At 71.7% G+C, this 54357-nt stretch carries 56 protein-coding genes, 1 rRNA gene and 1 pseudogene (1 of these 58 only partly in view); 28 read left to right on the top strand and 30 right to left on the bottom strand.

The window, feature by feature from the left end:
* The 4 genes from ACFYX3_RS36240 to ACFYX3_RS36225 all read right to left on the bottom strand — a co-directional run.
* On the bottom strand, positions 1–1585 hold the 5' portion of the coding sequence (locus ACFYX3_RS36240; protein WP_389023096.1) for a HelD family protein. It extends 512 nt beyond the left edge of the window; only the first 1585 of its 2097 coding nucleotides appear in the window; its start codon is at positions 1583–1585; its stop codon lies beyond the left edge, outside the window.
* Between the two features lie 62 nt (positions 1586–1647).
* Complete coding sequence (locus ACFYX3_RS36235; RefSeq protein ID WP_389023093.1) at positions 1648–2310, bottom strand: TetR/AcrR family transcriptional regulator; 663 nt, start codon at positions 2308–2310, stop codon at positions 1648–1650.
* Between the two features lie 17 nt (positions 2311–2327).
* Positions 2328–3572 carry a GNAT family N-acetyltransferase gene (locus ACFYX3_RS36230; RefSeq protein WP_389023090.1) on the bottom strand — a complete coding sequence of 415 codons (1245 nt, stop codon included), beginning with the start codon at positions 3570–3572 and terminating at the stop codon, positions 2328–2330.
* 154 nt (positions 3573–3726) lie between these two features.
* On the bottom strand, positions 3727–4329 hold the full coding sequence (locus ACFYX3_RS36225; RefSeq protein ID WP_389023085.1) for an ABC transporter substrate-binding protein: 603 nt from the start codon (positions 4327–4329) through the stop codon (positions 3727–3729).
* 141 nt (positions 4330–4470) lie between these two features.
* Between ACFYX3_RS36225 and dtd the strand changes: the two genes are divergently transcribed.
* Positions 4471–4896, top strand: a complete 426-nt coding sequence (gene dtd, locus ACFYX3_RS36220; protein ID WP_116159742.1) for a D-aminoacyl-tRNA deacylase — start codon at positions 4471–4473, stop codon at positions 4894–4896.
* Here dtd and ACFYX3_RS36215 read toward each other — a convergent pair.
* The 6 genes from ACFYX3_RS36215 to ACFYX3_RS36190 form a co-directional block, all read right to left on the bottom strand.
* Positions 4893–5858 carry a YgfZ/GcvT domain-containing protein gene (locus ACFYX3_RS36215; protein WP_389023081.1) on the bottom strand — a complete coding sequence of 322 codons (966 nt, stop codon included), beginning with the start codon at positions 5856–5858 and terminating at the stop codon, positions 4893–4895. The genes dtd and ACFYX3_RS36215 overlap by 4 nt on opposite strands.
* 10 nt (positions 5859–5868) lie before the next feature.
* Positions 5869–6306 (bottom strand): Fur family transcriptional regulator, encoded by a 438-nt coding sequence (locus ACFYX3_RS36210; RefSeq protein ID WP_382661846.1) that lies wholly within the window; start codon positions 6304–6306, stop codon positions 5869–5871.
* Between the two features lie 41 nt (positions 6307–6347).
* The gene (locus ACFYX3_RS36205; RefSeq protein WP_116159745.1) at positions 6348–6920 is read right to left on the bottom strand and encodes an FABP family protein; all 573 of its coding nucleotides are present in this window, start codon (positions 6918–6920) and stop codon (positions 6348–6350) included.
* A gap of 225 nt (positions 6921–7145) precedes the next feature.
* Positions 7146–8012: a hypothetical protein gene (locus ACFYX3_RS36200; protein ID WP_389023078.1), complete on the bottom strand. Its 867-nt coding sequence runs from the start codon at positions 8010–8012 to the stop codon at positions 7146–7148.
* Entirely contained in the window at positions 8009–8797 is a 789-nt protein-coding gene (locus ACFYX3_RS36195) for a hypothetical protein (protein WP_389023075.1), read from the bottom strand. The genes ACFYX3_RS36200 and ACFYX3_RS36195 overlap by 4 nt, the downstream gene beginning before the upstream one ends.
* Positions 8794–9600, bottom strand: a complete 807-nt coding sequence (locus tag ACFYX3_RS36190) for a hypothetical protein (protein WP_389023072.1) — start codon at positions 9598–9600, stop codon at positions 8794–8796. The genes ACFYX3_RS36195 and ACFYX3_RS36190 overlap by 4 nt, the downstream gene beginning before the upstream one ends.
* A 103-nt stretch (positions 9601–9703) precedes the next feature.
* On the opposite strand from ACFYX3_RS36190, the gene ACFYX3_RS36185 reads away from it, so the two are divergent.
* A complete protein-coding gene (locus tag ACFYX3_RS36185; protein ID WP_116159748.1) occupies positions 9704–10066 on the top strand; it encodes a DsrE family protein in 363 nt (120 codons plus the stop codon).
* Positions 10067–10265: 199 nt separating this feature from the next.
* On the opposite strand, the pseudogene ACFYX3_RS36180 reads toward ACFYX3_RS36185, so the two are convergent.
* The 8 genes and pseudogenes from ACFYX3_RS36180 to ACFYX3_RS36145 form a co-directional block, all read right to left on the bottom strand.
* Positions 10266–10541, bottom strand: a pseudogene (locus ACFYX3_RS36180) (DUF3099 domain-containing protein); the annotation flags it as partial.
* A 114-nt stretch (positions 10542–10655) separates the two neighbouring features.
* Positions 10656–10946 (bottom strand): DUF1416 domain-containing protein, encoded by a 291-nt coding sequence (locus ACFYX3_RS36175; protein ID WP_086826831.1) that lies wholly within the window; start codon positions 10944–10946, stop codon positions 10656–10658.
* Between the two features lie 40 nt (positions 10947–10986).
* On the bottom strand, positions 10987–11826 hold the full coding sequence (locus ACFYX3_RS36170) for a sulfurtransferase (protein WP_116159750.1): 840 nt from the start codon (positions 11824–11826) through the stop codon (positions 10987–10989).
* A 193-nt stretch (positions 11827–12019) separates the two neighbouring features.
* The gene (locus ACFYX3_RS36165) at positions 12020–12100 is read right to left on the bottom strand and encodes a putative leader peptide (protein WP_352029015.1); all 81 of its coding nucleotides are present in this window, start codon (positions 12098–12100) and stop codon (positions 12020–12022) included.
* Between the two features lie 184 nt (positions 12101–12284).
* Complete coding sequence (locus ACFYX3_RS36160) at positions 12285–12971, bottom strand: DUF2993 domain-containing protein (RefSeq protein WP_382661840.1); 687 nt, start codon at positions 12969–12971, stop codon at positions 12285–12287.
* 133 nt (positions 12972–13104) lie between these two features.
* Complete coding sequence (locus ACFYX3_RS36155) at positions 13105–14265, bottom strand: hypothetical protein (RefSeq protein ID WP_389023063.1); 1161 nt, start codon at positions 14263–14265, stop codon at positions 13105–13107.
* A gap of 11 nt (positions 14266–14276) precedes the next feature.
* Positions 14277–14531, bottom strand: a complete 255-nt coding sequence (locus ACFYX3_RS36150; protein ID WP_116159753.1) for a MoaD/ThiS family protein — start codon at positions 14529–14531, stop codon at positions 14277–14279.
* Between the two features lie 45 nt (positions 14532–14576).
* On the bottom strand, positions 14577–15383 hold the full coding sequence (locus tag ACFYX3_RS36145; protein ID WP_389023058.1) for an alpha/beta hydrolase: 807 nt from the start codon (positions 15381–15383) through the stop codon (positions 14577–14579).
* Positions 15384–15652: 269 nt separating this feature from the next.
* Here ACFYX3_RS36145 and ACFYX3_RS36140 point away from each other — a divergent pair, with 269 nt between their 5' ends.
* The 5 genes from ACFYX3_RS36140 (at position 15653) to ACFYX3_RS36120 (ending at position 20909) form a co-directional block, all read left to right on the top strand.
* Positions 15653–16483, top strand: a complete 831-nt coding sequence (locus ACFYX3_RS36140) for a response regulator transcription factor (RefSeq protein ID WP_376593951.1) — start codon at positions 15653–15655, stop codon at positions 16481–16483.
* Between the two features lie 24 nt (positions 16484–16507).
* Positions 16508–17533 carry a LacI family DNA-binding transcriptional regulator gene (locus ACFYX3_RS36135; protein WP_116159756.1) on the top strand — a complete coding sequence of 342 codons (1026 nt, stop codon included), beginning with the start codon at positions 16508–16510 and terminating at the stop codon, positions 17531–17533.
* A 99-nt stretch (positions 17534–17632) separates the two neighbouring features.
* A complete protein-coding gene (locus ACFYX3_RS36130) occupies positions 17633–18748 on the top strand; it encodes a S1C family serine protease (RefSeq protein ID WP_389023052.1) in 1116 nt (371 codons plus the stop codon).
* Between the two features lie 20 nt (positions 18749–18768).
* Positions 18769–19512 (top strand): response regulator transcription factor, encoded by a 744-nt coding sequence (locus ACFYX3_RS36125; protein WP_181924564.1) that lies wholly within the window; start codon positions 18769–18771, stop codon positions 19510–19512.
* Positions 19509–20909: a sensor histidine kinase gene (locus ACFYX3_RS36120; RefSeq protein WP_389023048.1), complete on the top strand. Its 1401-nt coding sequence runs from the start codon at positions 19509–19511 to the stop codon at positions 20907–20909. The genes ACFYX3_RS36125 and ACFYX3_RS36120 overlap by 4 nt, the downstream gene beginning before the upstream one ends.
* A 6-nt stretch (positions 20910–20915) precedes the next feature.
* On the opposite strand, the gene ACFYX3_RS36115 is transcribed toward ACFYX3_RS36120, so the two are convergent.
* The 3 genes from ACFYX3_RS36115 to ACFYX3_RS36105 form a co-directional block, all read right to left on the bottom strand.
* The gene (locus tag ACFYX3_RS36115) at positions 20916–21485 is read right to left on the bottom strand and encodes a DUF664 domain-containing protein (protein WP_376593955.1); all 570 of its coding nucleotides are present in this window, start codon (positions 21483–21485) and stop codon (positions 20916–20918) included.
* 53 nt (positions 21486–21538) lie between these two features.
* Positions 21539–22393, bottom strand: a complete 855-nt coding sequence (locus tag ACFYX3_RS36110; RefSeq protein ID WP_389023043.1) for a phosphatidylinositol-specific phospholipase C — start codon at positions 22391–22393, stop codon at positions 21539–21541.
* A 112-nt stretch (positions 22394–22505) separates the two neighbouring features.
* Positions 22506–24338 (bottom strand): bifunctional metallophosphatase/5'-nucleotidase, encoded by a 1833-nt coding sequence (locus tag ACFYX3_RS36105; RefSeq protein ID WP_389023040.1) that lies wholly within the window; start codon positions 24336–24338, stop codon positions 22506–22508.
* A 151-nt stretch (positions 24339–24489) separates the two neighbouring features.
* On the opposite strand from ACFYX3_RS36105, the gene mshD reads away from it, so the two are divergent.
* The 11 genes from mshD to pstB all read left to right on the top strand — a co-directional run bounded on the left by mshD (position 24490) and on the right by pstB (position 36128).
* Positions 24490–25416 carry a mycothiol synthase gene (gene mshD / locus ACFYX3_RS36100; protein ID WP_389023036.1) on the top strand — a complete coding sequence of 309 codons (927 nt, stop codon included), beginning with the start codon at positions 24490–24492 and terminating at the stop codon, positions 25414–25416.
* Positions 25417–25505: 89 nt separating this feature from the next.
* Positions 25506–25895: a GntR family transcriptional regulator gene (locus ACFYX3_RS36095; RefSeq protein ID WP_382661969.1), complete on the top strand. Its 390-nt coding sequence runs from the start codon at positions 25506–25508 to the stop codon at positions 25893–25895.
* The gene (locus tag ACFYX3_RS36090) at positions 25892–26734 is read left to right on the top strand and encodes an ABC transporter ATP-binding protein (RefSeq protein WP_389023032.1); all 843 of its coding nucleotides are present in this window, start codon (positions 25892–25894) and stop codon (positions 26732–26734) included. Before ACFYX3_RS36095 ends, ACFYX3_RS36090 begins: the two co-directional genes overlap by 4 nt.
* Complete coding sequence (locus tag ACFYX3_RS36085) at positions 26731–27708, top strand: ABC transporter permease (protein ID WP_389023028.1); 978 nt, start codon at positions 26731–26733, stop codon at positions 27706–27708. The genes ACFYX3_RS36090 and ACFYX3_RS36085 overlap by 4 nt, the downstream gene beginning before the upstream one ends.
* A gap of 279 nt (positions 27709–27987) precedes the next feature.
* Positions 27988–30279 carry an RNA degradosome polyphosphate kinase gene (locus ACFYX3_RS36080; protein WP_389023024.1) on the top strand — a complete coding sequence of 764 codons (2292 nt, stop codon included), beginning with the start codon at positions 27988–27990 and terminating at the stop codon, positions 30277–30279.
* Positions 30266–31249 carry a CHAD domain-containing protein gene (locus ACFYX3_RS36075; RefSeq protein WP_389023021.1) on the top strand — a complete coding sequence of 328 codons (984 nt, stop codon included), beginning with the start codon at positions 30266–30268 and terminating at the stop codon, positions 31247–31249. The genes ACFYX3_RS36080 and ACFYX3_RS36075 overlap by 14 nt, the downstream gene beginning before the upstream one ends.
* A complete protein-coding gene (locus tag ACFYX3_RS36070) occupies positions 31246–31659 on the top strand; it encodes an NUDIX hydrolase (protein WP_376593964.1) in 414 nt (137 codons plus the stop codon). Before ACFYX3_RS36075 ends, ACFYX3_RS36070 begins: the two co-directional genes overlap by 4 nt.
* A gap of 348 nt (positions 31660–32007) precedes the next feature.
* Positions 32008–33150: a phosphate ABC transporter substrate-binding protein PstS gene (gene pstS / locus ACFYX3_RS36065; protein ID WP_359517705.1), complete on the top strand. Its 1143-nt coding sequence runs from the start codon at positions 32008–32010 to the stop codon at positions 33148–33150.
* 124 nt (positions 33151–33274) lie between these two features.
* Complete coding sequence (gene pstC / locus ACFYX3_RS36060; protein WP_389023016.1) at positions 33275–34252, top strand: phosphate ABC transporter permease subunit PstC; 978 nt, start codon at positions 33275–33277, stop codon at positions 34250–34252.
* Entirely contained in the window at positions 34249–35325 is a 1077-nt protein-coding gene (gene pstA, locus ACFYX3_RS36055) for a phosphate ABC transporter permease PstA (protein ID WP_389023013.1), read from the top strand. Before pstC ends, pstA begins: the two co-directional genes overlap by 4 nt.
* 26 nt (positions 35326–35351) lie before the next feature.
* Entirely contained in the window at positions 35352–36128 is a 777-nt protein-coding gene (pstB, locus tag ACFYX3_RS36050) for a phosphate ABC transporter ATP-binding protein PstB (protein WP_376594666.1), read from the top strand.
* Between the two features lie 109 nt (positions 36129–36237).
* Here pstB and ACFYX3_RS36045 read toward each other — a convergent pair whose 3' ends face one another.
* Positions 36238–37236 (bottom strand): anion permease, encoded by a 999-nt coding sequence (locus ACFYX3_RS36045; protein WP_389023009.1) that lies wholly within the window; start codon positions 37234–37236, stop codon positions 36238–36240.
* A gap of 5 nt (positions 37237–37241) precedes the next feature.
* On the bottom strand, positions 37242–37862 hold the full coding sequence (locus tag ACFYX3_RS36040) for a DUF47 domain-containing protein (RefSeq protein ID WP_116159771.1): 621 nt from the start codon (positions 37860–37862) through the stop codon (positions 37242–37244).
* A gap of 194 nt (positions 37863–38056) precedes the next feature.
* Here ACFYX3_RS36040 and ACFYX3_RS36035 point away from each other — a divergent pair, with 194 nt between their 5' ends.
* Entirely contained in the window at positions 38057–38431 is a 375-nt protein-coding gene (locus ACFYX3_RS36035) for a metal-sensitive transcriptional regulator (RefSeq protein WP_376594668.1), read from the top strand.
* Positions 38432–38624: 193 nt separating this feature from the next.
* Here the strand turns inward: ACFYX3_RS36035 and ACFYX3_RS36030 are convergent, their stop codons facing one another.
* Together ACFYX3_RS36030 and ACFYX3_RS36025 are read right to left on the bottom strand one after the other, a co-directional pair.
* Positions 38625–38810 carry a hypothetical protein gene (locus ACFYX3_RS36030; RefSeq protein WP_352028999.1) on the bottom strand — a complete coding sequence of 62 codons (186 nt, stop codon included), beginning with the start codon at positions 38808–38810 and terminating at the stop codon, positions 38625–38627.
* 121 nt (positions 38811–38931) lie between these two features.
* Positions 38932–39774: a hypothetical protein gene (locus ACFYX3_RS36025; protein ID WP_389023004.1), complete on the bottom strand. Its 843-nt coding sequence runs from the start codon at positions 39772–39774 to the stop codon at positions 38932–38934.
* Between the two features lie 94 nt (positions 39775–39868).
* Between ACFYX3_RS36025 and ACFYX3_RS36020 the strand changes: the two genes are divergently transcribed.
* On the top strand, positions 39869–40060 hold the full coding sequence (locus tag ACFYX3_RS36020; protein WP_376594671.1) for a hypothetical protein: 192 nt from the start codon (positions 39869–39871) through the stop codon (positions 40058–40060).
* Here the strand turns inward: ACFYX3_RS36020 and ACFYX3_RS36015 are convergent.
* Both ACFYX3_RS36015 and ACFYX3_RS36010 read right to left on the bottom strand, forming a co-directional pair.
* Positions 40057–40779 (bottom strand): phosphatase PAP2 family protein, encoded by a 723-nt coding sequence (locus tag ACFYX3_RS36015; RefSeq protein ID WP_389023000.1) that lies wholly within the window; start codon positions 40777–40779, stop codon positions 40057–40059. The genes ACFYX3_RS36020 and ACFYX3_RS36015 overlap by 4 nt on opposite strands.
* Positions 40780–41044: 265 nt before the next feature.
* Positions 41045–42046 carry a bifunctional lytic transglycosylase/C40 family peptidase gene (locus ACFYX3_RS36010; RefSeq protein WP_359517738.1) on the bottom strand — a complete coding sequence of 334 codons (1002 nt, stop codon included), beginning with the start codon at positions 42044–42046 and terminating at the stop codon, positions 41045–41047.
* 376 nt (positions 42047–42422) lie between these two features.
* Here ACFYX3_RS36010 and ACFYX3_RS36005 point away from each other — a divergent pair, with 376 nt between their 5' ends.
* The 6 genes from ACFYX3_RS36005 (at position 42423) to ACFYX3_RS35980 (ending at position 49480) form a co-directional block, all read left to right on the top strand.
* Positions 42423–42731: a hypothetical protein gene (locus ACFYX3_RS36005; RefSeq protein WP_116159777.1), complete on the top strand. Its 309-nt coding sequence runs from the start codon at positions 42423–42425 to the stop codon at positions 42729–42731.
* A 99-nt stretch (positions 42732–42830) separates the two neighbouring features.
* Complete coding sequence (locus tag ACFYX3_RS36000) at positions 42831–43667, top strand: hypothetical protein (protein ID WP_389022997.1); 837 nt, start codon at positions 42831–42833, stop codon at positions 43665–43667.
* A complete protein-coding gene (locus tag ACFYX3_RS35995; protein WP_389022994.1) occupies positions 43657–44985 on the top strand; it encodes a hypothetical protein in 1329 nt (442 codons plus the stop codon). Before ACFYX3_RS36000 ends, ACFYX3_RS35995 begins: the two co-directional genes overlap by 11 nt.
* A complete protein-coding gene (locus tag ACFYX3_RS35990) occupies positions 44982–46535 on the top strand; it encodes an SCO6880 family protein (protein ID WP_389022992.1) in 1554 nt (517 codons plus the stop codon). The genes ACFYX3_RS35995 and ACFYX3_RS35990 overlap by 4 nt, the downstream gene beginning before the upstream one ends.
* Before the next feature lie 20 nt (positions 46536–46555).
* Positions 46556–47950, top strand: a complete 1395-nt coding sequence (locus tag ACFYX3_RS35985; RefSeq protein ID WP_116159781.1) for an ATP-binding protein — start codon at positions 46556–46558, stop codon at positions 47948–47950.
* Entirely contained in the window at positions 47951–49480 is a 1530-nt protein-coding gene (locus ACFYX3_RS35980; protein WP_389022988.1) for a type VI secretion protein, read from the top strand. It abuts the gene before it with no gap.
* 57 nt (positions 49481–49537) lie between these two features.
* Here the strand turns inward: ACFYX3_RS35980 and ACFYX3_RS35975 are convergent, their stop codons facing one another.
* On the bottom strand, positions 49538–50125 hold the full coding sequence (locus ACFYX3_RS35975; protein ID WP_389022985.1) for a GNAT family N-acetyltransferase: 588 nt from the start codon (positions 50123–50125) through the stop codon (positions 49538–49540).
* A gap of 138 nt (positions 50126–50263) precedes the next feature.
* Between ACFYX3_RS35975 and ACFYX3_RS35970 the strand changes: the two genes are divergently transcribed.
* Together ACFYX3_RS35970 and ACFYX3_RS35965 are read left to right on the top strand one after the other, a co-directional pair.
* Positions 50264–51490, top strand: coding sequence for a sensor histidine kinase (locus tag ACFYX3_RS35970; RefSeq protein WP_389022982.1), 1227 nt, complete (start codon positions 50264–50266; stop codon positions 51488–51490).
* Positions 51487–52158 (top strand): response regulator, encoded by a 672-nt coding sequence (locus tag ACFYX3_RS35965; RefSeq protein ID WP_389022979.1) that lies wholly within the window; start codon positions 51487–51489, stop codon positions 52156–52158. Before ACFYX3_RS35970 ends, ACFYX3_RS35965 begins: the two co-directional genes overlap by 4 nt.
* Before the next feature lie 29 nt (positions 52159–52187).
* On the opposite strand, the gene ACFYX3_RS35960 is transcribed toward ACFYX3_RS35965, so the two are convergent.
* Complete coding sequence (locus ACFYX3_RS35960) at positions 52188–54173, bottom strand: pentapeptide repeat-containing protein (RefSeq protein WP_389022976.1); 1986 nt, start codon at positions 54171–54173, stop codon at positions 52188–52190.
* A gap of 91 nt (positions 54174–54264) precedes the next feature.
* Positions 54265–54357: ribosomal RNA gene (rrf, locus tag ACFYX3_RS35955) — 5S ribosomal RNA — on the bottom strand; the annotation flags it as partial.

Below are 54357 nucleotides of genomic sequence, written 5' to 3'. Positions count from 1 at the left end.
GGGCCGCCCACGGGGTGGTGCCCTGGGCGAGGTCCCCGAGGACGGTGAGCGAACCGAACTCGGTGCGGCGGGCGATGGCCCGGCACTGCATGGGCGAGAGGTCCTGCGCCTCGTCGACGACGACGTGCCCGTAGCTCTCGGGGCGTTCGATCAGCCCCGCGAGCTCGTCGAGGAGGACGAGGTCGGCGGCGGTCCACCGCGCCGAACGGTACGAACGCGGCGGCCGCGCCCACCGGATCGCGGCGAGCTCATCGGCCGTGAGCAGCCCGTCGACCGGACCGGCCGAGGCGGCCGCGAGCACCGGGTCGACCGGGTCCGTCAGGACGCCAGTGAGCACCGGATCGGCCGGGTCCGTCCGGCCACCGCCCGGCAGGGCCGCGCCCGTCGGGTCCGTCAGGACGCCCGCGAGGACCTCCTCCGGGGTCACCTTCGGCCAGCAGCGGTCGAGGAACGCCGTCACCGCCCGCGCCCGCTCGATCCGCCGCGCCCAGGCCGCGCCCATCGGCCCCGAGCGGCGTTCGGCCCGGAGCTGGAGGGCCCTGACGATCCGGGCGCGGACGCGTTCGCGGCCGGTCGCGTAGGGCGGCGCCTCCTCCCGTACGGCCGAGACGATCGCGGCGAGCTGCGCCGCGGGAAGCCGCCAGTGGTACGAGCCGTCGGGGACGGCCAGGTCCTCCGCCGGGGCCGGGTCGACCCTGCCGTACAGCGCGCGGTGCAGCACGCCCGCCATCCGGGCGTCGTGCTTGACCAGGGCCGCCGCCTCGTCGTCCTCCGCCCGGACCGGGTGGCGGGCGATCTCGTCGTCGAGGGTGGCCTGCCGGATCCCGGTCTCGCCCAGCGAGGGCAGCACTTCGGCGATGTACGAGAGGAAGGCCCGGTGGGGGCCGAGGACGAGGAGGCCGGAGCGGCGGATCCGCTGCGGGTGCGTGTAGAGGAGGTACGCGGCCCGGTGCAGGCCCACGGCGGTCTTGCCGGTGCCGGGCGCGCCCTGCACGCACAGGGAGGCGGCGGGCTCGGAGCGTACGAGGTCGTCCTGTTCGGGCTGGATGGTGGCGGCGATGTCCCGCATGGGACCCACCCGGGGGCGCTCGATCTCCCCGGTGAGCAGGGCGCTGACCATCCCCGTACCGCCCCCGCCTCCGTCGAGGCGTTCGTCCTCCAGGGCGGTCAGGTCCTCGGTCGCGCCCGCGCTGTTCGGGGCCCAGCCGAAGCGGCGGCGGCGCAGGACGCCCTGCGGGTCGTGCGGGCCGGCCTGGTAGTAGGCGCGGGAGACGGGCGCGCGCCAGTCGACGACGAGCGGCGGGGCGGCCGGGTGCTCGGCGATCCGGCGGCGGCCGATGTGGTGGATCTGGCCGTCCTCGCGGTCGAGGCGCCCGAAGAACAGGGGTCCGGGCGGCTGTTCGCGCATCTCCTTGGCGCGGCTGCGGAGGTGGCGGCCGAGGGCTTCGGCGTCGGCGCCGGAGGCGGCGACGTCCTCGCCGGTGACGACCTGCTCGACGACGTCCTCGGTCATGCGGATCAGGGCGGCGCGGCAGTCGTCGTGGTGGGAGCGTTCGCGGGCGAGCTCAAGGTCCAGTGACGTCATTCCGTCGAGCCTAACGGAAAACGTTACCGGGTTACATTTTTTACCGAGTCACAGGTCGGCGGTCAGTACGGCAGCCCCTCCCGCAGCGACCGGAACGCCTCCCGCGCCGCGGCCGTCGCGTCCCGCGCCACCGCGTCGAGCGCCTCTCCGGCCGTCAGGCGTGCCACGTTCTCGTTCGCCAGGATCCGCAGCACGGCCGTGATCTGCCCGGCCGCGAGCCGCGCCGTCAGGGGGTCGCCGCCGAGCGCCCGCGCGAGGGCGGCCTCCGAACGCTGCTGGTAGGCGTGGATCCCGGCGAGCAGGGCCGGCGTCCCGTACAGGAGCCGGTGGTACGCGAGGACCGCCGGCACGTCGCAGAGCCCGGTCACCGGATCGCGCCGCCGAAGGCCCGCGAGCAGGTGCTCGCACAGCGCGTCGAGCGGCGCCCTGCCGTCCGCCCGTCCCCCCGCCACCACGCGCGCGGACTCGTCCTCGTGGTCGGCGAACCGGTGGAGGACCAGGTCCTCCTTGGCGGGGAAGTAGCGGAAGAGGGTCGGCTTCGAGACCTCGGCGGCGGCGGCCACCTCCGCGACGGACACCGCGTCGAAACCCTTCTCCAGGAAGAGCGCGATCGCCGCGTCCGAGAGGGCCTGCCGGGTCCGCGCCTTCTTCCGCTCGCGCAGACCGTCCGGGCCGGCCACACCGTCCTCCGCCACGCGGCGCCTCCTTCGTTCGGGGGCGCCCATCCTATGGCGGCCGGGCCTCAGAAGACGTCGGGCGAGAAGGGCCGCAGCGGGGTACGGAACAGCAGGTCGGCGCGGGCGGCCGCACCGGCCGTCAGCTCCTCCACGCGCCCGAGCCGGGACAGCCGTACCGCCGACTCGTCGCCGAACGCGAGCGTGCTCACCTCCGCGACGTCGAGGGCGAGATCGGCCGGCGTGGACGTGGGCGCACAGGCCGCGCCCGCCGGGGACGCGTCGAGCCGGAAGCGCCCGCCGGCCGGCCCGCCGGCGTCCCGCACCTCCAGGACGAGGCCGTCCTCCACCGGGTACGTCCGGCTCTCCAGGACCCGGACCACGTCCAGGACCCGGACCCACAGCATGTCCGCGTACGTCAGCAGCCGGGCCGCACGCGGGTCGGGCAGGAGCAGCGGCAGCAGGTCGTCGGGCGCCCGGTATCCGGTGCGGACCGTGGCGATCCAGTCGATCGAGCAGACGTAGTGCCACAGGGCGCGCTCGGCGGCGGGGGTGACGGCGATGAGGTCCCGTACGGTCGCCGTGTTCTGCGGGCGCTTCGCGTCGTCCCACTTGTCGTCGGCGGAGTACGCGACGTACCCCTCGACCTCACCGGACTCCGACCGGTACACCGCGTAGTACGGCTCCCGCCACGGGTGGCTCTGGTAGCCGAGGCCGGTGCCCTGCTCCCAGTCGCGCGCGTCACGGTTCGTGACCCCCGCGCGGACGCCGGCCAGCCGGCGGTGCACCTCGGGGCCGGTCTTCCGGATCTCGTCGCCGTCCGTCAGATCGATCCGTCCGCCGTCCTCCGGGCGGCCCGAGCGGCGCGGGTCGAGACCGGAGCGGTTCACGTCGACGCTCCACTCGGCGGCCCAGCTCGCCGCACCGAAGCCGAAGCGCCCGTAGATCGGGTACTCGGCGGCGATCAGCGTCGCGATCGCGTCGCCCCGCTCCTTCGCGGCGGCGAGGTCCATGGCCATCATCCGGCCGAGCAGCCCGCGCCTGCGGTGCGTCGGCGAGACCGTGACCTGGGTGATCGCGTCGGCGGTGAGACTGCCCCCGCCGACCGTGCTGACCTCCTGCCCGAAGGACCGGAAGGTCCCGACGATCCGGTCCCGGTCGAAGACGCCGAGCGTCCGCGTGAGGTCCGCGGCCGCCAGCCGGTCGGCGACCTCCGCGTCGGAGACGACCGGAGTCCTGAGGAACCCGGTGCGCAGCGCCCGCTGCCAGTCGCGGAACTCGGACTCCGTCACGGCACGCACGTCGAGGCTCATCCCCCGACCCTACGACCGCCGCGACAGGCCCCGCACGGGGTTTTCCCCCGTGCGGGCGGGCGGCGCCGCACGGGCCCTTCCCCGTACGACGGCGCCGGCCGCGCACCGCAGTCCAGGCGTACCGCGGGGCCGGCGCCCCGCCCTCAGGCGCGCCTCAGGCGAGCAGGTCGTCGACCTGGGCCTCGCCCTCGCGGTAGCGGCGGGCGATCTCCGCGCTGCAGTCGTCGGCGGTCCGCTGGAGGTGCTGGCGGCGGCGCGAGACCTGCTGCTCGTACCCCGCGAGCCGGCCCATCGCCGCGTGCAGCTCGTCATCGGTGCGGGCCGTCAGGTCCGACAGCGCGACCTCCGACAGCATCTCGGTCGCGAGCCGCCGGTACTCCTCGCCGCGCGGCGTCGACAGCGTCACGTGCCGCGCCGAGCTGCGGTGCCGCGAGGGCACGTCGGCGAGGATCTCGGAGAGCCGGTCGAGGACCGGCGCCTCCGGATCGGTCCGCCGCGCCAGCTCGGCCCGCAGGATGTCGATCCGGCCCTGGAGCATCCGGCGTACGTAACTCAGGTCGGCCTCGTCGCTCTGCGCGTCCCGGCGCAGCGCGCGCAGTTCCGGCAGCCGCAGGGCGCCGAGCTCGGGCTGCGTCCGCTCCTCCGGCTCGGCGGTCCGCTGCACGGGTGGGCGCGTCACGGGTCCTCCGCCGCGGGTTCCGGAGCGGATCAGCGGTACGGGGCCGGACGGCGTCGGCCCGGTGCCAGGTGCACTCATGAGAATCGTCCCCTCGACCGGTGCGGTCGGCCGCACCGCCTGACACGCATGGTGCCACTCCTGCACGTGCGAATGCAGGCGCTCTGCACCCGTTCGGCCCCTCGTCCTCCGGCCCGTGGCCCGCTCGGTAGGTTGGTGCGCATGCGAGCTGTGGTGCAGAGGGTGGACGGCGCGAGCGTCGTCGTCGCAGGGGAGACCGTCGGGGAGATCACCGGCGAGGGGCTGTGCGTCCTGGTCGGGGTGACCCACGACGACACCCCGGAGAAGGCCGCCCAATTGGCCAGAAAGCTCTGGTCCGTCCGGGTACTGGACGGCGAGAAGTCGTGCTCCGACGTGAACGCGCCGCTGCTCGTCATCTCCCAGTTCACCCTCTACGGAGACGCCCGCAAGGGCCGCCGCCCCACCTGGAACGCCGCGGCCCCCGGCCCGGTCGCCGAGCCCCTCGTCGACGAGGTGGTCGCCCGGCTGCGCGCCCTGGGCGCGCACGTGGAGACGGGCCGCTTCGGAGCGAAGATGAGCGTCTCCCTCACGAACAACGGCCCGTTCACGGTGCTGCTGGAGGTCTAGGGCTCGACGACGGTCTCCTGCGCGGCGGCCGTCGTGCCGGCGATCAGCGGGGCGTCCACGGGCACGTTCCGCTTCAGCAGGCCCAGGGCGATCGGGCCGAGTTCATGGTGACGGACGGCCGTCGTCACGAAGCCGAGCTGCCGGCCCTCCTCCCCGTCGGCCGCGAGGCGGAGCGGGGTGCCGTGGGCGGGCAGCAGGACCTCGCTGCCGTCCAGGTGCAGGAAGACCAGGCGGCGCGGCGGCTTCCCCAGGTTCTGCACCCGGGCGACGGTCTCCTGGCCCCGGTAGCAGCCCTTCTGGAGGTGGACGGCGCTGCCGATGAGGCCGACCTCGTGCGGGATGGTCCGGTGGTCGGTCTCGAAGCCGAGCCGCGGCCGGTGCGCCTCGACGCGCAGCGCCTCGTACGCGAGGATCCCGGCGGCCGGCCCGTGCGAGGCCGCGAAGGACTCCAGGTCGGCGCGGGGCAGGAACAGATCACGGCCGTGCGGGGTCTCCCGTACGACGACGCCTTCGGGCACCTCGGCGATGGACCCGGCCGGAAGGTGGACGACGGCGAAGTCGTCGGTCCGGTCGGCGACCTCGACCCGGTAGAAGAACTTCATCGACTCCAGGTACGCGACGAGCTCCTCGCGCGTCCCCGGCTCGACGTGCGCCCACACCGTCTCGCCGTCGTCGACGAGGTACAGGGCGTGCTCGATGTGCCCGTTCGCGGAGAGGATCAGCGCCTCGGTCGCCTGACCGGGCGGCAGCTCGGTCATGTGCTGGGTGACGAGCAGGTGCAGCCAGCTCAGCCGGTCGTCACCGGAGACGGCGACGACTCCGCGGTGCGAGAGGTCGACGAAGCCGTTGCCTTCGGCGAGGGCGCGCTGCTCACGGAACAGGTCGCCGTAGTGCGCGGCGACGCCTTCGTCGCGGCCTTCGGCGGGGACGGCGCCGGGCAAGGACAGCAGGGGGCTCTTCATACGACAGAGCCTACGACTCGGCGGCAGCGTCCTTGTTCGAACAGTCGCGGCAGCGCCCGAAGATCGCGAAGTGCTTCATGTCCGTCTCGAACCCGAAGGTCTCGCGGAGCTTCCCCGTGAACTCGGCGGCCACCTCGACGTCCGCCTCGATCACCTCGGAGCAGTCCCGGCAGACCAGGTGCAGATGGTGGTGCCGGTCGGCGAGGTGGTAGGTCGGCGCCCCGTGCCCCAGATGCGCGTGGGAGACCAGCCCGAGCTCCTCCAGGAGCTCCAGGGTCCGGTACACGGTGGAGATGTTCACCCCGGAGGCCGTCCTGCGGACCTCGCACAGGATGTCGTCCGGGGTCGCGTGCTCCAGCTTGTCCACGGCCTCCAGGACAAGCTGGCGCTGCGGCGTCAGCCGGTAGCCGCGCTGCCGCAGGTCGCTCTTCCAGTCGGTGCTCACCACGCCCCCCAGTGTAGGAGGACGCGGTGAACGCCCCCAGGTGTCTAGCGGAAGAAGGCGATGCCGTCGTCCGGCATGTCGGGCAGGTTGCGGGCCATCTCCGCGACCTCCTCCGGCGTGACGACCTTCTTCAGGTGCGCCGACATGTACGGGCGGAGCGGGACCTCGGGGGTCGCCTTCTCGCCGACCCACATCAGGTCGCTCTTCACGTAGCCGTAGAGCCGCTTGCCGCCGCTGTACGCGTCCGAGGCCGCGGTCCGGGCGACGGCGTCCGTCACCAGGTCGATCTGCGGCTTCTGGTCGGCGAGCTCGCCGTACCAGATCTCGACGATGCCCTGGTCGCGGACCATGACGACCTCGACCTTGCGGTCCTTGTCGATCCGCCAGTAGCCGCTCTCGCTCTCCAGCGGGCGGACCTTGTTGCCGTCGTTGTCCAGGACCCAGGAGTGGGAGCGGTACTCGAGGAAGTCCCGGCCGTCGTGGCTGAAGGTCACGGACTGGCCGAAGTTGCACTTCTCGGCGCCGGGGAAGTCGGAGACGCCCGCGCCCTCCCACGTGCCGAGCAGGAACGCGAGGGGGACGAGGTCCGGGTTGAGGTCGGACGGAATCTCGATCATGAGCAGCTCTGGCGTTCTCTAGAAGTGGTTAGCGCTGGCCCTGGTACAGCTTCTTCACGGTCAGACCGGCGAAGGCGATCACGCCGACGGCGACCAGGACCAGGAGGGTTTCGAAGAAAGCGATCATGGGGTGCTCCTCGACTGAGCGGTGAAGGCGGAACGGGCCGGACCCCAGCTTAGTGGGCGGGGGTCCGGCCCACTCGGTGAGGTGGGTCTCGCGGACGATCAGCCGAGCAGCTGGTTCTGCAGGGTGACGGTCTGCTGGAACGGCACCGCGAGCGCCTCGCCCTTGCGGGTCTGGGCGATCAGCGCGAGGGTGTCGCCGGCCTGGACGTAGGCCCAGCGGACCTGCTCGGGGCCGTACGGCTTCTTCTCCCGGAAGACGTACACGCTCGTGCCGGATACGCCGATGTCGTCCGCGAAGTTGTCCAGGGCGAGGCCCTCCACCCCGTCCGGCAGGGCCTTCGGGCCGTCCGCGGCGCCCGCCTCCACCACCTCGTCCTTGAACGCCTCGGCGAATGCCACCGAACTGAACCGCAGCAGGTGGATGCTGGTACGGGTGCCGTCCGGAGTCGTCCAGCCCCGGGCGGCGATGTGCCGCAGGGTGGAGTCCGTCAGGGCCCGCTTCACCTCGTCGCGGGACTCCTTCCCGTACAGGGAGAGGTACGAGTCGGTGGGCACGAAGCCGCCGTTCAGCTTCGGGTCGGGCGTCGCGCCGGCCGGCGCGGGCAGCAGCAGGGCGCGCACGTCGGCGTAGTGGATCTCGCCGTCGTTGCTCTCGGTGAAGGGGCGGGGCCGGTCCACCGGCAGGGCGGGGAGCCGGAGCTGCGGGTACTCCCAGCGGCCGTCGCTCCGGGTCTCCAGACCGGGCACGTCGTTCCGGTCGAGGGCGGTGATGCCCATGGCGGTACCGGCGCCCACGCCACCGCACACGACGACGGCGGCGGTCCAGCGGGCGACGGCCCAGAGGACCCGGCGGGACCGGCGGGGCGCCTCGGGCGCGGCCGTCCCGGCCGTCCCGGTCGGCTCGGTCGGCTCGGTCGGCTCGGTCGGCTCGGTCGGCTCGGTCGGCTCGGTCGGCTGCTCGGTCATACGTACTCCCCCGGGGACTGGATGTGGCGGAGCTGCTGCTCGACGAGGTCCGCCACGGCCTTCTGGTCGAAGGGCTCGCCACCGAACGCGATGACGGTGACCATGACCTCCCCGTCGTACGCGGAGCAGGTCATCTTCTGGAGGTCGGGAGTCCGCTCGTCGACGCCGTTCTGCTCGGGCTTCGGGGGCTTGGGCCCCAGGTAGCAGGCGGAGTTCTTCGCGTACTCCTTGCTCTTCGGGCCCTTGCGCAGCCCGAAGAGCTCGGACATCTCCTTGCGGACCTCGAAGAACTCGCGGACCGACTTCTTGTCCTTCATCCGCAGGATCAGCACCTCGGCCTGGAGGGAGCTGTCCTGCGCGGCGTACGAACGCATCGCCATGCCCTGGATGCCGAGCCGGTCGACCGCCTTCTCGTACTCGCGCCGCTTCTTGCCGTAGAAGGACTTGCCCGTCTGCTTGAGGAGGGCCGCGGCCTGCTGCGCCGGGATCTCGTCGTCGTTGCCGTACCCCTCGATGTCCGCCCCGAGCACGTAGCCGTCGGGCACGGGCAGGAGGAGCTTGCTCATCGGCGTGGACGTCCTGCCCCGGGCGACGTCGGCGGCCGGGTCCTTCGGGGTCGCGGACGCGCTGGGCTCGGCCCACGCCACCGTGGGGGCGGTCCGGTCGGCGTGGTCGACGGTGACGGCGGTGTAGGCGACACCGCCGCCGACGGCGCCGAGGACGACCACGGCGGCCAGCACGTTCTTCAGGATCCGGCGCGTGCGGCGCCCGGACTTCTCACTCACAGGCGCCCCAGCTGCCGCTCGGCCAGAGAACGGATCTCGTTCTTGGCGATCTTTTCGGTGTCGAAGACGAGGATGGTGATCGCGATGTCACCGCGCTGGATGAAGGCGCGGGCCTGGTAGAGGTCCATGTATCCCGCCTTGCGCTGCACGGGATAGACGAAGTAGCGGCCGTTCTCGGAGCCCTTCACCGGTTCCCCGAGGGAACCGGACTTCTCTTCGCCGATGGCGATGCCCTGCTGGTCCTTCACGTACTCCAGGGCTCCGTTCCCGGAGGTGGAGCGGTACTGCACGAGGTCGATCTGGACGCGCTTGTGCTCGCCGACGCGCCACGAGCGCGTGGCGCTCCGCCGGATCCCCTGGTCGAGCTGGAACTCCAGCGCCGCCTGGGGGCGGGTGAAGTCGTCGACGTACTCGGACAGCGACTGCCAGCCGTCCGTGCCGTCGGCCCGCGCCCCCGCCGGCTTCGGCAGCAGCAGCTTCCGCAGGTCGCCCTGCACCTTCGCCTGGTGGTCGTCCTTCGCCGACAGCGGCTCCGGCTCCTGGCCCTTCGGCAGCGGCTTCGACGGGTACGCGAGGCCCGGCTGGTTCAGCGGCGGGAGGGCGGTCGGTTCGCGGTCGGCCTGGATGCCGTAGCCGACGGCGGTGCCGCCGACGAGGCCGATGACGGCGGCGACGGCGATCAGCCCGACGGTACGGAGGATCCGGCGGCGCGGCCGCTGGACCGGAGGTGCGGGTTCCGTCGCCGTTTCCGGCTCCGATGGTGACGTTGTATCCGTATTTTGGATACTTTCTTCGATACTCAAGAGTCCCCCCACGAGACCTGAAGCGCGGATTCCGTCACCCGCGCACACAGCTGACACGCAAGGGGCGCATGAGGTTGCAGTGCCGCGCATTACAGTTCGGTATATGGCGAAGAAGCTCGTGATCAAGGTGACCGCAGGGGCCGACGCCCCTGAACGCTGCTCCCAGGCCTTCACGGTGGCCGCCGTCGCCGTCGCGAGCGGCGTCGAGGTCTCGCTGTGGCTGACCGGCGAGTCCGCCTGGTTCGCCCTCCCCGGCCGGGCGGCGGAATTCGACCTCCCGCACGCCGCGCCGCTTCCGGACCTGATCGACTCGATCCTGGCGGCCGGACGCATCACGCTCTGCACGCAGTGCGCGGCGCGCCGCGAGATCACGGAGAAGGACGTCCTGGACGGCGTCCGCATCGCCGGCGCGCAGGTCTTCGTCCAGGAGGCGATGTCCGACGGGACGCAGGCGCTCGTCTACTAGGCCGGAAGGCCAGGGCTCGCGGCGCTTCTTGCCGTCGGACTCGTCCCACCACTCGTCCGGCTGCGGGTCCCCGGACGGATCGTCCCACCAGCGGTCCCACTCCCGACGCACCTCTCGCACCACTCGGCCCCAAGGGGCCTCCCAGGCTTCGAGCCGCTGCGCCGGACTCCGGGCGACGATTCCGGGCGCGCCCGCGCCCTCAGGACTCCCGGCGCTTCTTGCCGTCCAGCTCGTCCCACCACTCGTCCGACTGCGGGTCCCCGGACGGATCGTCCCACCAGCGGTCCTCCGGGCCCCGGCGGTTCGCGATCATCGCGGCGACCGGGGGGATGACCATGGCGACGACGCACATGCCGATGGCGGCCGGCATCGAGAAGAGCCGCACGACGGCCCAGGCGCCCACGAACAGGGCCAGGCAGGCGCCCATCATCCAGAAGTAGACGTGCCGACGTCGCGCGTACACACCTTCAGCGTACGACCGGGCAGCGCGCCCGGAAAGAAAGAAGCCGGAGGGCCGTGCCTCTAGTCCTGGTAATAGGCGTCCAACCCCCCAGGAGGCACGGCCCTCCGGCCGTTCAGTGGTGTGACGTCACACCGCGATGGCGACGTCCGTCAGGCTGCCCGTCTCGGTGACGACGACCTTGCGGTCGGCCTGGGCGCCGGGGACCAGCGCGCGGAGGGTCCACTCGCCGGTCGCCGCGTAGAAGCGGAACTGGCCGGTGGCCGAGGTCGGGACCTCGGCGGTGAACTCGCCGGAGCCGTCGAGGAGGCGCACGTAACCGGTGACGGGCTCGCCGTCCTTGGTCACCTGGCCCTGGATGGCCGTCTCACCGGGCTTGAGCGTGCTGACGTCGGGACCGCCGACCTGAGCTCCACACATGTTCTCTGTCCTGTCCTGAAGAAGCCTGAAGAAGTGGGGGTTACTTGTTGGCGCCGAGCTCGATCGGCACGCCGACGAGGGAGCCGTACTCGGTCCAGGAGCCGTCGTAGTTCTTGACGTTCGTGACCTCGAGGAGCTCGTGCAGGACGAACCAGGTGAGCGCGGAGCGCTCGCCGATGCGGCAGTAGGCGATGGTGTCCTTCGCCAGGTCGACCTGCTCGGCCTCGTAGAGGGCCTTGAGCTCGTCGTCCGACTTGAAGGTGCCGTCGTCGTTGGCGTTCTTCGACCACGGGATGTTGCGGGCGCTCGGCACGTGGCCGGGACGCTGCGACTGCTCCTGCGGGAGGTGCGCCGGGGCGAGCAGCTTGCCGGAGAACTCGTCGGGCGAGCGGACGTCGACCAGGTTCTGGGAGCCGATCGCGGCGACGACGTCGTCACGGAAGGCGCGGATGGAGGAGTCCTGGGCCTTGGCCTTGTACTCGGTGGCCGGGCGGGCCGGCACCTCGGCGACGAGGTCGCGGGAGTCGAGCTCCCACTTCTTGCGGCCGCCGTCGAGGAGCTTGACGTCCTGGTGGCCGTAGAGCTTGAAGTACCAGTAGGCGTAGGAGGCGAACCAGTTGTTGTTGCCGCCGTAGAGGACGACCGTGGTGTCGTTCGCGATGCCCTTGGCCGAGAGGAGCTTCTCGAAGCCCTCCTGGTCGATGAAGTCGCGGCGGACCGGGTCCTGCAGGTCCTTGGTCCAGTCGATACGGATGGCGTTGCGGATGTGGTTCTTCTCGTAGGCCGAGGTGTCCTCGTCGACCTCGACGATGGCGACCTGCGGGTTGTCGAGGTTGGCCTCGACCCAGTCCGCGTCGACCAGGACGTCGCTGCGAGCCATGCTGTTCTCCTCCGGGGCAGTGTGCGGGGGTGTGCTGCGGTGGTGCGGATGCGTGCTGCGGTACGCGTCGTCGCGGACATACGGACATACGGGTCATATGGACATACGGACAGCGGACGTGCGTACGGCTCTGCACAGGGGCGGCCCCGACGTCAGTCGACAGGCCTGAGGGATACGGGAGTTGGCGTCCCGCTCAGACTGAAGGACAGAGCATGGCGGCGACGCGGCACAGGTCTACTGCCCGCCGCTTCGTGAGATCCGCCTGTCGCTTCATGCCCTCGATCGTAGGGACGGACAGGCGGCCGTGTCACCGGTGTGTCGTATTTTGAGACGCGATCGTCCGAGATGCGAGACGTGATCACGTCACGGGCGGCCTTCGGACGTCTCCGGACCGAGGTGTCCGGTTCACCATCTGCGGATCGGACGACCATGTCTCACCATGTGACCAAAGGCCCCCGTCAGCCCGCCAGGACGACGTCCTTGCCGGTCACGGTGACCGCGAGGCCGTCCGGGCGCGGCTCGACCTTCTCCACCTTCATCCCGGCGATCATGCCGATCGGGCGCTCGAAGTCGGTGCGCGCGCGGACCAGGTCCTCGACGCCCGGAATACCCGCGCCCGGCACCTCGTCGGCGCGGACCCGGATGGTGTCGCCGTTCACGACGGTGACCGTGGACAGGACCGAACGGGTCAGGCTGCGGCCGAGGATCTTCACGCTGCCGGTGACCTTCACCTTGCCGTTCCCGCCGTAGGCGACGGTCGCCTCGCGGTCGGAGGCGGCGGTGAGGTCCGCGTACGAGATGAGGGCCGTGCCGCTCGCCGAGCCCGCCTTCGCGCCGGCCCAGTCGCCGGTCACGGTCACGTCCCGGAGGGTCGCGGTCAGCTCGCCGACCCGGACGTCCTTGTCGCCGGCCTGCGCCTTCACGCCGGTCGCCGTCACCTCGACCTCGTCGAACCGCTTGTCCAGGACCTGGGTGAGGAACGGGAAGCCCTTGATGTCGACGTCGATCGAGTCGCTGGTCGAGGCGGACAGCTTCACCCGGCTCGACGCCTCCGACTCGGCGTACGACACGGCCAGCCGGTCGATCCCGACGAGGATCCCGCCCAGCACGACGGCCACGATCAACAGAATCCGCAGTGCTCGCATGGGCTGTGCGTCCCCCCGTAGTGGTTCCTGTGGCGGTTCCCGTGACGGATCCCGTGAAACGTCACGGCCCCCCGACACGAAGATCGACGTGTCGGGGGGCCGGTTGGTTCCCGTGTCCGGGACGAGCCGCAGGTCAGGCCAGGGCCCGGCCGAGCAGGTAGACGGCGGGCGCGGCGGCGGTCAGCGGCAGCGCGACGCCCGCGGTCATGTGGACGAACCGCGACGGGTAGTCGTAGCTGGCCACCCGCAGGCCGATCAGCGCGCAGACCCCGGCGCCGAGGCCGAGGAGCGCGCCGGAGGTGCCCAGGTCGGTGAGGCCGCCGGCCGCGATCCCGGCGCCCGCCGCGGCGAGCAGGGCGGCGATCAGCGAGACCGGTCCGGGCAGCGGCAGCGCCCGGGCGAGGACGGCGGCGGCGACCGCGGCCCCGCCGACGACCACCGCGTCCGGGGCGGCGCCGAGGTGCCCGGTGGCGACGACGGTCAGGGCGGCGGAGGCGATGGTGGCCATCAGGCCGTACATGCGCTCGTCGGGGTCGGCGTGGCTGCGCAGCTGGAGGACGAGGCAGAGCAGCACCCAGACGCCGAGCGTGCCCAGGATCGCGGCGGCCGCGTGCTCCCGGCCGGTGGCGAGCAGGGCGGCGTCGGCGACGAGGCCGCCGAGGAAGGCCAGGGCGATGCCCTGCCGGGCCGGCCACATGCCGTTGAGCCGGAACCAGCCGGCGGCGGTGAGGCCCTGGAGCAGCACGAGCGGGACGAGGAGCCCGTACGAGCCGAGCGAGGCACCGCCCGCGAGCAGCAGTCCGAGGACGGCGGTGAGGGCGGCGGGCTGCATGCCGGGCTCGATCACCGGCGAGCGGCCCTCGGCACGGGCGCGCTGGGCGTCGGTGAGACGGACGTTCCCCGAGGTGGTGGGCGAGGAGTACGCGGGCCCGCCGTCGGCCACCGGAGCGGGCGCCGGGACGGGGGCGGGCGCGGGCTCGGCGACCGGCTCCGCGTGGTACGCGGCGGGCGCGCCTCCCTGCGACGGGTACTGCTCGTACGGCTGCTGCGGGTACGCCTGCTGCTCGTACGGCTGCTGGTGGGGCTGCGGGTGCGGCTGCTCGTGACTCACGGGAGCCTGGGCCTGCGCCCGTGCCGCCTGGATCTGGTCGTACGAGACGGCCGGCTGGTACGTGGTGTCCCAGGTCTGGCCCTCCCACGTCTGGGTGACGTCGGCAGGGTTCTGCGGCCCGTTCGCGTTGGCGTCGGCGTACGGCTCGTACTGCTGCCCGCCGTAGTACTGGTCGTTGCTCATTGCTGTGGGGTTCACCCTCCTGCGAACGGGGGGAGCACCTCGACCGTGCCGCCCTCGGCAAGCCGTACCGTCTCATGGCTCCGGGTCCCGACGGGGTCGCCGTCGACCAGGAACGAGCACCGCTTGAGGACCTGGACGAGCTCGCCCGGGTGCTGCGCGCGGGCCGCGTCGAGGGCCTCGGCGAGGGTCCCGGCGTCGTACGGCTCCTCGGCGACACCGGCGGCCGCCTTGGCCGCGGCCCAGTAGCGGATGGTTCCCGCTGCCATAGCGGCGCTCCCTTCGTTCGTGTGCGCGCCGCCCCCCATCATGGGCTATGCGCGCATGAGCCAGTCCCCCAGGCGGGCGAGGAGCTTCTCGTCGGCCGCGTTCTCGGCGTGGCCCATGCCCCGCTCCAGCCAGAGCTCCGCGTCGCCCGCGGCGGCCAGCATGCGCGGGTGGTCGAGCGGGAAGTAGGCGTCGCGGTCGCCGTGGACGATCAGCAGGGGGGTCGGCGCGATCAGCGGGACCGCCTCCACGGGGGACAGCGGCACCGGGTCCCAGGCCCTGCTGTCGATCCGGGTGCCGAGTCCGTACCGCCCGACGAGGCGGCCCGCCGGCCGGGTGACCACCCAGTGGACGCGGCGCATCGGTGCCGTCCCGCGGTAGTACCAGCGGGCGGGCGCGGACACGGCGGCCACCGCGTCGGCGCTGCCCTCCGTGCCGCGCTCCAGGGCCGCGTGCCGCAGGACCACGGAGCCGCCCATGGAGAAGCCGAGGGTCGCCACGCGCGCGTGGCCGAGCTCACGGGCCCAGCGGACGGCGGCGGACAGGTCGAGGACCTCGCGGTCGCCGACGGTGGAGCGGCCGCCGGAGCGGCCGTGGCCGCGGAAGGAGAAGGTGACGACGGCCGCGCCGCGCTGCGCGAGGGCGCCGGCGGCGCGCCGGACGGCGGGCCGGTCGGCCGCCCCGGTGAAGCCGTGGGCGAGGACGACCGCCGTATCGGTGACACTTGCCCGTGAGGGTTCGTAAACCGCCTCGATCCGGACACCGTCTTCGGTACGCAGCATGGACCGCAAAGGTCGGGAAGTGAGCGAGGAAACATCCACCATGTGAAATCGGCCCTCTGCCTCGGAACTCATGTGGGCTATTCTGCTTGCCAGAGGATCCGGGCGACGCAGCCCCCGGGTCCTTTTGTGTTTTCCGACCGTTGTTACGGACGGATGAACAAAAGCTCTCAGGGCGCGAGAGAGCCACACGTGAGCACACATAGACGTCCTCGCAGGGACCGAGGAGGAACCGACGTCATGGACGAGCGAACGACGACGCACGAAGGATCGACGCACGAGGCATCGGCGCACGAGGCATCGGCGCACGGCGGATCGACGGCGATCGAGGCAGGGGTGGCGCGATGAGTTCTCTGCTGCTCCTGACGAACGCCCTCCAGCCGTCGACCGAGGTGCTTCCCGCCCTCGGCCTGCTGCTGCACAACGTCCGGGTCGCCCCGGCCGAGGGCCCGGCCCTCGTGGACACCCCCGGCGCGGACGTGATCCTCGTCGACGGCCGGCGCGACCTCCCGCAGGTGCGCTCGCTCTGCCAGCTGCTGCGCTCCACCGGGCCCGGCTGTCCGCTGATCCTCGTCGTCACGGAGGGCGGTCTCGCGGCCGTCACCGCCGACTGGGGCATCGACGACGTCCTCCTCGACACGGCGGGCCCCGCCGAGGTCGAGGCGCGGCTCCGGCTCGCGATGGGCCGCCAGCAGATCGTCGCGGACGACTCCCCGATGGAGATCCGCAACGGCGACCTGTCGGTGGACGAGGCGACGTACAGCGCGAAGCTCAAGGGCCGGGTCCTGGACCTGACCTTCAAGGAGTTCGAGCTGCTCAAGTACCTGGCCCAGCACCCGGGCCGGGTCTTCACGCGCGCCCAGCTCCTCCAGGAGGTGTGGGGGTACGACTACTTCGGCGGCACCCGCACGGTCGACGTCCACGTGCGGCGGCTGCGGGCCAAGCTCGGCCCCGAGCACGAGTCGCTCATCGGCACCGTCCGCAACGTCGGCTACCGCTTCGTCACGCCCGAGAAGGTCGAGCGGGCGGCCGAGGAGGTCCGGGCCAAGACGGAGAGCACTCGCGACCGGGAGAAGGCCCGCGCGGGCGCGCGCGTCAAGGACGACACGGAGCTCATCACCCTCCCGGAGGACAGGAACGTGGCAGATGCCACAGTGCGACCTGCCGGTAGGTAGGTCCCCCCGCGTAGACTGCCGCGCGTGGCCAAGGTGACGCGGGATGACGTAGCGCGACTTGCAGGTACTTCTACCGCGGTCGTGAGCTACGTCATCAACAACGGACCCCGGCCGGTCGCCCCGGCCACGCGCGAGCGTGTCCTCGCCGCCATCAAGGAGCTGGGCTACCGGCCCGACCGGGTGGCGCAGGCGATGGCCTCACGGCGCACGGACCTCATAGGCATGATCGTCCCCGACGCGCGGCAGCCGTTCTTCGGCGAGATGGCGCACGCGGTCGAACAGGCCGCCGCCGAGCGCGGGAAGATGGTCCTCGTCGGCAACTCCGACTACCGGACCGAGCGCGAGGTCCACTACCTGCGGGCCTTCCTCGGGATGCGGGTCTCCGGACTGATCCTGGTCAGCCAGGGCATGAGCGAGCAGGCCGCCAGCGAGATCGAGGCCTGGGACGCGCGCGTGGTGCTGCTGCACGAGCGGCCCGAGGCGATCGACGACGTGGCCGTCGTCACCGACGACATCGGCGGCGCCCAGCTCGCCACCCGGCACCTCCTGGAGCACGGCCACCCGTACGTGGCGTGCCTCGGCGGCGTGCCGAACACCCCGGCCGTCGGCGACCCGGTCGCCGACCACGTCGAGGGCTGGCGGCGCGCCATGCAGGAGGCGGGCCTCCCGACCGAGGGCCGGCTCTTCGAGGCCCCGTACAACCGGTACGACGCCTACCAGGTCGCCCTCAAGCTGCTCGCCGGCCCCGACAGGCCGCCGGCCATCTTCTGCTCCACCGACGACCAGGCCTTCGGCGTCCTGCGGGCCGCCCGCGAGCTGCGCATCGAGGTGCCGACGGAGCTGGCGGTCGCGGGCTTCGACGACGTGAAGGAGGCGGCGCTCACCGACCCGCCGCTGACCACGGTCTCCTCGGACCGCCCCGCGATGGCCCGCGCGGCCGTGGACCTGGTCCTCGACGACTCGATCCGCGTGGCGGGCTCGCGCCGCGAGCGCGTGAAGCTGTTCCCGTCGGCCCTGATCGTCCGCCGCTCCTGCGGCTGCCACGAGTAGGACCGCCGGGCCCGTCTTTATACGGGACATACAGGGTTCTGTCGGGCTTCTCAGCCGGTCCTCAGACGGCTCTCATGTACGGATCCGAGAGTCATAGCCATGACGGACTCCCAGGAGCAGCAGCCACAGCAGCAGCCGTACTACCCGCCGAGGCCGCCGTACGAGCCGGTGCAGGCCCCCCAGGGCCCGCAGGGCCCGTACGAGCGGCCCCAGCCGATCACCACCGAGCCGGGCACGACCGTCTGGCCCTCTGGCGGGCACACCCCGCCGCCGGTGGACCCGACGCTCGTCGCCGCCGTCCCCGCTCCCGTCCCCTCTCCCCGCCGCCGCGCCAAGCGCGGGGTCGGGCTCATGGCGGCCGTGGCCATCGCGGCCGCGGCGGTCGGCGGCGGCACGGCGACGCTGGTGCAGCAGCTCGTCTCCGACCCCGCGGTGAGCGCCTCCGCCCCCGTCGTGAGCGGCACCAACGTCTCCACCGGCACCAAGGGCACGGTCGCCGGGGTCGCCGAGGCGGTCTCCCCCTCCATCGTGGAGATCTCCGCGACCTCGAACTCCGGCAAGTCCACCGGCTCGGGCGTGATCATCACCTCCGACGGCGAGATCGTCACCAACAACCACGTCGTCTCCGGTGCCTCCCAGGTCACCGTGCAGCTCAGTGACGGCAAGACGTACCGGGCGCAGGTCGTCGGCACGGACCCCGACAAGGACCTCGCCCTGATCAAGCTCCAGGGCGCCTCCGGGCTCAAGGCCGCCACGCTCGGCGACTCCTCGAAGCTGAAGGTCGGCGACGAGGTCGTCGCGATCGGCTCCCCCGAGGGCCTCACCGGCACCGTCACGAGCGGCATCGTCTCCGCGCTCGACCGGGACGTGACCGTCGCGAAGGAGGACGGTGGCCAGGGGCAGCAGCAGGAACAGCAGCAGTGGGACCCGCAGCAGGGCTGGCCGTTCGAGTTCGGCGGGCAGCAGTTCAACGGCGACACCGGCTCGTCGAAGACCACGTACAAGGCGATCCAGACCGACGCCTCGCTCAATCCGGGGAATTCCGGCGGCGCGCTGATCAATATGAACGGCGAGATCATCGGAATCAATTCGGCCATGTATTCGCCCAGTTCTTCGAACGGTTCCACCGCCGGAAGCGTCGGTCTCGGATTCGCGATCCCGGTCGACACGGTGAAGGCCGACCTCGACAGCCTCCGCTCGGGCGGCGGCAACTGAGCACGTGGGACGCTGACCCCATGACGGGACAGCCCTTGCCGGGACAGCAGAACGAAGCCGAGCGCATCCTCATCGTCGACGACGAGCCCGCCGTGCGGGAGGCCCTGCGCCGCAGCCTCGCCTTCGAGGGATACGCGACGCGGGACGCCGTCGACGGACTCGACGCGCTCGCCGCGATGGAGTCGTACGCCCCCGATCTCGTCGTCCTCGACGTCCAGATGCCCCGCATGGACGGGCTGACGGCGGCCCGCCGGATCCGGGCCTCCGGCTCGACCGTGCCGATCCTGATGCTCACCGCCCGCGACACCGTCGGCGACCGCGTCACCGGCCTCGACGCCGGCGCCGACGACTACCTCGTGAAGCCCTTCGAGCTGGACGAGCTGTTCGCCCGCATCCGCGCCCTGCTCCGCCGCAGCTCCTACGCCTCGGCGTCCGCCGCCGCGCCCGCCGCGGAGGACGTCCTCGCCTTCGAGGACCTGCGGATGAACCTGGCCACGCGCGAGGTGACCCGCGGCGGGCGGACCGTGGAGCTGACGCGCACCGAGTTCACCCTCCTGGAGATGTTCCTCGCGCACCCGCGCCAGGTCCTCACCCGGGAGCAGATCCTGAAGGCCGTGTGGGGCTTCGACTTCGAGCCCAGTTCCAACTCGCTGGACGTGTACGTGATGTATCTGCGGCGCAAGACCGAGGCCGGCGGCGAGCCGCGCCTCGTCCACACCGTCCGGGGCGTGGGCTACGCGCTGCGCGGAGGAGGCGGGGAATGACCGGACCCGTGGCCTGGTTCCGCTCCCGCCCGCTGCGGTCACGGCTCGCGCTGCTCACCGCGTTCGCCGTGGCGGTGGCGGTGGCGGCGGTGTCGGCGGCCTGCTGGTTCGTGACGCGGGTGCAGCTGGAGGCCGAGCTGGACTCCTCGCTGCGCAGCACCCGCCTGGACACGAACGGCGTGCAGAGCCTGCTCGCGCTGTGCCGCCAGGGCGCGACGCCGCCGCCGCTCGCGGGCTCGTACACCGTGCAGGTCGTCCTCGCCGACGGCAGCGTGTGCACCTCGGGCGAGGCCGCGATCCCCGCCGGGACCGGCGAACTCGGGGTGGCACGCGGGCAGCTCGACGACGTGCTGCGCACGGTGAAGGACGACTCCGGCCGCGAGATGCGGGTCTACACCTACCCGCAGGACGGCCCCGTCGGCATCGCGGTCTCCGTCGCCCGCCCGCTCTCCGAGATCGACAACTCGATGTCCACGCTCCGCTGGGTGCTGCTCCTGGTCTCCGGGATCGGCGTCGTCGGTGCGGGCGCGGCCGGACTGTGGGTCGCGCGGACCGGCCTCGAACCGGTGAACCGGCTGACCGACGCGGTCGAGCACGTCGCCGCGACCGAGGACCTCACCGTCCGGATCCCGGTGGAGGGCGAGGACGAGATCGCCCGCCTGTCCCGCTCCTTCAACGCGATGACGGCGGCGCTCGCGAGCTCCCGGGACCGGCAGGCACAGCTCATCGCGGACGCGGGCCACGAACTGCGGACGCCGCTGACCTCCCTCCGTACGAACGTCGAACTCCTCGCGCGCAGCGAGGAGACCGGCCGGGCGATCCCGCCGGACGACCGTCGGGCGCTGATGGCCTCGGTGAAGGCGCAGATGACGGAGCTGGCCGCGCTGATCGGCGACCTCCAGGAGCTGGCCCGCCCGGACGCGGTGCAGCAGGGCCACCCGCTCGAGGTGGTCCCGCTCCACGCGATCCTGCGGACGGCCCTGGACCGGGCGCGGCTGCGCGGCCCGGAGCTCACCTTCGACACGGACCTCGCGCCCTGGTACGTACGGGCGGAGACGCCGGCGCTGGAACGGGCCCTGGTGAACGTCCTGGACAACGCGGTGAAGTTCTCGCCGCCCCGGGGCACGGTCGAGGTGACCCTGATGCGGGGCGAGCTGACCGTCCGCGACCACGGCCCCGGCATCGCCCCGGACGAGCTCCCGCACGTCTTCGACCGCTTCTGGCGCTCCCCGTCGGCCCGCAGCCTCCCGGGCTCGGGCCTGGGCCTGTCGATCGTGGCGCGCACGGTGCAGCAGGCGGGCGGCACGGTGTCCCTGGAACCGGCGGAGGGCGGCGGCACGGTGGCGAGACTGCGCCTGCCGGGAGCACCGACGCCACCGCCGGACGTCACGGCCTGAGGGCGCCTACTGGCCCACGCGCCCGTCGACGCGCTCGCGGAGGAGGTCGGCGTGGCCGCAGTGGCGGGCGTACTCGGTGATCTGCATGGTGAGGAGTTCGCGCAGCTGTCCGCCGTCGGCGATCGGGGCGCCGAGGTCGGGGGCGGCTGCGATGAAGCGGTCGGTGGCCTCCGCCTCCTCCTTCCAGCGGCGCCGGGCGTCGGCGACGACGGCCGGGTCGGCGACGGCGCCGGTCCAGTCGGCCTCGCGGTCGTCCGGGGTGCGGTAGATCCGGGGCGACTCCACGCCGGCGAGGCGGCGGAAGTGGCGTTCGTCCTCGGCCATGTGCCGGATGAGGCCGAGGAGGGACATGGCGGAGGGCGGTACGGAACGGCGGGCCAGCTGCTCGGCGTCCAGGCCCTCGCACTTCAGCTCCAGGGTGAGCCGGAAGTGACGCAGCGCGTCGAGGAGCGCGCCGCGCTCGTCGGTCACCGCCGCGCCGCCGCCCTGGCGGGGGTCGTCGTCGGGGTCGGCCCACATGTCGGTGTGGACGGTAGAGGCGGTCCACCGCCGTACGTCGGTCTCGCTGGTCTCCATGCGGGCATGGTCGTACGGGGGCGGGGGCGGCGCCAGCGAATTGCCCGGCGCCCTCAGTTGTGCCGGAGGAGCGCCTCGACGAGCCCGGCCCGGGTGTTGGGGAAGTCCAGGGGCACGATGCCGAGCCCGGTCCTCCCGGCCAGCTCGGCGCTGTCCACGAACCCGTGCACCCACGGGTTCAGCCGGTCGGAGTTCCAGCGGGGCGGCAGGTACGCGGAGGTGCTGACGAAGTTCACGTAGAGCCGGCCGGGCTGGGTGACGGCGGCGCGGAACTGGGCCTGGATCTTGGGGTACTTGGCGTCGGGCAGGGCGTTCCAGTCGTCCTGGACGGAGAAGACGCCGGGGTCGGCCCACCGCAGCCCGGGAAGCCCGGCGTTGTCGGCGAGGAGCACGACCCGCCCGCGCGCCTCGCCGAGGAGGGGCAGGGATCCGCCGATCCGGAAGAGCGAACGCCATCCCCTCCCGTCGAGGTAGTCGTCGAAGACGGCGCGGAAGGTGGCGTCCGACTCCTCGGAGTACTCCTGCTTGACCCGCATGAGGACGGTCTCGGAGGGATGCGCGGCGAGGAAGTCCCGGCAGGCGACGAGGACGTCCCCGAACATCATGTTCTGGTAGGAGGCCCCGTGGTGGATGGCGAAGGACCCGCCGGTCACCCGGCACCGCACGTCCAGGAACCGGATGCCGCTGTCCAGCTGCTGGGCGATCGAGGTGTTCTGGCACTCGCTCCAGGCCCCGCCGTACCGGGCGCCCGAGTCGTGCGTCCCGGGGATGGTGAGCCGCCACAGATCGGTCCCGTCCCCGTGCGCCGCCATCCACGCGCGCACGTCCACGGCTGAGGCGTCGGGGGCTCCCACGAGCAGTGCGGCTCCGGCGGCCGCGGCCCCCGTGAGGAATCGTCGTCGGTCCATGGACCGGGACTATGACAGGTCCACAACAACACCACCAGAGTGCGTGCACACGACAGAGGGGGCGACGCACCGCCGAAGCGGTCCGCCGCCCCCTCTCAGGAGCTGCCGGGAGTTACTTCACGACCGTGATGCGGTCCGCGGCCGGGACCGGCAGCGGGTTGGCCGCCGAGGAGTGGCCCGCCAGGTAGGCGTTGAAGACGTCCAGGTCCGACGCGCCGACCAGCTTGTTCGTGCCGGTGGCCAGGGCCGCGAAGCCGTCGCCGCCGCCCGCGAGGAACTCGTTCATCGCGACGCGGTAGGTCTTCGCCGGGTCGATCGCCTCACCGTTCAGCTTGATCGTTCCGTCGACGACGCGGTCCGCGCCCGTCTTCGTCATGTCGAGCGTGTAGGTCAGGCCCCTCGACACCTGAAGGATCTTGATCGAGTTCAGGTTCGAGCCGCTGACCTGCTGCTTCAGCGCGGTGATGAGGTTCGCACCGGTCAGGTCGACCACGTTCATCATGTTGGTGAAGGGCTGCACGGTGAAGGACTCCCCGTACGTCACCACACCGTCGCCCTCGGCGCCGGACGCCTTGTAGACGAGGTCGGCGCGGATGCCTCCCGGGTTCATCAGGGCCAGCTGCGCGCCGCCCTTGTCCGCCGGGGCCAGGCCCTCCAGCTGCGCGTCGGCGATGACATCGCCGAGCGGCTTCTCGTACGCGGTGGAGCCGCGGCCGTTGATGTCGGCGGCGATGAAGCCCTGCGGCCGGTTCGCGACCGGGGCGGCGAGCGCCTTCCAGTCGGAGATCAGCCGGGAGATGTCCTCGGCCTTCGGCACGTCGCGCGAGACGACGTGGTTGGCGGAGGCGACGGCCGTGCGCACGATGTCCTTCGTGGCGCGGTCGTAGGTCAGCGTCGTGTCCGTGTACAGCTTGCCGAACGAGGACGCCGAGGTGACCAGGCGCGGGTTGCCCGCCGGGTCCGGGATGCTGCACACGTACGCCTGGTGCGTGTGGCCGGTGACCAGTGCGTCGACCTGCGGAGAGACGTTCTTGGCGATGTCGACGATCGCGCCGGAGACGCCCTCGCCGTCACCGTCGCCGTCACCGTCGCAGTTGTAGTTGTACGAGGCGGAGGCCGGCATGCCGCCCTCGTGGACCAGGGCGACGATGGACTTGACGCCCTTGCGCTCCAGGATCTTCGTGTACTTGTTGATCGTCTCGACCTCGTCGCCGAACTTCAGGCCCTTGACGCCCTCGGCGGTGACGACGTTCGGAGTGCCCTCCAGGGTCACGCCGATGAAGCCGATCTTGACGCCGTCCTTCTCCCAGACGAAGTACGGGTCGAGGATCGGCTTGCCGGTCTTCTCGTCCGTCACGTTCGCCGCGAGGTACGGGAAGTCGGCGCCCTCGAAGGTCTTGCCGTCGACGAAACAGCCGGCGGTCGGGTGACAGCCGCCGTCCTGCATGCGGGCCAGCTCGCGCGCGCCCTCGTCGAACTCGTGGTTGCCGACCGAGGTGACGTCCAGGTCCAGCTTGTTGAGCGCCTCGATGGTCGGCTCGTCGTGGAAGAGGCCGGACAGCAGCGGCGAGGCGCCGATCATGTCACCGGCGGCCGCCGTGATGGAGTAACGGTTCCCCTGACGGGCCTGGCGCAGGTGCGTCGCCAGGTACTCGACACCACCGGCGTCGATCTTCTCCGTCGTCCCGTCCTCCTTGGTCCGGGTGACCTGCCCGGACGAGCCGGCCGGCGGCTCCAGGTTGCCGTGCAGGTCGTTGAAGGACAGCAGCTGGACGTCGACCATCCGGCCCCAGCCCTTGCCGTTCGTCCCCTGCCCGGCGGCGAACTCGTCCCCGGCCGCCCCGGCCGACGGCATCGTGGCGAAGAGCGCCCCGACGGTCGCAATCCCCGCCCCGGCGGCGAGAATTCGCCGTGCCGTCTTGTTCTTCCTCGGTGTCGCTGCCATCTCTCCCCTAGTCCCCTTGCCCCGTTTCGCGGCCTTGATCTGCTCCCCGTTGCGCGAGCAGCCTAGAGTCAACGCGCGTAGCGCAACAGGGGGTGGCTGGTTACAAGACAGTTGCCGATGGCTGACGAAGTGTCGCCGTAGGCTCGTAGCCATGACTTCCGACACGGCGCCGGCCCTCGAACCGGGACGGCAGATCCACACGTATGACGAGCTCACGGCCGAGCAGGTCCAGGACGTACTGGATCTCCTTGAGGCCGCCGACCGGGCCGACGGCATGCACGCCGTGTCCGAGCAGGGGCGGCTCTACCTGCGGCACGGCAGGCGCGAGGGCGTGCGCCACCTCCTCCTCACCGTCGGCACCCACCTCTACGGCTACGCCCAGCTGGAGGAGACCGACCCGATCGAGGCCCCGGCCGCCGAGCTCGTCGTCCACCCGTCCCACCGGGGCCGCGGCCACGGCCGGGCGCTCGGCACCGAGCTGCTCAACACCTCCGGCAAGCGACTGCGGGTCTGGGCGCACGGCGGGAAGTCGGCGGCCCGGCACCTCGCCCAGGTCCTCGGCCTGACGCTCTTCCGCGAGCTGCGCCAGCTGCGCCGCCCCCTGGTGCCGCTCGACATCCCGGAGCCGGTGCTGCCCGAGGGCGTCACCGTGCGGACCTTCGTTCCCGGGCAGGACGACGCGGCCTGGCTCACCGTCAACGCCGCCGCCTTCGCGCACCACCCGGAGCAGGGCTCGCTCACGCAGCGGGACCTCGACGACCGGATGGCCGAGCCGTGGTTCGACCCGAAGGGCTTCTTCCTCGCGGAGAAGGACGGGCGGCTCATCGGCTTCCACTGGACGAAGACGCACGCCGAGGAGCAGCTCGGCGAGGTGTACGTGGTCGGCATCCTGCCGGACGCCCAGGGCGGCGGCCTCGGCAAGGCCCTGACCGCGATCGGTCTCCGGCACCTGGCGGCACAGGGCCTGCCGACGGCGATGCTGTACGTGGACGCGGACAACACGGCGGCGGTGCGGGTCTACGAGGGCATCGGTTTCACGACGCACGAGGTGGACCTGATGTACCGCACGGAGTCGTAACACCCGGTGGGCAGGGGGCGGTTGACACCGCCCCCTTCTTTCCACCACCCTTTCACTACTTGATTAGTGAAAGGGTGGTGGAAGGGATCGTGGTCGAGTACCGCATCGACCGGCGCAGCGGCGTCGCCACCTACCTCCAGATCGTCCAGCAGACGAAGCAGGCCCTCCGAATGGGCCTCCTGGAGCCAGGCGACCGACTGCCCACCGCACGCGAGGTCGTCGAAGCGACGGCCATCAACCCCAACACGGTCCTCAAGGCCTACCGCGAGCTCGAACGCGAAGGCCTCGTCGAGGCCCGCCGCGGCCTCGGCACCTTCGTCCGCGCCACCCTCGGCACCGGCCCCGCCGACTCGCCGCTGCGCGGCGAACTCACCGACTGGGCCCGCCGGGCACGCGCCGCGGGACTCGATCGGGAGGACGTGGCCGCGCTCTTCACCGCCGTACTGAAGGAACACTTCGAGGGGGACGACGACCGATGACGAAGGACACCGCCCTGGAGGCCCGACTCCTGGGCAAGCGGTACGGGGGAAGGAAGCGCGGCTGGGCCCTGCGGGAGTGCGACTTCGCCCTCCCCGCCGGCCGGATCTGCGCCCTCGTCGGCCCCAACGGCGCCGGCAAGTCCACCCTCCTCGCCCTCGCCGCCGGCCTGCTCCGGCCCACCGAGGGCACGATCGCGGCCCCGGCCCGCGAGCGCCTCGCCTACGTCGCCCAGGACAAGCCGCTCCACCCCCGGCTCAGCGTCGCCGACACCCTGCGCATGGGCCGGGAGCTCAACCCGGGGCGCTGGGACGACACCGTCGCCCGGCGGATCGTCGACGGCGGCGGCTTCTCCTCCGACACGCTCGTACGACACCTCTCCGGCGGCCAGCGCACCCGCGTCGCCCTCGCGCTCGCCCTCGGCAAGCGGCCCGAACTGCTGCTCCTCGACGAGCCGATGGCCGACCTCGACCCGCTCGCCCGCCACCAGCTGATGGGCCTGCTCATGGCCGACGCCGCCGAGAACGGCACCACCGTCGTCATGTCCTCGCACATCCTCACCGAGCTGGAGGAGGCCTGCGACCACCTCCTCCTGCTCCACAGCGGCCGGGTCCGCCTCGACGGCCCCGTCGACGAACTCCTCGCCGCCCACACCCTGATCGCCGGCCCGATCGCCGACCTCGCCCCGCACACGGTCGTCGAATCCCGCACCACGGGCCGTCAGCTCACCGCCCTGGTCCGCCACGAGGGCCCCGTCGAAGGCCCCTGGGAGACCACGGAACCCTCCCTGGAGGAACTCCTCCTCGCCCACCTCCGCACCACCGAAGGAGCCCCGGCATGAGCACCCTCGCCCTGAAGGGCCCCTACTGGGTGACGCTCCGCCAGTACCGGCGGACGCTGTGGCTGGCGGTCGCGGGCGTCCTCGCCTCCCTCGCCGTGATCGGCGGGCTGCGGATCTGGGACGCACAGACCCCCGACACGCGCACCGTCGACGGGACCTGGATCCCGGCGAACGACACCGGGCACGCGATGCTCCGCTGGGCCATGGAGTACACGAACGGCGGCCTCGTCCTCCTCCCCCTGCTCATCGCCGCCTTCGTCGCCGGACCCCTCGTCGCCCGCGAGTACGAATCCGGCACCTACCGGCTCTCCCTCACCCAGTCGCAGAGCCCCGCCGCCTGGCTCCGCGCCAAGCTCCTCACCACCGGCGCCGTCGCCCTCGCGACCACCCTCGCCCTCATCGGCGTCTACCGGATCGGCTGGGACCGCGTCGCCCACGCATGGAATCTCCAGTGGGGCGACCGCGGCCCGTACGAAGGCACCGGCGTCGTCCTGCCTGCCTACGTCCTCGCCGCCCTCGCCGTCGGTGCCCTCCTCGGGCTGCTCATCCGCCGCACCCTGATCGCCATGGCCACCGCCGGCCTGGTCATGGGCGCTGTCACCCTCACCCTCGGGGCGCTGCGCTGGTCCTTCCTCCCTGTGAAGGCGCTCACCTATACCGGCCCGCTCGTCCGCCTCCCGGAGGACGGCCTCCTGATGGGCACCGGCCTGGTCACCAGCGAAGGCGCACGCTTCGAGCAGTCCACCTGCTGGGAGGCGGCCGCGACCGGCTCCGACGTCAGCCAGGCCCCGGACGCCTGGAACACGGCCTACCAGGCCTGCCTCACGCAGCACCACGTCACCGGCCAGTACGTCGACTACCACCCCGCCTCTCACTTCTGGCCCACCCAGCTCATAGAGACCGGCATCCTGCTCGCCCTCGCCGCCCTAGCGCTGTTCGCCGCCTTCCGCGTCCTGCGCTCCCGGCACCCGTAGAGGACCGCGCCCGGCCCCCGTAGCGAAGACGAGGGCGCCGCCGGAGGACACGGCGGACACGCGTAGACAAAGCGGGGGCGGGGCCCCGACAAGGGCCCCGCCCCCGATTCCCGTACGACATGTCGTCGTTACCGGCCATTCAGACGCGCTTGCGACGCTCACGCAATGAAGCGCTCCGTGTCCACTCCCGGCAGGGTGGTCCTCCCCAAAGGGAGACTCCCCGCCCCCACGGCCCGCTCCGACGCGCCCGATCACCCCTTCGCGCGGAAGAATGGGGCCATGAGCCAGAAGCCCGCCGAGGTCCCGGTCCAGTCCCCCGCCGCGCCGTCCGGAAAGTCGTCCGGGAAGCCGTCCGAGAAGGCGTCCGAGACGCCCTCCGCCGCGCCCGCCCTCGGTTCCATGACCGCGCAGCGCGCGCACATCGTCAACGGGACCGTCGTGACCGACATAGACGCCGACCTGGACGCGGACCCCGACACGTACGAGGGCGACGGCACGCTCGGCGACGACCTGCCGCAGGGTCGTTTCCTCGACCGGGAGCGCAGCTGGCTCGCGTTCAACGAGCGCGTCCTCGAACTCGCCGAGGACCCGACGACCCCCCTCCTCGAACGGGCCAACTTCCTCGCGATCTTCGCGTCCAACCTGGACGAGTTCTTCATGGTCCGCGTCGCCGGACTGAAGCGCCGCATCGCCACCGGCGTCGCCACCCGCTCCGCCTCCGGCCTCCAGCCCCGCGAGGTCCTCGACCTGATCTGGACGCGCTCGCGCGAGCTCATGGCCCGGCACGCCGCCTGCTACCAGCAGGACGTGGCCCCGGCCCTCGCCGACGAGGGCATCCACCTGATCCGCTGGCCCGAGCTCACCGAGAAGGAGCAGGCCCGGCTCTTCACCCTCTTCCGGCAGCAGATCTTCCCGGTCCTCACCCCGCTGGCCGTGGACCCGGCCCACCCCTTCCCGTACATCTCGGGCCTCTCCCTCAACCTCGCCGTCGTCGTGCGCAACCCGGTCAGCGGCCACCGCCACTTCGCGCGCGTCAAGGTGCCGCCGCTGCTCTCCCGCTTCCTGGAGGCCTCCCCGCAGCGGTACGTCCCCCTGGAGGACGTCATCGCGGCGCACCTGGAGGAGCTCTTCCCCGGCATGGAGGTGCTCGCGCACCACATGTTCCGGGTGACCAGGAACGAGGACCTGGAGGTCGAGGAGGACGACGCGGAGAACCTGCTCCAGGCCCTGGAGAAGGAGCTCATGCGGCGCCGCTTCGGGCCCCCGGTGCGCCTGGAGGTCGAGGAGTCCATCGACCCGTACGTCCTCGACCTGCTGGTCCGCGAGCTGAAGATCTCCGACGCCGAGGTCTACCCGCTGCCCGGCCCGCTCGACCTCACCGGCCTCTTCGGGATCGCCGGGCAGGACCGGCCCGAGCTGAAGTACCCGAAGTTCGTCGCCGGCACCCACCGGGACCTCGCCGAGGTCGAGTCCGCGTCCGCACCCGACATCTTCGCGGCGCTGCGCGAGCGGGACGTGCTCCTGCACCACCCCTACGACTCCTTCTCGACGTCCGTGCAGGCCTTCCTGGAGCAGGCGGCCGCCGACCCGGACGTCCTCGCGATCAAGCAGACGCTGTACCGCACCTCCGGCGACTCCCCGATAGTCGACGCCCTCATCGACGCCGCCGAGTCCGGCAAGCAGGTCCTCGTCCTCGTCGAGATCAAGGCCCGCTTCGACGAGCAGGCCAACATCAAGTGGGCGCGGAAGCTGGAGGAGGCCGGCTGCCACGTCGTCTACGGACTCGTCGGCCTGAAGACCCACTGCAAGCTGTCGCTCGTCGTACGGCAGGAGGGCGAGCTCCTCCGCCGGTACTCGCACGTCGGCACCGGCAACTACCACCCGAAGACGGCCCGGCTCTACGAGGACCTGGGCCTGCTCACCGCCGACCCGCAGGTCGGCGCGGACCTGTCCGACCTGTTCAACCGGCTCTCCGGCTACTCCCGCCGCGAGACGTACCGCCGTCTGCTGACCGCCCCGAAGTCGCTGCGGGACGGCCTGGTCTCCCGGATCAACAAGGAGATCGCGCACCACCGCGCCGGGCGGCCCGCGTACGTCCGCATCAAGGTCAACTCGATGGTCGACGAAGCGATCATCGACGCCTGCTACCAGGCCTCCCGGGCCGGCGTCCCCGTCGACATCTGGGTCCGCGGCATCTGCGCCGTACGCCCCGGGGTCACCGGCCTCTCGGAGAACATCCGGGTCCGCTCGATCCTCGGCCGCTTCCTGGAGCACTCCCGGGTCTTCGCCTTCGGCAACGGCGGCGAACCCGAGGTCTGGCTCGGCAGCGCCGACATGATGCACCGCAACCTGGACCGCCGGATCGAGGCCCTCGTACGGGTCTCCGACCCGGCGCACCGGGCTGCGCTCACCCGGCTCCTGGAGACCGGGATGTCCGACACCACCTCCTCCTGGCACCTCGGCCCCGACGGGAACTGGACGCGGCACGCGACCGACCCCGAAGGCCGGCCGCTGCGGCACGTCCAGGAGATGCTCATCGACGCGCGGAGGCGCCGGCGTGCACAACCCTGACCACTCGCAGGACGTCACGGCGGGCGAGGTCCTGGCCCCCTACCTGCACGCGCGAGCCGCGGACTTCCTCCGCGGTCTGCGCCTGCACACCGAGAGCGGCTCCGACACGACCGGAGCGGAGGAGGCCGCCCGTACGCTGCGAGGGGCGGCCCGCCGGATCGGCGGCACCCTCCACACCTTCCGGCCGCTGCTCGACACGGCCTGGGCCGACCAGCTGCGCACCGAGCTCGCCTGGCTGTCCGGGACGCTGGCCCTCGAGCAGGCCTGCACGTCCCGGCTCGTCCGCCTGGTGGACGCGCTGTCCCGCCTGTCGAACGGCAGCGGGCCCGTGCCGGCGGCCCGCGGCTCGGAGGGCGCCGGGCTCACGGTCGGCGCCGCCCGGGCCGGCGCGCTCCTCGAACGCCAGCTGACCCTGGCCCGTACGCGCGCCCACTCGGCCTCCCTCCAGGCGCTCGGCTCCGCCCGCTTCCACGCGGTCGCGGACGCCGTCGCGCTCCTGGCCTCGGAGGTCCCGCTCGGACCCGCGGGTGCGGCCCCGGCCACCGAGGTCATCGACGCCCCCGCCGACCTCGCCGAACGCCGCCTGCTGGACGCGGTCGCCGCGCTCCCCCTCACCCGGGCGGCCCACCCGTACAACGCCGACGCCCTCGCCCTCGCCGCCGGCGAGGCCCAGGACGCGCCCTGGCACCAGGCCCGGCTCCTGCTCCGCCTGCACCGGTACGCCACGGAGGCCCTGCACACGGGCGGCGAACCCGACTCGGTCCTGTACGAGGCGGCCCGGGCCCTGGACCGGCACCGCGACGCGGCGGAGGCCGCCTCGGCGGCGGCCACGGCGGCCCGCACCCCGCGCATCGCCCCGGCGACGGCCTACGCCCTCGGCGTCCTCCACGCCGACCAGCGCCACGAGGTCGAGGCCGCGCGCTTCGCCTTCCAACACGCCTGGCGCAGAACGACGGCCCCGGTCCCATGAACACGCCCCTCCCCATCCTGGCGGCAGGCTGCGTGCTGTGGCGGCCGGCGATTTCCGGCCAGGGAATCGAGATCGCCCTGGTCCACAGACCGAAGTGGGACGACTGGTCGCACCCCAAGGGCAAGCGGAAGCGCGGCGAGACGGCGGAGGCGTGCGCGCTGCGCGAGGTCCTCGAGGAGACGGGCCGGCGCTGCGAGCTCGGCCCCCGCCTGCCGACCGCCCACTACACGGTGGACGGCAGGCCCAAGGAGGTCGCGTACTGGTCGGCCCGGGCGCTGGACGGCGGCTTCGTCCCCACGAAGGAGATCGACGCCCTCGTCTGGCTTCCCCCTGCCTCGGCCCGCCCGCGCCTCACCCAACCGAGAGACCGCGACCTCCTGGACGCAGCCATGGCCACGACCCACCCTTGACGGGCCCGCCCCGTGCGGGCTGCACCCGCCTGGCCGGTGCTCCCGCTCCCCCGTGTGGGCAATCGTCCCGCAGGGCGATGGGGGTCCCCCCTGCTCGAGCGAAGCCGAGAGCTTGGGGGAGACCCCCACCGCCCCCGCCGCCCGCCCAAGGGCCCCGCACCGGCGCTTCCGGCACGGTTCACTTGCCGTTCACCCTCCCCCGTCGACCGCTTCACCTGTTCTGCCTAATTTCGGCCTTACACGGTGCACGGAGCACAGCGATGCACCCACCAACCGACACACGCCGCCGTAGAACGGTCAGGACATCACGGTCCGCGACAGGGCGGCTTCTGGAAGGAACACCCGAAAGTGAAGCTTTCGCGCAAGAACGGGCTTCGCGCCTCCGCGATCGGTGCCCTCGTCGTCTCCGGCGCATTCGTCCTCTCGGCGTGTGGCTCGGACAACAACACGGCGACCCCGACCAAGGACTCCGGCACCAAGACCTCCGCCGCCGCGTCGAACATCGCGTGTGACGGCGCCAAGGGCCAGCTCCTCGCCGCCGGCTCCAGCGCGCAGAAGAACGCCATGGACCTGTGGGTCAAGAACTTCCAGGCCGCGTGCTCCGGCGTCGAGGTCAACTACCAGGCCATCGGTTCCGGTGGTGGCATCACCAAGTTCAACCAGGGCCAGGTCACCTTCGCCGGCTCCGACTCCGCCCTGAAGCCCGAAGAGGTCACCGAGTCGCAGAAGGTCTGCAAGGGCGGCAAGGGCATCAACCTGCCGATGGTCGGCGGCCCCATCGCCATCGGCTACAAGCTGGACGGCGTGGACAACCTCGTCCTGGACGCCCCCACCCTGGCCAAGATCTTCGACACGAAGATCACCAAGTGGAACGACCCGGCGATCGCCAAGCTGAACCCGGGCGCCAAGCTCCCCGACACCACCATCCAGGCCTTCCACCGCTCGGACGAGTCGGGCACCACCCAGAACCTGGGCAAGTACCTCTCCGCCACGGCCCCGTCCGACTGGAAGTACGACCCGAAGACGAAGTCGTGGCCCGCCCCGGGTGGCCAGGCCGCCAACGGCTCCTCCGGTGTCGCCACCGCGGTCAAGGACGCCGAGGGCTCCATCGGCTACTTCGAGCTCTCCTACGCGACCGCCAACAAGATCTCCACGGTCAGCATCAACACCGGCGCCTCCGCCCCGGTCGCCGCGACCACCGAGAACGCCTCGAAGGCCATCGCCGCCGCCAAGGTCAAGGGCACCGGCAGCGACCTGGCCCTCTCCCTCGACTACACCACCAAGGCCGAGGGTGCCTACCCGATCACCCTGGTCACCTACGAGATCGCCTGCGACAAGGGCAACAAGGCGGACACCCTGCCGACCCTGAAGGCGTTCCTCACCTACACCGCCAGCGAGGAGGGCCAGAAGGTCCTCTCCGACGCCGGCTACGCCCCGCTCCCGGCCGAGATCGCGGCCAAGGTCCGCGCGATCGTCCCCACCCTGTCCTGACCCCCGGCCGGGCCCGGCCCCTCACCCTCCCGTGGAGGGGCCGGCCCCGGCATCCGGTGCACCGCCGCCAGGGCCCCCGTACCCCCGCAAGAGACGTACGGGACCCGCAGACCGGAGAAAACCGATGGCTACCACCTCATCACCCGACATACAGAGGAGCCGGCGCGCCCAGAGCGCGACCCGCCCCGGCGACCGCATCTTCAGCGGTCTGTCCAGGGGCTCCGGCATCACCCTCCTCGTGATCATGGCCGCGATCGCGGTCTTCCTCACCTACCGTGCCGCCCTCGCCATCTCTGAGGACAGCACGAACTTCTTCACCACCTTCGAGTGGAACCCGGCGAACACCCCGCCGGTCTTCGGCATCGCCGTCCTCGCCTTCGGCACCCTGGTCTCCTCGGTCATCGCGATGGTCATCGCCGTGCCCGTCGCGATCGGGATCGCCCTCTTCATCTCGCACTACGCCCCGCGCAAGCTGGCCAAGCCGCTCGCGTACGTCGTCGACCTGCTCGCCGCCGTGCCCAGCATCATCTACGGCCTCTGGGGCGCGATCTTCCTCGTCCCGTACCTGGACGGCCTCAACAGGTGGCTCGACCAGTACATGGGCTGGACGTACATCTTCGACAAGTCCCAGGACGGCGTCGCCCGCAACCTCTTCACCGTGGGCATCCTCCTGGCGATCATGATCCTCCCGATCATCACCAACGTGACCCGCGAGGTCTTCCTCCAGGTCCCGAAGATGCACGAGGAAGCCGCCCTCGCCCTCGGCGCCACGCGCTGGGAGGTCATCCGCATGTCGGTGCTGCCCTTCGGCCGCTCCGGCATCATCTCCGCCTCCATGCTGGGCCTCGGCCGCGCACTCGGCGAGACCATGGCCGTCGCCGTGGTCCTCTCCCCCAGCTTCGTCATCTCGGGCCACCTGCTCGACCCGGGCGGCGGCACCTTCGCGCAGAACATCGCCGCCAAGTTCAACGAGGCCAACGAGTTCGGCCGTGACGCGCTCATCGCGTCCGGTCTCGTCCTCTTCGCCATCACCCTGCTGGTCAACGGCGCCGCCCGCTGGATCATCGGCCGCCGCAAGGAGTACTCGGGGGCAGCGGCATGAGCCACGCCATACAGGAACGTCCGGTCTCGGTGGCCCCGCGCCGCGATCCCCTCTCGCACGCCCGGCTCCCCCGCTGGACCCCGGCCGCCATCGCCGCCGGCTCCATCGCCGCGGGCATCGGCATCGGCATCGGCGCCGGCTGGCACAGCAAGGTCCAGTGGGGCCTGATCGCCGCGCTGCTCTTCGTCCTCGTCACCTTCGCCGTGACCACCAAGGTCGAGGGCCGCCGCCAGGCCAAGGACCGCGTCGCCACCAGCCTCGTCTGGGTGTGCTTCGTCCTCGCCGTGATCCCGCTGATCTCCCTCGCCTGGGTCACGATCAGCAAGGGCGCGCAGGTCCTCGACCTCTACTTCCTGACCCACTCGATGAACGGCGTCCTCGACGCCGAGGCCGGCGGCGGCGTCTACCACGCGCTGCTCGGCACCATCGAGCAGGTCGGCATCGCGACCCTGATCGCCGCGCCGATCGGCCTCCTGACCGCCGTCTACCTCGTCGAGTACGGCAGCGGCAGCAGGCTCGCCAAGGCCGTCACCTTCTTCGTCGACGTCATGACGGGCATCCCGTCGATCGTCGCAGGCCTCTTCATCCTCGCCACCTGGAACCTGATCCTGGGCTTCGGCCCCTCCGGTTTCGCCGGCGCGATGGCCCTCGCCATCCTGATGATGCCGGTCGTGGTCCGCTCCACCGAGGAGATGCTCAAGCTCGTCCCGAACGAGCTCCGCGAGGCCTCCCTCGCCCTCGGCATCCCCAAGTGGCGCACCATCCTGAAGGTGGTCCTCCCCACCGCGATCGGCGGCATCACCACGGGCGTCATGCTCGCGGTCGCCCGCATCACCGGTGAGACGGCCCCGGTCCTGCTCCTCGTGTTCGGTACGAAGCTCATCAACCCGAACCCCTTCGAAGGCGCCCAGTCCTCCCTGCCGCTCTACGTGTACGAGCAGTACGCGGTCGGCACCGACGCCGCCGTGGCCCGCGCCTGGGCCGCCGCGCTCGTCCTGATCGCCTTCGTCATGATCCTCAACCTGGTGGCCCGCGGCATCGCCCGCTGGAAGGCCCCGAAGACCGGCCGCTGACCGCGGCACTCTGGAAGTGAATTGATATGGCCAAGCGAATCGACGTCAGCGGCCTCTCCGCCTACTACGGCGCCCACAAGGCGATCGACGACATCTCGATGACCGTCGAGCCCCGCTCCGTGACGGCCTTCATCGGCCCCTCCGGCTGCGGCAAGTCCACCTTCCTGCGCACCCTGAACCGCATGCACGAGGTCACCCCCGGCGGCCGCGTCGAGGGCAAGGTGATGCTCGACGACGAGAACCTGTACGGGACGAACGTCGACCCGGTCGCCGTGCGCCGCACGGTCGGCATGGTCTTCCAGCGCCCGAACCCCTTCCCCACCATGTCGATCTACGACAACGTGGCGGCGGGCCTGCGCCTCAACGGGAAGTACAAGAAGTCCCAGCTCAACGACATCGTCGAGCGGTCCCTCAAGGGCGCCAACCTCTGGAACGAGGTCAAGGACCGCCTGAACAAGCCGGGCTCCGGCCTCTCCGGCGGCCAGCAGCAGCGCCTGTGCATCGCCCGCGCCATCGCGGTCGAGCCGGACGTCCTGCTGATGGACGAGCCCTGCTCCGCCCTCGACCCGATCTCCACCCTCGCCATCGAGGACCTGATCGGCGAGCTGAAGGAGCGCTTCACGATCGTCATCGTGACGCACAACATGCAGCAGGCTGCCCGCGTCTCGGACCGTACGGCCTTCTTCAACCTGGCGGCCGTCGGCCAGCCCGGCAAGCTGATCGAGCTGGACGACACCGAGCGCATCTTCTCCAACCCGAGCGTCCAGGCGACCGAGGACTACATCTCCGGCCGCTTCGGATAAGACCCGTCTTGTGGTGCTGCATGGCGGTGCCACCACAAGACGAAGGGCCCGGCTCCCCCACAGGGGAGCCGGGCCCAACCACTTTCCGGCGGTGACCCGGTGCGGGGTCCTACCCGAAGAGCAGCCGCACCACGTAGTAGCTCGCGGCGGCGACGATCGCCGCCGCAGGCATCGTGATGAACCAGCCCAGGACGATGTTCTTGGCGACACCCCACCGAACGGCGTTGACGCGCTTCGTCGCGCCGACGCCCATGATCGCGGAGGTGATGACGTGCGTCGTCGAGATCGGCGCCTTGAAGACGAACGCCGTCAGGAACATGATCGACGCGCCGGTCGTCTCCGCCGCGAAGCCCTGCGGCGGGTCCAGCTCGATGATCTTGCGGCCGAGGGTCCGCATGATGCGCCAGCCGCCCGCGTACGTACCGAGCGAGAGCATCACGGCGCAGGCGAACTTCACCCATACCGGGATCGGCGCGTCCGCGCTCTGCACGTCGCCGATGACCAGTGCCATCACCACGATGCCCATGGTCTTCTGGGCGTCCTGGAGGCCGTGGCCCAGCGCCATGCCGGCCGCCGACACGGTCTGCGCGATACGGAAGCCGCGCTTGGCCTTGTGCGGGTTCGCCTTGCGGAACATCCACAGGATCGCGGTCATCACCAGGTAACCGACGATGAGACCGACGATCGGCGAGAGGAACATCGGGATGATGACCTTCTCGAGGACGCCCGACCAGATGACCTGCGTGCCACCCGCGAGCGCCGCGCCCACCATGCCGCCGAAGAGCGCGTGCGAGGAGGACGAGGGAAGACCGAAGTACCAGGTGACCAGGTTCCAGACGATCGCGCCGAGCAGCGCGGCGAAGAGGATGCCCATCCCCGAGTTGCCCGTCGGCGTCTCGATCAGACCCTGGCTGACCGTGTGCGCGACGCCACTGCCGAGGAAGGCGCCTGCGAGGTTCATGACGGCCGCCATCGCCAGCGCCGCCCGGGGGGTCAGCGCCCGGGTCGACACCGAGGTGGCGATGGCGTTGGCGGAATCGTGGAAGCCGTTCGTATACGTGAAGCCGAGCGCGACACCGATGGTCACGATCAGAGCGAAGGTGTCCACGAAGCTCAGGACTCCTTGACCGCGATGGTCTCCACCGTGTTGGCCACGTGCTCGAAGGCGTCGGCCGCCTCCTCCAGCACATCCACGACCTGCTTGAGCTTCAGCACCTCGATGGCGTCGTACTTGCCGTTGAAGAGGTGGGCGAGCAGCTTGCGGTGGATCTGGTCCGCCTGGTTCTCGAGACGGTTGACCTCGATCCAGTACTCGGTGAGGTTCGCCATCGTCCGCAGGTTCGGCATGGCCTCGGCGGTCAGCTCCGCAGCACGGGCCAGGACCTCGATCTGCTGCTCGACACCCTTGGGGAGCTCTTCGATGTTGTAGAGGACGACCAGGTCGACGGCCTCTTCCATGAAGTCCATGATGTCGTCGAGGGACGAAGCGAGGGAGTAGATGTCCTCGCGGTCGAACGGCGTGATGAAGGAGGAGTTCAGCTGGTGGAAGATCGCGTGGGTGGCGTCGTCACCGGCGTGCTCCGCTGCCCGCATCCGCTCCGCGATCTCGGCCCGGGCGGAAGGCTCCGCTCCGAGCAGTTCCATCAGGAGCTTGGAGCCCGTGACGATGTTGTCCGCGGACGCGGCGAACATGTCGTAGAAGCTCGTCTCCCTGGGGGTCAGACGAAATCGCACGTGAGGTCCTCGGGGTGCTGGAATTCGGTCAGGCTGATGCTAGGCGCATCATCCGGCCACGGCTAACCGGCGTCTCTCAGTGTCGCCCATCAGGCACAGTGAACTGCAGCGGGCCCCCGCCCGGACCGGCGGGGATCGGTACCATATACCCACGAGGGGTATACCACCCCTTATCTGGACAACGGGAGGACGCGATGACGACCACCGAGACGGACCAGGTCACCCCCGATTCCGTCGGGGCCGTCGGCGCCGTCGAGCCGGCCGACCACGCGCACGGACACGATCACGGCGTGCACGGCTACCACAAGCAGAAGGACGAGCACCTCAAGCGGCTGCGCCGGATCGAGGGGCAGATCCGGGGCCTCCAGCGGATGGTCGACGAGGACGTCTACTGCATCGACATACTCACGCAGGTCTCCGCCTCGACGAAGGCGCTCCAGTCCTTCGCCCTCCAGCTCCTGGAGGAGCACCTGCGGCACTGCGTCGCGGACGCGGCGGCCACCGGCTCGGGCATCGACGAGAAGGTCGAGGAGGCCACGAAGGCCATCGCCCGCATGCTGCGCACCTGAGGCGGACAGGCGGGACCGCACACCAGGGACGGGACCCGCACCGTCAGCGTTCCTCCGCGGGCGGGCGGGGCGCACCGTGCCTTCAGCGCCCCTCCGCGGCCGGCGGGGCGGACCGGACCGTCAGAGTCCGCCCTCGGCCGGCGGGGCGGGACCCGCACCGTCAGCGTTCCTCCGCGGCCGGCGGGGCGGACCGTCAGTCCTCCTCCGCCGCCCGCTCCGCCTCCACCCTCAGTACCTCGTCGATCCGGTCGGCGCTGAGCCGCTCCCCGTCCGCGGCCGACGCCGCGATGATCAGCTCGCCGCAGAGCTCGATCTCCGCGAGGGCGACGCAGTCCGGGTCTGCGGGCACGGTTGCTGTACCGGGCGGGGCCACGCGCATCCACCTCTTCCTGCCGGCGTCGGTCTCCCAACGGCATCCCAGCGTAGGGACGGGCCCACGCACCGCGCATGACACGTCTGGACCATTTGCCGATGGTCCGTACCGCCACCGGGCCGCCGCGTCAGGTCTCGATCTTCCCGGCGTAGATGTCGCGGTGGTCCGGCAGCGTCACCTCGACGGGGACCCCGAAGCCGTACAGCAGCGTCGTCGAGGCGACCGCGACGATCCGGCCCTGGTTGCTGAAGCTGAACTGGTGGCGCACCTTCCGCAGCCGCCCCTCCGCGTCGAGGTACGCGTCGAAGGGCACCGTGTCCTTGGCGAACCCTTTCGCCGCCGCGGCCAGCGCCCCGCGCAGCTGCGGCGAGGCGGCCCGGGCGGCGTGCGCGATGTCGGCGACCCCCCGGTAGTGGCTGACTTTCACCCCTGCCAGATCGACCTCGCCGAGGTACGCGACCTCACGGACGCCCCGCAGCAGCTCCGCCGCGGCGGCCGGGTCGGTGGCCCCGCCGGTGACGAGGTTCCCGTCGTCGAGGGTGGTGGTGTCGACGCGGACCCACTTGTCGGCGGGTACTCCGGCGCCCCGGTTCTTCATGTAGAGCGCTCCGGGGGTGAGGAGCTCGGTGATCGGCCGGTGCTCGCTCGCCCCCGCGGGGTCCTTCGGCAGCAGCACCTGGAGCCGTCCGGTGCGGCGCCGGAAGTCGTAGCCGCCCTCGCCCCTGATGGTGACCCGGGTCCCGCCGGAGGCCATCTCCATGGAGGTGCTGGCCTTGGAGGTGCCGGCCCTCGCCAGCGCGTCGGCAGCGTTCCGTACGGCGAGGGCGGGGTCGGCCGCCGGCTTCGGGTCCCCGGGGGCGGCACAGCCCGTGACCGCCGCGGCCGTGACGAGGGAGCCGACCAGGACCGCGGTGACGGCGAACGCCCCGCTCCCCGAACCCCGCGGACGCCCGTACCCCTGCTCCACCATCGCCGCCAACCCCCAACGCCTCACCGCTGTTTGCCCGGGACCCGCGCCTCCCCGGGACCCGCGGGTCCGGGGACACCCGACCCGCATAACGACGGTGGGGGCGTGCCGTCACGCGCAGTACGGTGGTGGGGTGCACGCCCAGGCTTCCTCCCACACCACGACGACGACGGAGCGCGGCTCGTTCGCGCTGGCACGGTGCAGTTGCGGCTGGACGGGCCCGGCCCGCAGATCCCGCGACAAGGCCCGTACGGACGCGGCGGAGCACCTCCGTACCAGCAGCTCCTAGGCGGCCAGGTCCTTCTGGCCGGCGCCGCCGGCCGGGCCGCCGAGGCGGGGCTCGGGGATGCCGACGGTCTCGGGGCGGCGGGCCGCGTCGGCGCGGCGGGAGCGGACGAGCCGGGCACCGCGGCCGGAGCGGGCGACGGCGGAGACGACGGGCGTCAGCAGGGCGAGCGCGACCGGGGCGAGGAGCAGCGCCACGGCCGTGCCGAGGGCGAAGCCGCCGATCACGTCGGTCGGGTAGTGCACGCCCATGTAGACCCGGGCGAAGCCCTCGGCGAGGGCGAGGGCGATGGCGGCGAGGCCGAACCTGCGGTGGGCGACGAAGAGGCCGACGCCGAGCGCCATCGTCAGCGTGGCGTGGTCGCTGACGAAGGAGAAGTCGGTCTTGCCGGCGACGAGGACCTCGAGGCCCTGGTGGTCCTTGAAGGGTCTGGGGCGCTCCACGAAGCCGCGGATGGGGATGTTGACCAGCAGGGCGATGCCGGCGGCCAGCGGGGCCCAGACGAGGCCCGCGACGGCCGAGACGGAGTCGGTGAGGGCGCCGCGCCGGCGGACGCTCCACCAGCACCAGAGCACGACGAGGACCATCCCGAGCACGATCCCGTACTCGCCGACGAACTCCATGACGCGGTCGAACCACGGCGGAGCGGCCTTGGCCAGTCCGTTGATGTCGTAGAGCAGGCTGACATCGGGGTTCGAGCCGTCCGATGCGAGTCCAGCCATCTGCTGCGGCCCCTTGCTCTCGTGTCTGGTTTCCAACCCCCGTGGTCAGAGTGGTCGGATCAGGGAACGAACCGCCTGAGGCGCACGTTCCGCTCTCTCCGGTGGATCATGACGACGTTATCGAAGAGTGACGGTCGACCGCAGCTCAGGGCCCGTGCATGACGGAGAGTTCCGGCCATGCCCGATACGCCCGAAGAACACCGCCCCCGCCGCCGCGAACGGCGCCCGCCGACAGGAACGGCACTCGACGGCCCGTCCGCTCCCCTCAGGCCTGCGGAAGATGGGTGGGCAGCGCCGCCGCGCCCTCGCTGGTGACCCGGGTGGCGCCGAAGTAGTCAGGGGTGTCGATCCGGTCGAATCGGATCACGGCCCCGGTGCGCGGGGCGTCGATCATGTAGCCGCCGCCGACGTAGATGCCGACGTGCCGGATGGCCCGCGAGTTGGTCAGGTCGTCCGAGAAGAACACCAGGTCGCCCGGGAGCAGCTCGCCCCTGCTGGGGTGCGGGCCGGCGTTGTACTGGTCGTTGGCGACGCGCGGCAGCTGCACGCCGACGGTGTCGTACGCGGCCTGGGTGAGCCCGGAGCAGTCGAACCGCCCGTTCTGCGCGGCCGTGCCCGTCCCGCCCCAGAGGTACGGGGTGCCCAGCTTCCCCTGCGCCCACTGGATGGCCGCCGCGGCCTGCTGCGAGGGCGCGAGACGGCCCGCCGGGCGGGCGAAGCTCTTCTCCAGGGACCGGATGATGCGCACGTAGTTCTGCGTCTCGCTGATCGGCGGCACGCCGCCGTGCCGGATCACCCGGTACGCGCCCGCGTTGTACGCGGCCAGCATGTTGCTCGCCGGGTCCCCGGGCACGTCCTTCACATAGCGCGCGAGTTCGCAGTCGTACGAGGCGGCGGAGGGGATGGCGTCCTTCGGGTCCCAGATGTCCCGGTCGCCGTCCCCGTCGCCGTCGATGCCGTGCCCGGCCCAGGTGCCGGGGATGAACTGGGCGATGCCCCGGGCGTCCGCCGGGGAGACGGCCCGCGGGTTCCAGCCGCTCTCCTGGTAGAGCTGGGCGGCGAGCAGGGCCGGGTTGATGGCGGGGCACAGGTTCCCCCACCGCTGCACGAGGCCCTGGTAGAGGGCGGGGACGGAGCCCTTCGCGAGGGCCACGGCGCCGTTCTTGGCGCCCGCACCGCCGGCGATCCCGGCCGCCGCGGAGTACGTGCCGACGACGAGCAGTGCGACGAAGCCGAGACAGACCCCCAGGGTCCCGCCGGCCCACATCCACGCCTTGCCAGCCCTACGCACCGTCAACCACCCCTCGGTTCATGGCAGTACGCCCGGACGGTCAGTCTAGGCGGCGGGGTGCCCCCGAGGGGCGCCTCGCGCACACTTCGTCCGACGCGGCCCCAAGAGTGCAACAACGACAATCATTGCCCGGAGTCACTCTCCGTGATACACAGAGTGACCATACGCTTCTTCGCATAGAAACCGGCCACACCACCGCAGGTCAAGACGGTCAGATCGGTCAAGTGTGCGGGGATCGGGTAAAGAGAGCCGCCAAGCCGTCACACGTGAGCGGTTTCATCAGCGAAGATAGGGCGATGACCCATGCCGTCCGGCAGGGGCGACCAAGTACCCAACAGGGGCGGTGAGTTACATGTACCTGGCGGCCGAGAAGGGCGACATCTCCACCATCATCGGTGGAATCGCCCCGAACTGGGGGCCTTTCGGGAGCCTCGGCGCCGAGGCCAAGGTGATGATCGAGGTCGTGATGGCCGTGGCCATCCTGCTCTGCCTCGGCATCGCCATCTGGGGAGCGGCCAAACAGCGCATCGGCGCGACCGCCCTCCGTGACACGTTCAGCGCGGAACAGGGCAAGGGCCTGATCGTCGCCGGTCTGACCGGCGTCTTCATCATCGGATCGCTGGGGACGCTGTTCACCATCGTGTACGGGATGGCCGTCTGATCTCCCGTCGGACCCGACCTTCCTGAGAATGCGTTCCCTGATGCCCAGTCATGGTGAAGCACGGCCGTACCCGCGAACGAGTGAGGGGGCGTACCCGGCATGAGTCCCGGCGACGAGCACGACAGCTTCGGCGGCGTGGGCGGCTCGGGCCAGACCCGGACCCGCCTGCCCGAGGGCAACAGCGGCGACGTCTACGGCGGCGCCCGCCGCCCCGTCCGCAGCTCCCGATCCCTCCTCACGGTCGTGGGCGTGGTGGTCGTCCTCGTCGCCGCCATCGCCTTCGCCAACCGCGGCGGAGGCGAACCCGCGGACGCGGCCGGCGCCCGCTCCGGCACCCCGGGCAGGACGGCCCCCACCTCCGCGACGGGCGTCCGCCCCGTCACCGGCAAGAACGGCACGATCCCCACGGGCTACGCCCACGACGACCAGGGCGCCCAGAGCGCGGCGACGAACTTCGCGGTGGCGCTGGGGTCGGTGGAGATGTTCCAGGACGGTCCCCGCGAGAACATCGTGCGCGCCATCCACGACCCCGCGATCGCGGACGGCCTCGTGCGGCAGCTCGACGCCGCCTACACGGCCGACTTCCTGGCGGGCATCGGGCTCGACGCGAACGGCGCCGCCCCCTCCGGTCTGACCTTCGTGTCCCGCACGATCCCGGTCGGCACCAAGGTCAAGGACTACACCGGCACCTCCGCGACCGTCGAGGTCTGGTGCACCGGCCTGGTCGGCCTCGCCGGCCAGGGCTCGACCAAGCCCGTCACGTCCACCTGGTTCACCCTCACGGAGAAGCTCAAGTGGGTCGGGGGCGACTGGCGCCTGGAGTCCTCCACGCAGGCCGAGGGCCCCACCCCCGTCAACGGCGACAACCGCGCCTCCACCGCTGACGAGATCGCCGCGGCCGTCGAGGGATACGGAGGCTTCACCTATGCCCGCTAGCCGAAGCCTCGCGAAGCGCGCGACCGCAGCACTCGCCGTCGCCCTCCTCAGCGCACCGCTGCTGTTCGCCTCCACCGCCCAGGCGGCGCCCACGCCGACCCCGGCGGGACCGACGCCGACGCCGAGCGCGAGTGACAACCCCTGCGCGCTCATCGTCGGGCAAGCCCGTGAGCTGTGCGAGAAGGGCCAGACGGGCGGCACAAACGGTGGCTCCTCCGTCACCGATCCCACCTCCGCTCTCGACCCGCTCACCTCCCTTTCCCACGGCTTCGCCGACGCCGCCGTCACGACGATCGACTACCTCTCCAAGGCCGTCAAAGAGACCGCCGACGTCGACTTCACCAACATGCAGTTCCTCGGCCGCTACGCCATCGTCTTCGCCGCCGCCACCTTCCTCACCCTCCTCCTCTGGCTCCTCGCCGTCGCCAAGCGGGCCGTCCGTGGCGTCCCCCTCACCACGGCCCTCTCCGAGGCCATCGGCTTCCTCTGGCTGACGGTCCTCGCCTCCGCGTTCACGCCCCTGATCCTCTACACCGTCGTCAACGCCACCGACGCCATCACCGAGGTCATCGCCTCCGGCACCGGCCAGCAGACCGACATCTTCTTCGGCAGCTTCAAGGAGGCCCTCCAGAAGGGCGACAGCATCGGTGGCGGCCCCATCATGCTGATCATCGTGTCCCTGGTGACCGTCCTCGCCGCCGGCGTGCTCTACCTGGAGCTGTTCCTCCGCGCCGTCCTGCTGTACGTCGGCGCCCTGCTCGGCGTCGTCGTCTACTCCGGTCTCGTCGACAAGAACATGTGGGGCCACGTCCGCCGCTGGGCCGGCATCATGATCGCGGTCATCCTGGTCAAGCCGGTCATCGTGATCGTCCTCGGCCTCGCCGGCGCGCTGTCCTCCGACACCGGCCCCAACTCGGTCTCCGCCGTCGTCTCCGGCCTCTCGATCATCCTCCTGGCCATCTTCGCCTCCGCGATGATCTACCGCTTCGTCCCCGGTTTCGGCGACGAGATCGCCGCCTCCCGCAACAACCGCCTCCACCGCGCCGGCGAGAACGCGGCCGCCGCCGTCATCTCCTCCCCCGCGTCCCTCGTCTCCCAGGGCATCAAGACCCACAGCACCCGCGACAGCGGCGGCGGCCAGTCCTCCGGCTCCGCCCCCCGCCCCGCCAACCCCGTCTCCGGGGGCATGGCCGCGCACAGCAGCCGCGGCGGAGGCGGCGGCACCGGCGGCGGCTCCACGCCCCCGCCCCGTAGCAGCAGTCCCACCGCGGGTACCCCGCACAGCAACCGCAAGAACTCTGGAGGTGCAGGGCGTTGACGACCCAGTCCCAGCCGGTCGCGCCCCGCCGCACGTATCTCGTCGGCCGTGCCCGGCCGAACGCGATCGTCGGCAAGAACCGTGAGACCGGCGAGATCGCCCTGATCATCGTCGGCGCCTTCCTCGGCATGATGAGCGGACTCCTCGTCCCCGCCCTCCCCCTGCGGATCGCTCTCCTCGCGGGCCTGCCCATGCTCGCGATCGCCGCCGTGTACCTCCCGTACAAGCACCGCACCTTCTACAAGTGGTTCGAGATCAACCGCAGCTACAAGCGGATGCTCAAGCGCGGCACGGCCTACCGCTCCATCGCATCCGAGGCCGGCACCCGCCTCGACGGCCGCGAGGTCGAGATCGGCCCGCCCCCCGGCATCGGCAACGTCGGCTGGCTCGCCGCCCCCTTCGGCCCGGACGAGATCGCCGTCCTCCTGCACGCCGACCGCCGCACCGTCACCGCCGCCATCGAGATCGAGGGCCCCGGCGTCGGCCTGCGCGACAGCGAGGACCAGGAGGCCCTCGTCGACCGCTTCGGCACCCTCCTCAAGCACGTCGCCAACGGCGACGGCTTCGTCACCCGCCTCCAGATGCTCGCCCGCACCCTCCCCGCCGACCCCGACGCCCACGCCAAGGACGTCGCCCAGCGCGGAGACACCCATGCCCCCACCTGGCTCCAGGAGTCCTACGACCAGCTCCAGTCGATGGTCTCCACCTCCAGCGAGCAGCACCGCGCCTACCTCGTCGCCTGCATGCACTACACCCGCGAGCTCGCCGCCGAGGCCAACGCGATGGCCCGCGCCGCCCGCCACGCCTCCGGCGCCCGCAAGCTCGACCGCGACGCCGGCCTCGCCGTCGTCATGGCCCGCGAGCTCACCGACATCTGCGCCCGCCTCGCCGAGGCCGACATCCGGGTCCGCCAGCCCCTCGGCCAGTCCCGGCTCGCGTCCCTCGTGCACTCCATGTACGACCCGGACCACCCCATCGACCACATCCAGGCCATGACGAAACGAAACGCTTGGCCCGCCGAACTGGACGCGATGGAGCCGACGTACCTCCAGGCCAAGACCCGCGAGTCCTCCACCCGCGCCCCCTGGTGCCACGCCACCGCCTGGATCAAGGAGTGGCCGATGACCCCCGTCGGCGTCAACTTCCTCGCCCCGCTCCTCGTCCACACCCCGGACGTCATCCGCACGGTCGCCGTCACCATGGACCTGGAGCCCACCGAGGTCGCCATCGAGCGCATGCTCACGGAGAAGACCAACGACGAGGCCGACGCCAGCCGGGCCGCCAAGATGAACCGCACGGTCGACCCGCGCGACATCGCCGCCCACGGCCGGCTCGACCAGCGGGGTGAAGATCTCGCCAGCGGCGCGGCAGGAGTGAACCTCGTCGGGTACATCACGGTGTCGTCGCGTTCGCCCGAGGCCCTCGCCCGGGACAAGCGCACGATCAGGGCCTCCGCCGGCAAGTCGTATCTGAAACTGGAGTGGTGCGACCGCGAGCACCACCGGGCCTTTGTGAACACCCTGCCGTTCGCGACCGGCATCCGCCGCTAGGGCCGAAGGGGCACAGACCCATGCGAGATCCGCTGTCCGTCCTCACCGAAGCCTTCACCTCCTTCCTCTTCGGGAAGGTGGAGACGACCCGCCTGCCCGTCCGCACCTCCACCGGGCAGGCCCAGGCCGTCTACCTGCCGACCGCCGCGCCCGGCCTCGGCGACTCCGGCGTCATCATCGGCCGCGAGGTCTACAGCGGGAAGGGCTACATCTACGACCCCTTCCAGCTGTACGGGCAGCAGCTCCCCGCCCCGCACTGGCTGGTCCTGGGCGAGTCCGGCAACGGAAAGTCGGCCCTCGAGAAGACGTACGTCCTCCGCCAGCTCCGCTTCCGCGACCGGCAGGTCGTCGTCCTCGACGCCCAGGGCGAGGACGGCGTCGGCGAATGGAACCTCATCGCCCAGGAGCTGGGGATAACTCCCATCCGCCTGGACCCGATGGTCGCCAACGACGCCGGGATCCGCCTCAACCCCCTGGACCCGTCGATCACCACGACGGGCCAGCTGGCCCTCCTCCGCACCATCATCGAAGTGGCGATGGGCCACGGCCTCGACGAGCGCTCCGGCTTCGCGCTCAAGGTCGCCCACGCGTACGTCACCGAGCACACCACCGACCGGCAGCCGATCCTCACCGACATCGTCGAGCGCCTGCGCCACCCGGAGGCCGAGTCGGCGGAGGCGATGAACGTCGACATAGACGATGTGCGGGCCTGGGGCCTGGACGTCGCCCTCGTCCTGGACCGCCTGGTCGACGGCGACCTCAGGGGCATGTTCGACGGCCCGACCACCGTGGGCATCGACCTCGACGCCCCGCTCATCGTCTTCGACCTGTCCCACATCGACCGCAACTCCATCGCCATGCCGATCCTCATGGCGATCGTCGGCGTCTGGCTGGAGCACACCTGGATCCGCCCCGACCGGAAGAAGCGCATCTTCCTGGTCGAGGAGGCCTGGCACATCATCAACAGCCCCTTCGTGGCCCAACTGTTCCAGCGACTCCTGAAGTTCGGCCGCCGCCTCGGCCTGTCCTTCGTCGCGGTCGTCCACCACCTCTCCGACGTCGTCGACGGAGCAGCGGCAAAAGAAGCAGCGGCGATCCTCAAGATGGCCTCCACCCGGACCATCTACGCCCAGAAGGCCGACGAGGCACGCAACACCGGCCGGGTCCTCGGCCTGCCCCGCTGGGCGGTCGAGATCATCCCGACCCTCACCCCCGGCATCGCCGTCTGGGACGTCAACGGCAACGTACAGGTGGTCAAACACCTCATCACCGAGAAGGAACGCCCGCTCGTCTACACCGACCGCGCCATGACGGAGTCCTCCGTCACGGACCCGGAACTGGAGTGGGAGACCGAGCAGCGGGCCATCCTCATCGAGCAACAGATGAACGGCACTTCGCAGTCGACGGTGGCGTAGATGGAACCGGAACGGAAGGGAGGAGGGGGAGGGATCTCCGACGGGCTGCTCCTCAGCCTGTTCGCCCTCCTCCTCGGCCTCACGCTCCTGGTGTGGACGGCGACCGGCCTCGCGGGCCTCTTCGCCCACGGCGCCTGGCCGAAGGACGTCGCCTTCACCGGCACCCCCTCGGCCCTCCGCTCCCTGGCGACGGCCCCGACGGACCTCCCGTCGGCCTGGCCGTCCACCCCGCCGAACCAGCTCTCGGGGTACGGCCTCTTCTGGGGCCTGCTGATCGGCGAGGCGATGATCCTCATGGTCCTCGCCGTCTTCGTCCTCGGCACCCTGACCCGCTGGCGCGCGGTCCGCGCGAAGCGGAAGGCGGGGGCGTACGGCGCGCGCCCGAATCCGGTACGGGAGGACGCGGGCGTACGGGAGGAGCCGGCCGCGCCCCCGGCCCAGCGCCGCCCGGCGGAGGAGCAGCCCCCGCCGCCACGCCGGCCGACGGAAGAACAGTCCCCGGCAAGGACGGAGGCGACCCCGCCGGTCACCCCGGCCCCCATAACCATCCCCGGCACCGTCTACGGCCCCCCGGAGACCCGTCGACCGGCCGCCGTGCAGGCGATCCTGGACGCGGAGGGCCCCGTCCTGGTCGTCACCTCCGACCCCGCCGTCTGGTCCTCGACGAAGGACGCCCGCGGCAAACTCGGCCCGGTCCTGGTCCACGACCCCGGCCACCTCTGCGACACCCCCGCCCGGCTCCACTGGTCCCCGGCCGAGCACTGCGAGGACCCGGCGGTGGCGCAGCAACGCGCGATCGCCCTGCTCGCCCCCGTACGCCCGCACGCCCGCCTGGACGCGGCCACCGCCGACACCGCGGAGACCCTCCTGCGCTGCTGGCTGCACGCCGCGGCCGTCGACGGCCGGCCGTTCCGGCAGGTCCACCGCTGGGCGCAGGGCGCGGGCGCCCACGAGCCCGTACGCATCCTCCGCAGCCACCCGAAGGCAGCCTCGGGCCTGGCGGGCGTCCTGGAGTCGGCGCTCACCGCGCACCCCGAAACCCGCCGCCTGGCGCAGGAACTGACGGTCCGTGCGCTGGAGGTCCTCTCCTCGGTCCACATCAGGGAGGCGTGCGTACCGAATCGAACTGATTCGCTGGCGCTCGCATCTTTCCTCGATGAAGGGGGCACCCTCTACGTGGTGGGCGAGGCGATCGAGGATCCCCGCACCCACCCCGGCGCGATGCCGCTCCTCACGGCCCTCGCCGCAAGCGTGGTCGAGCACGGCCGCCGCATGGCCGCACGGTCATCCGACGGTCGGCTCGACCCACCACTGACCCTCGTCCTCGACGACGTGGCCGCGGTGGCCCCCCTCCCCCAACTCCCGGACCTCCTGACCACGGGCACGGCCCAAGGCCTCCTGACGCTGGCCCTGATGCGCTCCGAGGAACAGGCAAAGTCCCGCTGGCCGAATCCCGTCGTGGGCAATCGTTCCTCCCCCGGACTTCGTCCGGGAGGTGCCCCCAGGGCGATGGGGGTCCCCCCTGCTTGAGCGAAGCCGAGAGCTCGGGGGAGGGTGGGCACAACCGAACGGCGCCCCTGGCCGGGCCTAGGCTCCCGCGCCTGACCCCGCACCCGAAGAGGGCCGCACCATCTCGTACTCCAGTTCCTGGGCCGTGTCGTCCCCCGGCACCGCGACCCTCTCGCCGGTGGCGACGAACCCGAACCGCCGATAGAACGCGGCCGCCCGCCCGTTCTCCTCGTGGACATACAGCCGCACCCGCTCGATCACCGGCTCCGACAGCGACCACGACCACTCCACACCCGCCCGGAACAGCGCGTCGACGACCCCCGTCCCGCGCGCCTCGGGCCGTACGTACACCGCGACGATGTGCGTCTGCTCGGTCTTCGCCGCCTCACCGAACCGCACCTCGTCCGAGGGCCGTTCCACGAGCAGCGAGATCGTGCCGACCCAGCTGCCGTCCGGGGTCTCGGCCACGAACTGCCGGACCTTCCCTTCGCCGCTCTCGGACGCGCCCTCCGCCCGCTCCTTCCAGAAGGCGTCGGGCCGCTCGACGGCGTCCTCGTACGTGTCGAGGAACGCCAGGTGCGCGATCGGGTCCTGGAGGGCGGCCAGCCGGATCTCGCGGGTCTTCTCCCACTCGTCGGCGCGGATGGTGCGTATCGAATAGTCCATGCCGCCGATCCTGACGAGCCCACCACCCCTCTGACAAGGCCATTTCCCCCTCCGTAGTACCGGGGTACGACCCGCACCCCCCGCACACCCGCCCCAGGTCCGACGCCCGGCCCCGCCCGCCATGGGGATGATGACGGGGTGACCCCGGAGGAGACACCGCAGCCGCTGCCCGCCACGACGGGCCCGAGCCGGCACGCCCAGCGCCTCCTCGCCCGCGTACGGGCCTTCGACACCCGCCACCCCTGGGTGTGGGACGCCACGGTCACCCTCACCTGGACGGTCGCGGCGTTCGTGGACGCCGCCGGCGGCTGGCGGACCACGGCCCGCGACCCGTCCGTCCCGGTCTGGCTGGTGGTCACCCTGTCCCTGGCGCTCTCCGTGCCGCTGTACTGGCGCAGGCGCCACCCGACGGCCGTCCTGGCGGTGATGGCCTGCGCGACGCTGGTCGGCGACGCCTCGGGGGCCTTCCTCCAGGCCGCGTACCTCCAGATGCTCCCCGTCTTCCACATCGCGCTCAGCCGCCCGCCCCGCGCACTCCTGGGGGCCCTGGCCCTGCTCCTGCCGCCGCTCGTGACGGGCGCGGTCCGCTTCCCCTCGGGCGCCGTGGACCAGCGCGTCGTCCCCGCCCTGTGGGCGTACGCCCTGGCCGCCCTCCTCGGCATCGCGGTCCGCTCCCGCAGGGACGAACGAGCCCACGAGGTCCGCCTCGCCGCCACCGCCGAACGCGCCCGTATCGCACGCGAGATGCACGACATCATCGGCCACAACCTGGCCGTCATCACCGGCCTGGCGGACGGCGGCCGGTACGCGGCGGCGAAGAACCCGGAGCGCGCCACCCAGGCCCTCGAAGCCATCGGTACGACGAGCCGCCAGGCCCTCGCCGAACTCCGCCGCCTCCTCAGCGTGCTCCACGACGAGAGCGACGAGGGCCACGAGGGCCACCGGAGCGACGAACCGGCAGCCCGCACCCCGCAGCCCGCCCTGACCGACCTGGAACGCCTCATCACGGGCGTACGGAAAGCCGGCCTGCCGGTCCGGGCCGAGCTGTCCCCGCCCGGCCCCGCCCCCCTCTCGGCGGGCGCTCAACTGACGGTCTACCGAGTGCTCCAGGAAGCCCTGACGAACACCCTGAAGCACGCGGGCCCCGGCGCGACGGCGTCCGTCCGCCTCTCGTACGGCCCCGGGGCCCTGGAGATGGTCGTCACCGACACCGGCACACGGTCGACCGCGCCCGGCCGGGGCCACGGCATCACCGGAATGCGCGAGCGCGCGGCCCGCTACGACGGCACACTCGAGACCGGCCCGCTGCCGACCGGCGGCTGGCGGGTCGCGCTCCGCATCCCCCTGGAGGACCCGCCCCCGTGACGACCGTACTCATCGCGGACGACCAGCCGATGCAGCGCCTCGGCTTCCGCATGCTGCTCGAAAGCCAGGACGACATGACGGTCGTCGGCGAGGCGTCGAACGGCACGGAGGCGATCCGCCTGGTCGACCTGCACCACCCGGACGTCGCCCTGATGGACATCCGGATGCCCGGCCTGGACGGCATCGAGGCCACGCGCCGCGTCGTCGCCACGGGCGCCCGCACCCGGATCCTGATCGTCACGACCTTCGACCTCGACGAGTACGCGTACGACGGCCTCCGCGCCGGCGCGAGCGGCTTCCTGGTGAAGGACGCCCAGCCGGAGGAGCTCCTGGCGGGCATCCGCGCGGTGGCCGCCGGCGACGCGGTCGTCGCCCCGAGCCTCACCCGCCGCCTCCTGGACGCCTACATCCACCATCTGCCGGCGTCCGCGACCGCCCGGCCCCCCGAGGAAGACCCCCGTCTCGCGCCGCTCACGGACCGGGAGCGCGAGATCCTCACGGTCATCGGCAGGGGCTGGAGCAACGCGGAGATCGGAGAACGCCTCCATCTCGCGGAATCCACGGTGAAGACCCATGTGGGCCGCATCCTCGCCAAGACCGGCACCCGCGACCGCGTCCAGGCGGTGATCCTGGCCTACGACACGGGCCTGGTCACCCCGGCGCCATGACCCTGGGACCGCGAACCCCGGGGGCCGTGTCAGTCCCCTGTCACTGCCTCCTCCCACACCGCGGTCCTGCGGTCCACGCCGTCGAGGCGCGCGCCCGTCAGATCGGCGCGGGTGAGGTTCGTCCGGGTGAGGTTCGCGGCGGGCAGTTGCTTCCCGTCGTCCTTGCTGAGGTCGGCGCCGACGAGCCACGCACCGGTCAGATTCGCGTCCGTGAGGTTGGCCCCGGACAGCTCCGCGCCGGGAAGGCTGACGGCGCCGTCGTCGGGGGAGTTGAGCGAGGCCCCGCTGAGGTCGGCGCCCGTGAGGTCCGCGTGGTCGAAGTCGGCGCCGTCCCACCAGACGTTCACCATGTCGGTGCCGATGAACTCCGAGCGCCCGAACCGGCCACCCGTCAGCAAGGCCCCGCGGAGGGTCGCGCCGCCGAACCACACGTTCTCGAACTCCCCTCGCAGCTGGGCGAACGTGAGGTCGGCATCACGGAAGTCGGCGTCGCTGAAGTCCCCGTCGGTGAAGTCGGCCCCGACCAGATAGGCCCGGTGCAGATCCATGACCCCCTCCCCCTCCACCCCGATGGGCCGCGACCCCAGCACCTTCAGGGCCGCCTGCACGTCCTCGGGCGGCCTCGTGTCGACGTTCTTGTGTGCGGCGTCCACCTTGGCCTTCGCCGGAGTCTTGGCCTTGTCCCGCACATAGGCGCACAGGATCTCGACGATCGCGGGCTGCTCCCGGGGCGAGTCCTTCATGATCCGCTGCAGGGCGTAGATGCTGCTGATCCGGACGTTCACGGAGTCGTCGCCCAGATTGGCGACGGTGTCGTTGTAGCTCGACGCCACCTGGTCCCGCTCGGTCACCTTCAGCGTGTCCCGGGCCTGGCTGATCGTGATCGCCGTGAACGCCAGCGCGAGCAGCGCCGGAATCGTCGGCAGCGCCGTCGCGATGGCCGTGTACCGCTGCCAGCGCCCGGCGTCCGCCGGCGCCCCTGCCGACCCGGCCGGCGGGACGGGCCCGGGCGGCGGCGGCACCGGGACGAGGAGCGAGGCGTCGAGCAGCGCGAGCCACCGGGAGGCGTGCAGCCTGTCCTGCAGCTGCGCGAGCAGCCGTACGAGATCGGGCAGCGCGGCCGGCACTCCCTCCCGCAGCACCCGGCCCGAGGCCTCGTGCAGCGTCGCGGCGACGCGCCCGCCGTGCTCCTCCAGCTCGGCCCGCCGCTCGGTGTCCGCGGGCGGCCCGCACCGGGCGAAGTCCCGCAGGGCGGACCGCAGTTCCGCGACGGCCTCGTCGAGGACGGACGCCTCGGGAGCGGGCGTACGAAGGGCCTCGCGGCACGCGCCGAGCGCCGCGAGACAGGCCGACAGCGGCGGCTCCTGCCGCGCCCACACCGCGAACTCCCGCACGGCGGCCCGGCGGATCCACCAGGCGCCGACGACGAGCGCGGAGGCGACCCCGAACGCGAATCCGAGCTCGGCCCCGGCCCACCAGGGGACGAAGTCCTCCTCACAACCCATCAGAAGGGACCAGCCCGCGCAGTCCCCCGATCCGTCGACGAACCCCCTCTGGCCGAACCACCCGTCAAAGGCCCAGTAGGGGCTCAGGAACCAGTCCCCCGGACCGTTCTCGACGTACGGGTACGCCACCACCCACGTCCCCAGCACGAGCCCCCCGACGAGCAGCAGACCCGGCACACCGCCGGCCCACACCCGCCGTCCCCACCGCAGAACCCTCGCCGTACGGTCCGCCTCGACCAGCCGCGGCAGCAGGTCGCCCAGGGGTGTCGCGCTCGGCACCCCCTGGTGTCGGCGCAGGGCCACCACCGCCCGCACCGCGGGCCGCAGCGCCTCCGGCCTCCCCCGCACCAGCCGGCGGGGCACCAGCAGAACCCGGCGCCCCGTACGCCGGTGCGGATCCCGGTACGCCGCTCCCCGTGCCACACCACGCCAGAGCAGCACGATCACCAGACTGGTGACGCACACCCCCAGAACGGCCCGGACCCAGTCGCCCCAGGACGCGAAATCCACCTCTGCGTTCCCCCCGGCTCGCATATGTCTGCCCCAGAACGCAAAAATGCCTCAACCCCCGGACGGTGTCCAGGGGTTGAGGCTAAAAATTGTTCGGCGGCGTCCTACTCTCCCACAGGGTCCCCCCTGCAGTACCATCGGCGCTGAAAGGCTTAGCTTCCGGGTTCGGAATGTAACCGGGCGT

Source organism: Streptomyces sp. NPDC002463 (genome assembly GCF_042889835.1).
GTDB lineage: Bacteria > Actinomycetota > Actinomycetes > Streptomycetales > Streptomycetaceae > Streptomyces > Streptomyces nymphaeiformis.
The sequence above is the reverse complement of the archived record's forward strand: the minus strand, read 5'-3'. Positions and strand labels throughout refer to the sequence as shown.

Excerpts from the sequence above, each read along its gene's own strand:
- ACFYX3_RS36235 (WP_389023093.1), bottom strand. The coding sequence starts at position 2,310 with ATGGGCGCCCCCGAACGAAGGAGGCGCCGCGTGGCGGAGGACGGTGTG.
- ACFYX3_RS36230 (WP_389023090.1), bottom strand. The coding sequence starts at position 3,572 with ATGAGCCTCGACGTGCGTGCCGTGACGGAGTCCGAGTTCCGCGACTGG.
- ACFYX3_RS36225 (WP_389023085.1), bottom strand. The coding sequence starts at position 4,329 with ATGAGTGCACCTGGCACCGGGCCGACGCCGTCCGGCCCCGTACCGCTG.
- dtd (WP_116159742.1), top strand. The coding sequence starts at position 4,471 with ATGCGAGCTGTGGTGCAGAGGGTGGACGGCGCGAGCGTCGTCGTCGCA.
- ACFYX3_RS36215 (WP_389023081.1), bottom strand. The coding sequence starts at position 5,858 with ATGAAGAGCCCCCTGCTGTCCTTGCCCGGCGCCGTCCCCGCCGAAGGC.
- ACFYX3_RS36205 (WP_116159745.1), bottom strand. The coding sequence starts at position 6,920 with ATGATCGAGATTCCGTCCGACCTCAACCCGGACCTCGTCCCCCTCGCG.
- ACFYX3_RS36200 (WP_389023078.1), bottom strand. The coding sequence starts at position 8,012 with ATGACCGAGCAGCCGACCGAGCCGACCGAGCCGACCGAGCCGACCGAG.
- ACFYX3_RS36185 (WP_116159748.1), top strand. The coding sequence starts at position 9,704 with ATGGCGAAGAAGCTCGTGATCAAGGTGACCGCAGGGGCCGACGCCCCT.
- ACFYX3_RS36175 (WP_086826831.1), bottom strand. The coding sequence starts at position 10,946 with ATGTGTGGAGCTCAGGTCGGCGGTCCCGACGTCAGCACGCTCAAGCCC.
- ACFYX3_RS36170 (WP_116159750.1), bottom strand. The coding sequence starts at position 11,826 with ATGGCTCGCAGCGACGTCCTGGTCGACGCGGACTGGGTCGAGGCCAAC.
- ACFYX3_RS36165 (WP_352029015.1), bottom strand. The coding sequence starts at position 12,100 with ATGAAGCGACAGGCGGATCTCACGAAGCGGCGGGCAGTAGACCTGTGC.
- ACFYX3_RS36160 (WP_382661840.1), bottom strand. The coding sequence starts at position 12,971 with ATGCGAGCACTGCGGATTCTGTTGATCGTGGCCGTCGTGCTGGGCGGG.
- ACFYX3_RS36155 (WP_389023063.1), bottom strand. The coding sequence starts at position 14,265 with ATGAGCAACGACCAGTACTACGGCGGGCAGCAGTACGAGCCGTACGCC.
- ACFYX3_RS36150 (WP_116159753.1), bottom strand. The coding sequence starts at position 14,531 with ATGGCAGCGGGAACCATCCGCTACTGGGCCGCGGCCAAGGCGGCCGCC.
- ACFYX3_RS36145 (WP_389023058.1), bottom strand. The coding sequence starts at position 15,383 with ATGAGTTCCGAGGCAGAGGGCCGATTTCACATGGTGGATGTTTCCTCG.
- ACFYX3_RS36140 (WP_376593951.1), top strand. The coding sequence starts at position 15,653 with ATGAGTTCTCTGCTGCTCCTGACGAACGCCCTCCAGCCGTCGACCGAG.
- ACFYX3_RS36130 (WP_389023052.1), top strand. The coding sequence starts at position 17,633 with ATGACGGACTCCCAGGAGCAGCAGCCACAGCAGCAGCCGTACTACCCG.
- ACFYX3_RS36125 (WP_181924564.1), top strand. The coding sequence starts at position 18,769 with ATGACGGGACAGCCCTTGCCGGGACAGCAGAACGAAGCCGAGCGCATC.
- ACFYX3_RS36120 (WP_389023048.1), top strand. The coding sequence starts at position 19,509 with ATGACCGGACCCGTGGCCTGGTTCCGCTCCCGCCCGCTGCGGTCACGG.
- ACFYX3_RS36115 (WP_376593955.1), bottom strand. The coding sequence starts at position 21,485 with ATGGAGACCAGCGAGACCGACGTACGGCGGTGGACCGCCTCTACCGTC.
- ACFYX3_RS36110 (WP_389023043.1), bottom strand. The coding sequence starts at position 22,393 with ATGGACCGACGACGATTCCTCACGGGGGCCGCGGCCGCCGGAGCCGCA.
- ACFYX3_RS36105 (WP_389023040.1), bottom strand. The coding sequence starts at position 24,338 with ATGGCAGCGACACCGAGGAAGAACAAGACGGCACGGCGAATTCTCGCC.
- mshD (WP_389023036.1), top strand. The coding sequence starts at position 24,490 with ATGACTTCCGACACGGCGCCGGCCCTCGAACCGGGACGGCAGATCCAC.
- ACFYX3_RS36090 (WP_389023032.1), top strand. The coding sequence starts at position 25,892 with ATGACGAAGGACACCGCCCTGGAGGCCCGACTCCTGGGCAAGCGGTAC.
- ACFYX3_RS36085 (WP_389023028.1), top strand. The coding sequence starts at position 26,731 with ATGAGCACCCTCGCCCTGAAGGGCCCCTACTGGGTGACGCTCCGCCAG.
- ACFYX3_RS36080 (WP_389023024.1), top strand. The coding sequence starts at position 27,988 with ATGAGCCAGAAGCCCGCCGAGGTCCCGGTCCAGTCCCCCGCCGCGCCG.
- ACFYX3_RS36070 (WP_376593964.1), top strand. The coding sequence starts at position 31,246 with ATGAACACGCCCCTCCCCATCCTGGCGGCAGGCTGCGTGCTGTGGCGG.
- pstC (WP_389023016.1), top strand. The coding sequence starts at position 33,275 with ATGGCTACCACCTCATCACCCGACATACAGAGGAGCCGGCGCGCCCAG.
- pstA (WP_389023013.1), top strand. The coding sequence starts at position 34,249 with ATGAGCCACGCCATACAGGAACGTCCGGTCTCGGTGGCCCCGCGCCGC.
- pstB (WP_376594666.1), top strand. The coding sequence starts at position 35,352 with ATGGCCAAGCGAATCGACGTCAGCGGCCTCTCCGCCTACTACGGCGCC.
- ACFYX3_RS36035 (WP_376594668.1), top strand. The coding sequence starts at position 38,057 with ATGACGACCACCGAGACGGACCAGGTCACCCCCGATTCCGTCGGGGCC.
- ACFYX3_RS36030 (WP_352028999.1), bottom strand. The coding sequence starts at position 38,810 with ATGCGCGTGGCCCCGCCCGGTACAGCAACCGTGCCCGCAGACCCGGAC.
- ACFYX3_RS36025 (WP_389023004.1), bottom strand. The coding sequence starts at position 39,774 with ATGGTGGAGCAGGGGTACGGGCGTCCGCGGGGTTCGGGGAGCGGGGCG.
- ACFYX3_RS36015 (WP_389023000.1), bottom strand. The coding sequence starts at position 40,779 with ATGGCTGGACTCGCATCGGACGGCTCGAACCCCGATGTCAGCCTGCTC.
- ACFYX3_RS36010 (WP_359517738.1), bottom strand. The coding sequence starts at position 42,046 with ATGTGGGCCGGCGGGACCCTGGGGGTCTGTCTCGGCTTCGTCGCACTG.
- ACFYX3_RS36005 (WP_116159777.1), top strand. The coding sequence starts at position 42,423 with ATGTACCTGGCGGCCGAGAAGGGCGACATCTCCACCATCATCGGTGGA.
- ACFYX3_RS36000 (WP_389022997.1), top strand. The coding sequence starts at position 42,831 with ATGAGTCCCGGCGACGAGCACGACAGCTTCGGCGGCGTGGGCGGCTCG.
- ACFYX3_RS35995 (WP_389022994.1), top strand. The coding sequence starts at position 43,657 with ATGCCCGCTAGCCGAAGCCTCGCGAAGCGCGCGACCGCAGCACTCGCC.
- ACFYX3_RS35985 (WP_116159781.1), top strand. The coding sequence starts at position 46,556 with ATGCGAGATCCGCTGTCCGTCCTCACCGAAGCCTTCACCTCCTTCCTC.
- ACFYX3_RS35980 (WP_389022988.1), top strand. The coding sequence starts at position 47,951 with ATGGAACCGGAACGGAAGGGAGGAGGGGGAGGGATCTCCGACGGGCTG.
- ACFYX3_RS35975 (WP_389022985.1), bottom strand. The coding sequence starts at position 50,125 with ATGGACTATTCGATACGCACCATCCGCGCCGACGAGTGGGAGAAGACC.